We start from the raw sequence: 57,671 nt of genomic DNA, 5'->3' as shown, positions 1-57,671 counted from the left end.
GAAGCCGGCATGCTCGAGGCGGTTAACGCTGCAGGTTTCCAGCTGAAAACCGGTGCGGCGTTCGCCTGGGGCGAGCAGTACAGCGCCTTCGATTTCGGCGACACCTTCAGCAACGGCAAGCCGACCACGTTTCAAGTCCAGCGCGCCGATTTCGACAAACTGCTGGCCGATCAAGCCGCGCTGCAAGGCGCGGAAATCCGCTATGGCGAAGCGATCGTCAGCGTCGATATCGAGCGGGAAAAACCGCTGCTCGGTGTGCAGCGCGAGGACGGCAGCGAGTACCGCGTCGAGGCTGATTTCATGCTCGATGCCAGCGGCTACGGCCGCGTGCTGCCGCGCCTGCTCGACCTTGAGGCACCCTCGAATTTTCCGGTGCGCCAGGCGGTATTCACCCACGTCGAAGACCACATCGACCACCCGGGTTTCGACCGCACGAAAATCCTCGTCACCACACATCCAACCAAACGCGATGTCTGGTTCTGGACCATCCCGTTCAGCAATGGCCGTTGCTCGGTGGGCGTGGTCGCGGCGGCGGAGCATTTCGCCGGTCGCGCCGAGAACCTGGACGATTGCCTGCGCGGTTTCATTGCCGAGACGCCAAGCCTCTCCAGCGTGTTGAACAACGCGGTGTGGGATACACCGGCGCGTACCATCGGCGGCTACTCGGCCAACGTCAAAACCCTGCACGGCCCGGGTTTTGCGTTGCTGGGCAATGCGGCGGAGTTTCTCGACCCGGTGTTCTCCTCCGGCGTGACCATCGCCATGCGTTCGGCGAGCATGGCCGCCGGGGTTTTGCATCGCCAACTGCAAGGTGAACGTGTCGACTGGCAAACCGAGTTCGCCACACCGCTCAAGCGCGGCGTCGACACCTTCCGCTGCTACGTTGAAGGCTGGTATGCCGGGACGTTCCAGGACGTGATTTTCCATCCGGACAGCTCGCCGGACATCCGCCGCATGATCAGTTCGATCCTCGCCGGTTATGCCTGGGATGAACGCAATCCGTTCGTCGCCGAACCGAAACGCCGGCTGCGGATGCTGTCGGAACTCTGTGCAAGGGATGCCACATGAGCTACTTGAGCGACAACTACGTCGAGGAGACGCGCTTCGGGTTCTGGTTCCTGCGCAGCCACACCTGGCAGCACCATGTGCTGCGTGTGGCAATCAATGACCTGCGCAGCCTCTTCAGCGAACCGTTGCCCGCCCATCCGGTGTTGCTGGATGCCGGTTGCGGCCAGGGCAAGTCGTTCCAGTTCCTGCGCCAGACCTTTGCGCCACAGCGCCTGATCGGCGTGGACGCCGACCCGCACAGCCTCGACCTGAGCGGCGCAGAAGCCACCCGTCAGGGCATGGACGTGGAGTTGATCGGTAGCGACTGCGCCACGCTGGCCGTGCCGGATGCCAGCGTCGACCTGTTGTTCTGTCACCAGACCTTCCATCATCTGGTGGAACAGGACAAAGCGCTCGCCGAGTTCTACCGTGTGCTCAAGCCGGGCGGTTATCTGCTGTTCGCCGAATCCACCGAGGCTTACATTGATACCTGGGTGATCCGCTGGTTGTTCCGCCATCCGATGCATGTGCAGAAGAGCGCCGCCGGGTACCTTGAAATGATTCGTCGCCAGGGTTTCGAATTCGGCCCGCACAACGTGTCTTATCCTTACTTGTGGTGGAGTCGCGCCAAGGATTTCGGCCTGCTTGAACGCTGGGGTCTGCGCCAGCCAAAACCCTTCGGCCAACGGGAAGAAACCCTGGTCAATGTGGTGGCGCGCAAACCCTTTGAAGGTGCTGTGTGATGTCTAGTGCAACTCAAAACTGTGGGAGCGAGCCTGCTCGCGATAGCGGTGTGTCAGTCAGCATAAATGTCGACTGTATGGCCGCCATCGCGAGCAGGCTCACTCCCACAGGGTATGCGGCGGTGTTGAGATTTTTGCTCATTGGCGCGGTCCTGCTGATCAGCGCCTGCGCCAGCAAGGCACCGCTGCCCGAGCAAACCCCGAACCTGCCGTTGCCGCAGCAATTGCACATCCAGCGTCTGGCGGACGGCCAGCGTCAGGACTGGGTACTGGTGATTGCGCGTGAAGGCCCGGGCATTCGCTGGTCGATGATGGACCTGCTGGGCATTCCACAGGCGCGACAAAAATTGATCGACGGTCAATGGCAAGCGGACGGCCTGTTGCCGCCCAACCCGGAAGCCCGAGAGTTGTTTGCAGCATTGCTGTTTGCGCTGACACCCAAGGATGAGTTGCACGGCAACTACCCCGCTGCCTGGCAGCATGGCGCACAACGCTCCCTGCCCGAGCACTGGGAAGTCCGATATTCACAACCGATGAGCTTTGAATTGAACCTGCCCAAAGGTCCGACGTACCAAGTCACACCCCTGTCCGGTGAGACGCCATGACCGCCTACCTCAACGCCCTCGGGGTGATCTGCGCCCTGGGCCGCGACAAGCACGAAGTCGCGCGCAACCTGTTTGCCGGCGATTGCTCCGGCATGCGCAGCGAGTCTGGCTGGGTACCGGAACGTTCGTTGCCGGTGGCCGCAGTGCGCGGTGATCTGGCGCCGATCCCGGCGGAACTGGTAAAGCAAAGCACCCGCAACAATCAGTTGTTGCTGGAAGCGGCGCTGCAAATCCGCGACGACATTGATCAGGCGATCCAGACCTACGGCCGCGACCGCATCGGCGTGATCCTCGGCACCAGCACGTCCGGCATCGATGAAGCCAGTCGCGGCCTGGCCCATTACATCCGCGAACATCAGTTCCCGGACTATTACGACTATCAGCAACAGGAACTCGGCGCGCCGGCGAATTTCCTTGCCGACTGGCTGCAACTCAGCGGCCCGGCCTATGTGATTTCCACCGCCTGCACCTCCAGCGCCCGGGCGCTGATGAGTGCCCAGCGCCTATTGGATCTGGGCCTGTGCGACGCAGTGTTGTGCGGCGGCGTCGACAGTTTGTGCAAACTGACCCTCAACGGCTTCTCGGCGCTGGAGGCGGTGTCCGAACAACGTTGCAACCCGTTTTCGGTCAACCGTAACGGCATCAACATCGGCGAAGCGGCGGTGCTGTTCCTGATGACCAAAGTGGCTGGCGATAAACCATCGATTGCACTGCTCGGCAGTGGCGCCAGCTCAGATGCGCACCACATTTCCGCGCCGGAACCGACCGGCCGTGGCGCCCTGCAAGCGATGCGCAAAGCCCTGGGCCGCGCGAACCTGCAACCCGAACAGATCGGCTACCTGAACCTGCACGGCACCGCCACGCAACACAATGACGCCATGGAAAGCCTCGCGGTGTCGGCCTTGTTCCCGGCCGGCGTGCCGTGTTCTTCGACCAAACCGATGACCGGTCATACCCTCGGCGCGGCCGGCGCGCTGGAAGCGGCGTTCTGCTGGCTGAGCCTGAGCGCTGACAATCAAACACATACGTTGCCGCCACATGTCTGGGACGGCCAGCCTGACCCGCAACTGCCAGCCCTGAATTGGGTGACCCCGGCCGATCGCCTGGCGTCCATTGCACCTCGCTACCTGATGAGCAACTCCTTTGCCTTCGGTGGCAATAACGTCAGCCTGATTATCGGAGACGCCCCATGATTGACTGGCCGCTCGCCGAACTGCTGCCGCACGCTGGCGACATGATCCTCATCGATCAGATCCTCGCGTTCGATGACGAGCAGATCCACACCCGCCTCACCGTCAAGCCCGATGGCCTGTTCAACCGTCCCGACGGCAGCCTGCCGGCGTGGGTCGGCATCGAACTGATGGCCCAGAGCGTCGCCGCCTTCGCCGGCTGCCATGCGCGCCAGCGAGGCGATGCGGTGGAGCTGGGCTTCCTGCTCGGCACCCGCAAATTCGAATGCAATGTCGACCACTTTCCCGCCGGCACCGAGCTGACTATCCATGGGCTGCGTTCACTGGAAGACGACAACGGCATGGGCGTGTTCGAATGCCACATCAACGCCCCCGGCATTCACGCTACCGCCCGTCTGAACGTGTTTCGTCCACCGCAAGCCGCTCAATATCTTCATGAAACCCCACAAAGCTCTTCACAAGGCTTTTCACAAGGAACGCAGGCATGACTGAATCCGTACTGGTCACCGGTTCCAGCCGTGGCATCGGCCGCGCTATCGCGTTGCGTCTGGCTCAGGCCGGGCATGACATCGTGCTGCATTGCCGCAGCGGCCTGGTAGACGCCGAAGGGGTAAAGGCCGAAATCGAAGCCTTGGGCCGCAACGCACGCATCCTGCAATTCGACGTGTCCGACCGCGCCAGTTGCAAAGCCATTCTCGAAGCCGACGTGGAAAGCCATGGCGCCTATTACGGCGTGGTGCTCAACGCCGGCCTGACGCGTGACGGTGCTTTTCCGGCGCTGAGCGAGGATGATTGGGATGTGGTGATGCGCACCAACCTCGACGGTTTCTACAACGTGCTGCACCCGGTGATGATGCCGATGATCCGTCGTCGCGCCGCCGGGCGAATCGTTTGCATCACCTCGGTTTCCGGTTTGATCGGCAATCGCGGGCAGGTCAATTACAGTGCCTCCAAGGCCGGTTTGATCGGCGCGGCAAAAGCGTTGGCGATTGAACTGGGCAAGCGCAAAATCACCGTCAATTGCGTCGCACCCGGCCTGATCGACACCGCCATGCTCGACGAAAACGTGCCAGTGGAAGAACTGATGAAAATGATTCCCGCACAGCGCATGGGCACCCCGGAAGAGGTGGCCGGCGCGGTGAATTTCCTGATGTCGGCGGAAGCGTCGTACATCACCCGGCAGGTTCTGGCCGTCAACGGAGGCCTGTGCTGATGAAGCGCGTCGTCGTCACCGGCATGGCCGGCATCACCTCACTGGGCAGCGACTGGGAAACCATCGCCGGCAACTTCGCAGCCAACCGCAGCGGCATCCGCCGCATGGACGAGTGGGACCGTTTCACCGAGCTCAACACGCGCCTGGCCGGGCCCATTGATGATTTCAAAGTGCCGAGCCACTGGACCCGCAAACAACTGCGCAGCATGGGCCGCGTCTCGCGCCTGGCCGTCGGCGCGGCGGAACAGGCGTTGGCCGATGCCGGTTTGCTCGGTGACCCTTCGATCAAGGACGGGCGCATGGGCGTCGCCTGCGGCTCATCCACCGGCAGCACCGACGAAATCAAGGCATTTGGCAACATGCTGCTCAACTCGGTGGCCGAAGGCCTGAACGCCAACTCCTACGTGCGCATGATGCCGCACACCACGGCGGCCAACATCAGCATCTTTTTCGGCCTCACCGGCCGACTGATCCCGACTTCCAGTGCTTGCACCAGCGGCAGTCAGGGCATCGGTTACGCCTACGAATCGATCAAGTTCGGCCGCTTGCCCTTGATGCTCGCCGGCGGCGCCGAAGAGCTGTGCCCCACCGAAGCCATGGTCTTCGACGCGCTCTACGCCACCAGCCTGAAAAACGACGCGCCGCAGACGTCGCCACGCCCTTACGACAGCGCTCGCGATGGCCTGGTGATCGGTGAAGGCGGCGGCATGCTGGTGCTGGAAGAGCTCGAACACGCGCTGGCACGCGGCGCACACATTCACGCCGAACTCGTCGGCTTCGGCAGCAACGCCGACGGCCAACACACCACCCGTCCAGAGCAGGCCACCATGCGCCGCGCCATGGAGCTGGCCCTGGAAGACGCCGGTTTGCAGCCATCGGACATCGGCTACGTCAACGGTCACGGCACCGCGACCGAACAGGGCGACATCGCTGAAACACTGGCGACCAGCAGCCTGTTCGGCGAACACATGCCGATCAGTTCACAGAAGAGCTTCCTCGGCCACACCCTCGGCGCCTGCGGCGCACTGGAATCCTGGTTCAGCATCGAAATGATGAACCGCGATTTGTACGCGCACACCTTCAACCTCGATGAGGTCGATCCGCACTGCGGCAAGCTCGATTACCTGCGCGGCGAGTTTCGGCAGATGAGCAATCAGTATGTGATGAACAACAACTTCGCGTTTGGCGGCGTCAACACCTCGCTGATCTTCAAGCGCTGGGTTTAAGCGAAATCAAATGATCGCTGCTTGCGGCGATCATTGACTCCCCCCAACAAAAAAGATGGTTTTCGACGATGGACAAGACGCTTGAGGATATTTCCTACACGCCTCATCGTAATTTCCTCGCGCTTTGCGCATCTCATCTGCCAGTGACTTCTGATTTTTCGTCTGCCTGATCTGAGCGGGATTTATGGCTGTTAGGGTTCAAGAATTCCCTGATAGGCAGTCCTCCAGACATGACTCAGTGTTTCAAAGTACACCCCTGCGATGAACAACGCCTGAACCACAACAGCACGCCCGTTGCTGACTGTGAATGCAAAGAAGAACTGCTTTACGGCGTCAAGACCATGGTGACCGACGTCCCCATCCTCACGTGCGCATGCCTTTGGCGTATCTACCAACGCGAAGCCGAAGAAATCGTTGCCCCCGGGGGGGTTCTGATCGCTGATCCCGTGGAACGCAATCGTGTGATAAATGCCGCTTATGCTCGGCTGTGGCTGCATGACTCGAGATTCCAGTGGGCCGGGCTCGCGGCGTTTGCTTCCAAGCAGGTTGGCTGCGGACTGCTGCATGCGGCGGACAGTATTGAACTCATTCGCGAAGAGCGTGAGACGCGAGGGCGAATGCGCGACAGCCGCCGAGAGCATGGTTTGTTGACCCCGGACAAGATGTCCGGGCAGGCGGATGAACTGCGCGACTACAAGGAAGCCGATGCGCGTAATCCGGTGCCTCCGGTGGATTTTCGTTCAGCGGGGGAGGACTTTTCGCTGGTGCAACAACAGTTCCGACATGTTCACGACATGATGGCGCTTGGAAACACCACGCTGTTTCTGGATATTTTCCCGTTGCATGAGTTTTATGCAAAGCGTGGGTTGAAGGAATTGAAGAAGTGCCTGAAAGCGCGAGAGGGAATCTATGGGCATCCGAAGTTTCCGGTGCTTTGGCCGGTAGGTCAGGAAACGCTCGTTTTCGGTCAATTTCAGCAGGAAATTCTTTTTGCTTTCGAGTCGATTGAAGCAGGGGATATTGCCAGGAGCGTTGTGTATCTAGCGAGGCATGAGCAGCGCAACATTCTGCAGCCCGCCATTTACGAGGACCCGCAAATGGTGGCTCTACTACGTGCAAACCACGCTGCCTACGTGACCGGTTTTCCCTCTGGCGTGGCCCAGGCTATCGAGTTGACCCTCACGAGCCAATGCCAACCTGTTGAGGACGGACGCACCATTGGTTTCAGTAGCAATCCACTGGCTGACTTGTCGGACATCGATCAACGCATGCCGTTTGTACTCCGGGCTGCGGCAAGTTTTGATGGCATGCTCAACGACGGTAACCGAGGTGCATTAGAGCAGTCGATTCGAGAAATCGCCTCGGGTGGCGAGGCATGAACCTGCGCCACTGGCACCGAGGCGCAGGCTGGCTGCTTATGGCTGTGCTGATGCTGGCTGCCATCCATCAACTGAAGCAGCCTCTGTGGGGAGAACCGGAAATTGCCCTGGAGATAGGCGGAACGTATGAAGAAATGCGTAACCGTTCTTCAGCCTCTTTTAGCCCGTTGCTCCCTGGGCACCTATGGCTCGGCATCCCTTCGGTGGATGCACGATTGCGATTAATTGACCCGCAGTACGGGTTCGTCACGCCTCTGGCTCGCTTTTTCACTGTCGGATTTGACGACAATGTCATTGAAGACATCCGCATGTCCCCCCAAATAGAACCGTTGCTGCTCGATGACGCCCTCAAGGTCGTTCTCGACTTACAGGAGCAATGGCGAGGAAAAGGCTGGATGGCGATGGGCCTGCGAAACAACCCCACCATCGCCGATACACCCGAATGGCGGGCCAGGCTTGGGGACAGCGAACGATCCGGGCGATCCTTCTGGCAGGCAGGAGACAAGTATCAAGTAATGCTGGTTCTGGGACAGTTCAGTGACTCCAGAAATCCGACCGAAGAACGCTATCTCATCACCCTTTCCATTGCCAGACCGTGGGTACCCTTCGATGAAATTGAAGAAAGATGGGAGCAGGAGAATCCGCTGCACCCTGGCCATCCCAAGCAACCGTCGATCACCGAGTCGACCGCTGGCAGTGGAGAACCTTGAGTTGCGCGATGGTAACCGTCCCACTCTGGAGCAGTCGATTCGAGAAATCGCCTCGGGTGGCGAGGGATGAACCTGCGCAACTGGCACCGAGGCGCTGGCTGGCTGCTTTTGGCTGTGCTGATGCTGGCTGCCATCCATCAACTGAAGCAGCCTCTGTGGGGAGAACCGGAAATTGCCCTGGAGATAGGCGGAACATATGAAGAGATGCGTAACCGTTCTTCAGCCTCTTTTAGCCCGTTGCTCCCTGGGCACCTATGGCTCGGGATTCCAATGGTGGATGCACGATTACGATTGATTGATCCGCAATACGGGTTCATCACGCCTTCGGCTCGCTTTTTCACTGTCGGATTTGACGACAATGTCATTGAAGACATCCGCATGTCCCCCCAAATAGAACCGTTGCTGCTCGATGACGCCCTCAAGGTCGTTCTCGATTTACAGGACCAGTGGAGAGAAAAAGGCTGGGTGGCAATGGGCGTGCGAAACGACCCCACCATCGCCGATACACCCGAATGGCGGGCCTGGCTTCGGAAAGGGATCCGGCACGGACGATCCTTTTGGCAGGCGGGCGACAAGTATCAGGTAATGCTGCTGTTGGGCCGCTTCAAGGATTCCAGAAACCCGACCGAAGAACGCTATCTCATCACCCTTTCCGTTGCCAGACCGTGGGTACCCTTCGATGAAAATGAAGCAGGGTGGGAGGAGAATCCGCTGCACCCTGGCTATCCCAAGCAACCGTCGATCCCCGAGTAGACCGCTGGCAGTGCAGAGCCATGAGCTGATCGCTCCCACTTTATGCGTGGGAACGATCAGCGCGGTCGATCAAGGAGGATCGAGGTTTTCCAACACCCGGTTCACCGCCAGCTCTCCCAGCATGATTGACTGCTGAATGCCCAGCAGCGTGTTGCAATGCGATCCTTCCAGGTACCTCACGAAATCGCTCGCCATGACATTCGCTGATGCCAGGGATTCGCAGGCGTATGCCAGCAAGGCAACATTGTCGATGTCGGGGGAGACGAAGAAGAATGGGCTTGGTTGACGTCGAGTGTCTGGATCGGTGTCCAGCGGATTTTCTGTTGCATTGGTCATGTGTTGCCCTCCAAGAAAAACGGAGCCATCACCTAATCGCTACTAATCAAAAGGGTGGCAGCGGCGCGCAGGTTAGTAGACCGGGGAGGAGCGAAACCGGCGCGCCCGAAGACGCCCTGCGCACTGCTGCCATCAAGCGCAGGTATCGGATACCTGACTTAATGAAACGCAAGTGCGCATCGTGTGGACACGGGCTACTAAACCCGATCACTGGAAATCAGTGACGCGAACCAAGTTACCGATGGCCCCCAAAGCGCACAAGCCGGCGGATTCTGGCGTAGTTGTAGGCGCTGCCGCAAGGTGTTGTAGCCTCCCGGAAGACGTCTTAGGAAACGTCCCACAACTGCTACAGAAAGAATACAAAACCTGTAGGAGCCGGCTTGCTGGCGATAGCGGTGGATCAGTCAACATCAATGCCAACTGACAATCCGCGATCGCCAGCAAGCCGGCTCCTACAGGGTTGTGTCGTTCATGACTTGAGGGGTTCGACCTTGCGCGTCAGCAGGTCCACAAACGCCTTGGCCATCGGCGATTTCTGATCCTTGCGCTGTACCAGCCACACCGCCGAAACCGCCTCAGGATCGAGCAGCGGCCGATAGACCACGCCATCAATCCGCATCCGCTGATAAGACGCCGGCAGCACCGACACGCCGAGCCCCGCCGCCACCAACCCGATAATGGTCATCGCCTCGCCCGCCTCTTGCGCGAAGTGCGGGCTGAAACCGGCATCCCGCGCCAGGCTGAGCAATTGTGCATACAGACCACTGCCGTAACTGCGAGGGAAAAATACGAACGGTTCGAGGGCCAGAGCTGACAGGAATATTCCCTCTTCACTGTCCTGCACCAGCGGATGCTTTGAACTGAGCACGGCCACCAGCGGCTCGCGCATCAACTCCACCACGCTGAGCGAATCCGGCAAACCCAACGGCCGCATGATCCCGACCTCGATCGACTCGTCCACCAGCGCTTCGGCCACCTGAGTGCTGCTCATTTCCCGCAGGTTCAGGTGCACCGCCGGGAACCGCTGGCGGAATGAAAAAATCGCCTGGGGAATGGTCGAGTTGAATGGCGCCGATGAAGTGAATCCGATCTTCAATTCCCCCAGCTCACCGAGCTGCGCCCGCCGCGCCACATCCGCCGCTTTGTCGACCTGCGCCAGCACCAATCGAGCTTCTTCCAGAAACAATCGCCCGGCCTCACTGAGCTCGACCCGACGATTGGTACGCTCGAACAATCGCGCACCGACTTCCTGCTCCAGCGCCTGAATCTGCTGGCTCAGCGGCGGTTGCGAGATGCCCAGCACCTGGGCGGCGCGGCCGAAGTGCAGTTCTTCGGCGACGGCAATGAAGTAGCGCAGGTGACGCAATTCCATGAAAACTCCATTAGGTCGTAAAACCTCTCAAACAGGTCGAACAATATATTGGATTGAATCATTAGGCAGCTATATGCTTTTTTCATTGCCTGACCGGCTGCGCTCCCCCGAGGTCTGAAGTGAAAACTGCTGTCGCCCCACTCGCCCATGAAGTTCCGCCCGCCGCGCTGGACGATGCCGTCTCTGAACTGAAGGAGATCTACATCGAAAAGGGCACGCCGATGTTCATGCGCACGGTACTGGCGCTGTTCTCCGGCGGCTTTGCGACCTTCGCGCTGCTGTATTGCGTGCAACCGATGATGCCGCTGCTGTCCCACGAATATTCGATCAACGCGGCGCAGAGCAGCCTGATTCTGTCGGTGGCCACGGCCATGCTCGCCATCGGCCTGCTGATCACCGGGCCGATCTCCGACCGGGTCGGGCGCAAACCGGTGATGGTGGCGGCGCTGTTTGCCGCGGCGCTGTGCACCATCGCCAGTTCCATGATGCCGAGCTGGCACGGCGTGCTCGTGATGCGCGCGTTGATCGGGTTGTCGTTGAGCGGCCTGGCAGCGGTCGCGATGACCTACCTGAGCGAAGAGATCCACCCGCAACACATCGGCCTGGCGATGGGCTTGTACATCGGTGGCAACGCGATTGGCGGGATGTGCGGGCGCTTGATTACCGGGGTGTTGATCGACTTCGTCAGCTGGCACACGGCGATGCTGGTGATCGGCGGCCTGGCGCTGATCGCGGCGGCGGTGTTCTGGAAAATTCTTCCCGAATCGCGCAACTTCCGCGCCCGTTCGCTGCACCCGCGCAGCCTGCTCGACGGTTTCACCATGCATTTTCGCGACGCCGGTTTGCCGCTGTTGTTCCTAGAAGCGTTTGTGCTGATGGGCGCGTTCGTCACGCTCTTCAACTACATCGGCTATCGCCTGCTGGCCGAGCCGTACCACATGGACCAGGCCTTTGTCGGGCTGCTGTCGGTGGTGTACCTGTCGGGCATCTACAGCTCGGCGAAAATCGGTTCGCTGGCCGACAAACTCGGACGCCGCAAAATGCTCTGGTCGACCATCGTGCTGATGCTCGCCGGTCTCGCCCTGACCATGCTCACGCCGCTGCCCGTGGTGATCATCGGCATGCTGATTTTCACCTTCGGTTTCTTCGGCGCGCACTCGGTGGCCAGCAGCTGGATCGGCCGCCGCGCCACGAAGGCCAAGGGTCAGGCATCGTCGTTGTACTTGTTCAGTTACTACGCCGGGTCGAGCATCGCCGGTACGGCAGGCGGTGTGTTCTGGCACCTCGGCGGGTGGAACGGGATTGGCGTGTTCATCGGTGCGCTGCTGGTGGTGGCGTTGCTGGTTGCGTTGAAACTGGCCCGCCTGCCGCTGCTGCCGGGGAATGGTTCGACTACCTGAGCACCACCCGCGCCTCAAGCACCGCGTCACGCTTTTCCAGGGTCAGCGATTGCAGGGCGACGCCGTCACGTTCGGTGCGGTCCAGCCATTGCAACAACGCCTGCGCGTCGCCGCTGAGGGTCAGGCGCAACACATCGTTGTCGGTGTCCATCTGATGGATCTCAAGCCCCGCTGCTGTGGCGCTTTCGCTGACACGCAGCGACAACGACTGATGGCTGACGACGGGCGGGGTGCTTCGCGGTTGTGCCCGTTGCAGTTGCGCAGACACGGCCAGTTGCTGTTGGTGCTGGCGTTCCATGGTTTCCAGGCGTTGGCGTGTCGGTTGCCAGATCAGGCTGAACGCCACGACAGCCAATAAAAATGCGCCCATGGCCAGCAACAGTCGTTGCTCGCGAAGGGACAGCCGTTGCCAGGCCGCTTTCATGTTCGGTCCTCCACTGTCAGGGTCGCCTGTACGCGGTCGCGCTCTTTGCTCGCACTGTCGAGCCGCAGTGGCACGCCTTGTTGTCGCCCGCGTTCGCGCAGTTGTTCCAGCTCGGCAAAGCTGTTGGCACTCAGCTGGATTTTCCAGCCATCGCCGGCACGAAACTCAATACGCCGGACCTCGACATTGCTTGCGCCAATCACCTGCTCGACCAGCGTCACCAGCTCGGCGACGCGTGTGCGCTGCGGCTCGGCGGTCTGTTGTTGAAGCGCGTTGAGCTGCGTTGCCAGATCGACGATGCGGCTCTGCTCGGGGTAAAGCGTCTTGAACCGTTGCTCGTTCTGGCTGTAGAGCCTGCGTGTTTCACTCTCCAGAAAATGGATTCGCGAAGCGCTGGCGCCCCAGGTCAGCAACAGCAACGTCAGCATCGTCAAACCGCCGAGGCGCCAGGGCAGGCGTTTGTTGCGCAGGGCGAATTCGCCCTGCAGCAGATTGATGGCCTGCGCTGGACGCTGGGCCAGGTATTGATCGACATCGGTGGCGCCCTGACGCTCGTCGACCCATTGAATCCCTGCGGGCAAGGCCGGCCCCAGCAACGTCAACCCGTCGTCCGTCAACGTCAGGCGGGCCGGCAGCCCTCCGCCGACCAGCCATCGACCGAACCACCAAACACCGAGTGCCTGATCCAGGGGCAAGACATCGGCATCGACGAACACCGAACGCACCTCGACGCCCTCTTCGGCCAGTAACGCGAGCATCGCGGCAAACCGCTGGCGGTCGATCACCATGACCGGATAACGCCCTTCCTGATCGCGAGCGCCGATGCTCAGGTGCAGCTTTTCCAACGCCTCGCTCAATTGATCCTCCACGGCAAACGCGACGGCTTGCGTGCCGGGTTGGCGTTTGGAAGGCCACGGATCGCTGCGCACCCAACTGCACAATTCCATGGGCAGCAGCACATCGACCGCCTGCCCGCTCAGCACCTGTGCCGCTTGATTCAAGGGCATGGACTGGCGTTGCGCAGTCGAGGACCAGACGCAGCAAGGCCAGTCTGCCGACGGTTCGCCCAGGCCCTCGGCGGTCAGGTAAAGCCAGGTATTCATCGCGGCATCTCGTGGGCAGTCGAAGGAAGAAGGCGTCGTTGCAGGACGTTGAGTTGGTGGGTGTCGGCGTCGCGTTCGACCTCCGTGGCCAGCCGCAAACGGCGCTGCCCCTGAGTGACCTGCACCGTGATGCGGAACCAGCGGCTGCCGGTGCCAAGTCCATGACTGCTCAGGCCTGCACCGGAGAGCAGCGGGTCTTGCGTAAAGGCCTGTACGCTGGCCCATCCCGTCGTCGAAGCCTGACGAACCAGCGCCGCAGCCGTGGTCGCGTCCACGTCATCGAGCGTCCTCAGCACCAACGCCGGGGCCGTGTTGACGTTCAGCGTTGCGTGGCCGGGCAACATCGCCACCCAAGGCTCAAGTTGACGCAGCACATGAGCGTCAACCCCCGGCAGCAGGCGCAGTTGGCTCAGTTCTCGGAACGCTCCCACCTGAGCAAGTTGCAGCGGTGGAAGATCCAGCACGTCGAGCAAGCGCGCCCAGCGGTTGAGGGTGACTTGATCGATCTGCCCCTGAGTCAACAATGCGTTGAGATTGAAGCGCCCGGCGAGGTCTTCGATATCAACGCGGATCTGCGCGTCTTCGACGTCGAAGTCGGGAGTCATGCGCGCCCAGTCCTGGGTCAGGTCGACGGTTTTTTGCGAGCCCTGCGCCGCGTCCCGCAAGCGCAAAAGCGCCCAGCTTTCCCCCGCAACGGCGAGTTGGCGCATTTGAATGTGCTGCAGGGCCTGGCCGCTGCTGTGCAGCGACAGGCGATGGCTGCGCAGCAAGCCGCTGGTGATCAACAACGCCAGACTCATGACCAGCAACACGCTGATCAACGCGATGCCGCGTTGATGCCTCCTCATGGCAACGCGCCGGGCAACAGCAATACCCGACGAATCGCCTCGAAACGACCCGTAGAGAATTGCACTTCCACCGCCATCGGCCGCTTCACGCCCCGCCCGGATGGCCAATCGCGGCTCCAACCGGACTGTGCATCAAACACCCGCCAACTCAAGTCTCGAACATCGCCCAGCAGCTTTTGCCGCTGCACGCTCGGCACCCCCTCCCCCTGACTTTCACGCCACAGCGTGCCGTTATCGAGTCGATAGGTCAGCAACTGGCGCTCGCTGCGCGGCTGGTCCAAAGGGTTGCGCCAATGGCTACGCTGCAACTGCAACACCGATTGCTGGAGCACGACAGGTTGATCGGTGGCGTGCAGCACATCCCGCTCGATCACCGCCACCGCCCGTTGCAGGCTTCGAAACTCACGCTCATGCGCCGTCGTCCCTCGTTGCACGCGCACCACGCCATCGAACAGCCCCCAACTGGCCAGGCCCAGCAACGCGAAGATCGCCATGGCGATGACCAGTTCCAGCAAGGTGAAACCGCTCTGCTTATTCATCACGATGAGGTATCCAGCCACTGGCGCGGTGTACGGTTTGCTCACGCCCGGAAAGGCTGACGTCAACATCGACCTTGAGCAGGCGCGGGTCGGACGAAACGCTGATGCGCTGGCGCAGCAACCAGTCGCGGCGATCCATCGACACGATCCGTTGTTGCTGGTCGAGGGGCAATCCGGTTTGCAGGCGCAGTTCATTCAGATGGTTGTCTGCCAGCCACGCGGCGAAGAGCCGTTCCTCGACCGCGCCGGTTTGCCTGAGCACATATTGGCTCGCCGACAGCACGGCAGCCGCCAGCGTCGAAAAGATCGCCAGGGCCACCATGATTTCCAGCAAGGTGAAGCCACGCATGCGTGAAGCAAACGGCCGGCTAGCCATCGATCACCACCTGGCCAAGGCCATCGCTGGACAGGCTGAGCCACGTCTTTTTGTCGTTGCCAAACGTCAGCGTAAAGACGCTGGTTTCATCGTTGCTGAACATCAGCAACTGAGGAGGTCCATCGTCGGCGCCAAGGGTTACCGGATGACCGTCCTGCTCAAGCCGTAGCCGCACGTTTTCGGGCCATCGATAAAAAGCCGCCATCGGTTCCCAGCCCTGAACATCGAGCCTCATCACCCGATAACCCTCGACACTCAGCCGCAGGCCGAACTCCTGGCCATCGAGCACTGCGCGTTCACGCAACTGTTGAATCACGCCCACGATCCCGTGCGCTTCCTGCCGGGCCTGACGCGCCGGATTCGACCCGATGGCGAAGCTCACCATGCCCAACAGCACACCGATCAAAACAATCACGATCATCAGTTCGAGCAAGGTGAATCCCCGACAACGCTGGCGCATGATTCAGTCGCCCCAGTTGCCGATATCGGCCGCATGCCCTTCGCCACCCTTCACGCCATCGGAACCGAGGGAATACAAGTCATAGCCGCCGTCCACTGAATGCACACCGGGATTGAGGTACTGATAGGGCGTGTTCCACGGATCGACCGGCAGGCTTTTCAGATAACCCTGAGGGTTCCAGTTCCTCGCCGCCGGCAGGCCGGAAGGTGGTTTGCTCAGGGCTTCCAGCCCCTGCTGTGTCGAGGGGTAGTTGAAGTTGTCGAGGCGATACATTTCGAGGGCCGTGGCGATGGCCTGGAGATCAATTTTGCTGGCGGTGACTTTGGCCTGGTCGGGACGGCTCATGAACTGCGGCACCACGATGGCCCCCAGCACGCCGATGATGACCACCACCACCATGATTTCGATCAGGGTAAAACCGCGTTGAGCGCGAGGACTGTTTCTCTGTGCTGCATTCATGGGTCAATTCACCAATTGGTTGAGGCTGAGAATCGGTAGGAGGATGGCCATGACGATCAGCAGCACCACGCCGCCCATCAACACCAGCATGGCCGGTTCAAAAAGGCTCACGACCAGTGCGATACGCGCCGCCAGGCTGCTTTCCTGCTGCTCGGCGGCCCGCACCAGCATGCGATCGAGTTCACCGGCACGTTCGCCGCTGGCGATCATGTGCAGCATCATCGGCGGGATGTCGCCGCTCAGTTCCAGGCCGCGAGTCAGCGTTCCACCTTCACGGACCGAGCGCGCGACATCGGCCATGCGGCTGCGGATGGTCAGGTTGCCGATGACGGCCGCCGCGATCTCCAGCGCGTCCACCAATGGCACTGCACTTTTGCCGAGGATTGCCAGCGTGCTGGCGAACCGCGCGGCTTCCATCGCCCGCAGCACCTCGCCCATGACCGGCAGTTTCAACGCGAGACGATGCCAGCGCAGGCGCCAGGCCGGCTGGCGCAGGCTCCAGCGCCAGAGGCCGAGCAGCGTCGCCAGCACGCCCATCAACAGCAGAAAGTGATTGCGCAGCCCATTGCTGAGGGCGATCAGCGCCTGTGTCAGCCAGGGCAACGGCTGGCCACTATCGACGAAGATCTTCACCACGTCGGGCACCACGTAGCCGAGCAGAAAACCAACAATCGCGACACTGGCCAACATCAGGATCAGCGGGTACACCAGGGCCATCTGAATTTTCTGCCGCGACGCCTGCCGGGCCTGGGTGTAAGCGGCCAGTTGTTCCAGCACCTGCCCCAAGTGACCGGAACGTTCGCCAGCCGCAACGGTGGCGCGGAACAATTCGGGGAACGCCTTGGGAAATTGAGCCAGCGCCGTCGACAGGGCATGACCTTCCATCACCCGACTCCTGACCGCCGACAACAGACCGGCAACCTTGCGCTTCGCACTTTGCTTCGTCACCGCTTCAAGGGCTTCCTCCAGAGGCAGCCCTGCCTGAACGAGGGTGGACAGCTGCAAGGTCAACAGCGCCAGATCCGCCGCGCTCAGACGTCCGCTGCGAGGCTGCGCCCCCGTGTCGCCACCTGCCCTGACCTCGCTCAACTCACGCGGCCACAAGCCGCGTTCACGCATCAGTTGCCGGGCATGTCGCGGGCCGTCGGCCTCCAGTCGGCCTTTGCAGCGTCGGCCCTGGGCGTCGTCAGCGCGGTAATCGAACGTCGGCACTCGCTAGTCCTCCTGCGTCACGCGCAGTAATTCGTCGAGGCTGGTCACGCCCTCCAGCACCCGCTGGCGACCGTCCTGAAACAGGCTGCGGGAGACCTTGCGCGTCTCTTCTATCAACGCCTGTTCGCTCGCACCTTGGTGAATCAGAACCGAGACGGCGGGCGTCACGCTGATCAGCTCGTAGATCCCGATCCGCCCGCGATAACCGTGCTGGCACTGGTCGCATCCAACAGCCCTGAACAGTTGCGGTGGCGCTGCCGAATCGAGCCCTAAGCGTTCGCACGTGGCGCCATCGGCGCTGTATGCCGCTTTGCAATGGGGACACAACGTGCGCAGTAAACGCTGGGCCAGAATGCCCACCAGCGACGACGCGAGCAGGTAGGCATCGACGCCCATGTCCACCAGCCGCGTCACTGCACCGACGGCACTGTTGGTGTGCAACGTCGAGAGCACCAGGTGCCCGGTCAGTGATGCCTGGACGGCGATTTCCGCCGTCTCGCGATCACGGATTTCGCCGACCATCACCACGTCCGGATCCTGTCGCAAGATCGCCCGCAAGCCGCGGGCAAACGTCATGTCCACTTTCGGATTGACCGGCATCTGCCCCACCCCCGGCAGGTGATATTCGATGGGGTCTTCGACCGTGAGGATGTTGCGTGTCTGATCGTTCAGGCTGCTCAGCGCGGCATACAAACTGGTGGTCTTGCCGGAACCGGTGGGCCCGGTCACCAGGAGAATGCCGTGAGGTTTTGCGAGCAACTGGCGCAACGCGGCGAGGGTATCGGCAGGCATGCCGAGTCGCGGCAATTCCAGGCGCCCGGCCTGCTTGTCGAGCAGGCGCAGCACCACCCGTTCGCCGTGGGCCGAAGGCAGCGTGGAGACCCGCACATCAACTTCGTGCCCGGCCAGTCGCAGGGCCATTCGACCATCCTGCGGGACCCGTTTTTCAGCAATGTCCAGGCGTGCCATGACCTTGATCCGCGACACCAGCAAGGTGGCCAGTTCGCGTCGGGGCCTGAGCATTTCGCGCAATTGCCCGTCGACGCGCATGCGCACCGACAGGTACTGCTCAAAGGTTTCCAGGTGCACGTCCGACGCGTGTTCGCGCACCGCTTCGCTGAGCAGTGCGTTGATCAACCGAATGATCGGCGCGTCGCCCTGCTGCTCCAGCAGGTCAGCGGTTTGCGGGACTTGATCGACCAGGCTGAGCAGGTCCAGCTCTTCGTCCAGCCCTTGGGCAACTTGCTCGGCCGCGCTCTGACCTTCGCGATAAGCGACGGCCAGACGTGCGGCGAACACATCAGGCTCAAGCACCCGCATCGGCAGATCCCGAGCGCTTGCCCGACGGGCTTCCGACAAGGCCGTGAGCGGCGCATTGGCGCGCAGTACAAGGCTTGAGCCCGGCCCGTCGTGCTCCAGCAGTACGCCGAAACGCCGGGCGAAACCGAAGGGCAATGGCTGGAGGGATTCACGCAATTCGCTCATGGCGATTCCACCGCTGATTTACGCAAATCGAACACGGGGGCGTCGGGCGCGGGGTCGAACAATTGACGCGCCTCGGCCGGCAGCAGCAAGGAGTTGTTCCCTCGCGCGCCGGGCTTGCTCAATTCACGCAGCGCGTTGTAACGCTGCTGGCTGACGTCTGACAGGTCTTCCTTGCTGCGCACGATAGTCGGCCGCAAAAACACCATCAGGTTGCTTTTGGTCTGGGTGTCGCGGGTCCAGCGAAACAGCGCACCGAGGTAGGGAATGTCGCGCAGCAACGGCACCCCGCTCTGTTGGGTGCGGACGCTGTCCCTGATCAGCCCGCCGATGACGATGATTTCGCCATCGTCCGCCAGGATCGTGCTCTTGAGCGCACGTTTGTTGGTGATCAGGTCCGAAGAATCGATGCCCGATACCGAAGGCGCGATGTCCGACACTTCCTGCGCGACCTCCAGGCGCAACGTCGAACCTTCGTTGATGTACGGCTTGATCTTCAGGCTGATGCCCACGTCCTTGCGCTCGACGGTGGTAAACGGATTTTCCGCGCCGTTGCTGTTGGTGGCGTAGGAGCCGGTCTTGAACGGGACGTTTTGGCCGACGATGATTTCTGCCTCCTGATTGTCCAGGGTCAGCAGGCTCGGCGTGGACAGCAGGTTGCTGCGGGTGTTGCTGGCCAGCGCCGAAACCAACGCGCCGAAGCGGTCACTACCCAGTCGCAGGACGGCCCCTTCCGGCGCAGATTTTTTCTCGTCAAAGTTCAGCCCGCCGATGATCGGAATGTCGGTGCCGGGGAAGTTGATGAAGCCTTTTGCATCGCTGCCGCTGACGCTCCACTGAACACCCACGGCCTCGGCGATGTCCCCGGAAATCTCGACGATGGCGGCATGGATCAGCACCTGCGCCCGAGGCTGATCCAACTGACGCACGATGTCCTCGATGGTGCGGATTTGTGCCGGTTCGGCAATCAGCACCAGCGCATTCTGGCTTTCGTCGGCCTTGATCATGAACGTCGGGCCGGGTGAGTTATCCCGGGCGCCACCGACGGCCGTTGCCGGCTTTCGGCCCTGCCCCATCGTTTCGAGGACTTCGGCCAATTGCCTGGCATCGCTGTGACGCAGGCGAATCACCCGCGCGTTGTCGAGGGTGGCGGTCGCGGGGGTATCGAGACGGCGTGCGAGGTCGATCAGGCGCTGGCGAACCGACGGTGGGCCAATGAGGATCAACCGATTGGTTCTGGCGTCGGCCAGTACCTGGATCGCCGTATCAGCGCTGCGTTTGCCCAGCGAGGACTCCATGACAGTCGCCACATCAGCAGCCTGTGCGTGCTGCATTTGCACCACGGCATGCTGGTTGTTCTGCCCGGAATCCAGTTGCCGGACCACCTGCGCGATACGGTTCACATTGGCCGCAGTATCGGTGACCACCAGCGCATTGGCTGACACCGAAGGACCGACATAGCCGTTGGCCGACACCAGCGGCCGAACCAGGCCGGCGATGTCGGAAGCGCTGCTGGTGTTCAGTTCGACGACCTGGGTGATGAATTGCGAAGCCGTGGCGTTTTTTGCAATGCCTTGGCCGGCGCGGGTTTTCGCTTCGGTGACCGGCGTAATCAGGATCCGGTCACCCTCGTCGATGACCGTGAAGTTGTGGGCATCCAGCACCGAATAAAACAATCGGCGAACACCTTCGCGGTCGAGGGCCTGACGGGACATGACGGTGATGCGCCCGGAGACTCTGGGATCAAGCACCACCGTGGTCCCGAGAATGGTGGAGATTTCCTCGACGATGTCGCGCAGCTCGGCATTGTTCATCGCCAGTTGCCATTTTTCTTCCTCGGCCCGTACCGCGCCGTGAAAGAGTGACAGCGCCAACGCGGCGAAAAAAAGCAGGGTGCGCAACGCCTTCGCGCTGATGGAAAAGTTCATGGGTTGATCACTCTGACGGCCCGGAGAGCGGGCGTAGAAAATGCGCAGGAGTCGCGGGGGCCGGAGCCTCGGTTTGCGCGTCTAATCGACGCAAGAGCTGCGTGGCAGACGTCTGCAGCGTCAGCACTTCTTCTCGCCCCTTGTTCCACAACACCGCCCGGTTCGCCTCGACGCGACGCAGGACGCTGCCGCCCGGCAACGGATCGCCCACCTGATAAATCCGCGAGCCTTGAGCGTCTGCCAGCAGCGCTCTGGACAACCCTGTGGCCAGGACAAAACTGGCCTGCAGGGTCAGCGGCTCGGCGCTGGCCAACAACGTGGCTCCCGCCGTCAGGCCAAGCACCGTCGCCACTGCAGTGGTATCCAGAGGTGCACGGGACGGTGGCGTCGCTATCGTTGCAACGACAGGCATCGGTGCGACACGGCTTTGACGAAATCCCCACTCTTGCCACACCAGAAAGGCTCCGTACGCGACGGTCACCAGCAGCAGGCAGAGGGTGCAGAGTCGCCCGTTCACTCGGCGCGGTCACTGCGAACACTGCTGCACAAGGACATTCGCCGCAGTACGCGGTGACCGCACAGTTCATGGAAAATCACCGCACCGACATGCATCGCGATCAGCAGTGAAAGTACCAGGCACGACCAAACATGAATCGTGGCGAACAGCGCGATAAGCGCTGGATCACTCAGCAGCTGCGCAATATCGACCCACCCGAATACATCAATCGGGCGGTCCATCATCAACACACCGGTCACCAGCACAACAGTCACCGTCAGATAGATCAGCGTGTGGGCAAACAGCGCGAGTTTTTCCATGGGCGACAAGGTGTTCACGCTCGCCTGCCGGGCGTGAACGACAAAAATAAACAGCCGCCAGACAAAGAACGGGATGAACACCGTCGTCAGCGACACATTGATAAAGGCAACCCACTCACCGACGCGGGCTGGCACGTCCGCACAGGCCACATAGAACCCCGACGCCAGCGTCCAGATGATCACCGCCGCCGATATCCAGTGCAGCCATACACGTTGGGTGGAGTAACCCAAAACCGTCATTTTCAACTCGACTTTTCAACAGGAAGATAAGCCTTCAGGCAATCCTGTTCCGGATCGCCTGAAGTGTTACGAGAGACTTAGATTTTGTCCCACGCCATGTGCCAGTGCGCCCCTACACCGGGCTCAAAGCCGTTGGCCGTCGGGGCGTATTGCTTGCAGTAACCGGACGCGGGGAATGGCTTGCATTCGAAGATTTCATTGGTCTTCGGTTGCAGCACTTTGGTGCCGGCGGTGTACTCGCTGATGCCTTCGGGGAACACGAAGTCGTGCTCGATGCCCGCGCCTTCACCGGTCATGTGGGTGGGCTGGGTGTCCTGGCGAGTGGTGCGGCCATCCAGCGTGGTGCCGACCAGCGTCAGGGTGTGTTTGCCGGGATTGCTGCGAACATCCATGGTCAGCCAGGTCGGACCGCTGTCTACCTGCTTCGCGACGGAACCGACCGGCTTGTTGTTCTCGTCGAACAAGGTCGCTTCGACGTTCATCGCACGGTTCGAGATCATGCTGAACTGGACGTTGGCCAGGCCTTTTTCCAGAACGTATTCGGCTTGCTGGGAGGCCACCGACATGCGCGCGGCGGCGTCTTCCTTCATGTCCAGCTGAACTTCGAATCGGGTTACGCCGCTTTCTTTCTGGGCGTAGAGGGTGTTGTTACCCCGGACTGGTTCGATGCTGCCGTTCTCATTACGAACACCGGCACGGATAAGCGAGTGGGTGCTGTTGATTTTTTCTGCGAGTTTGAACGCCCAGTTATTCGGCGAGCCTTCCTCGGCAGTGTCGATGGAGATCTCGACGTCGTAATTCGGGCTGACACCGTTGGCAGAGAATGCACGGGCCTTGACCTTGTCGCCGATCAGCAATTGGGTCGATGGCGTGATGCCGCCAACGGAAGACCAGCCACCGGGCAACGACGGTTCGCCGAGGATGTTCACATCGACAGCGTTGTAAAACGCCGCGTCGGTATCACCGACGGTCCAGATCCCGAGGATGACGTGCTGGCCGGATTTGTCGTCAGGAATGTTGCAGTTGTGTTTGGCGCCGGACACCGGCAGCTGATGATTCCCCTCGACGACGCAGAACGGGGTGCTTTCGAACGAGGCGCGCTTGAGGGATTCGTTAACGTTCCAGCCGTTGCGAGTGATGAAGTACTCATGCTTGGTGGCCGGGTGAGCCTGGGTGTAGCTCCATTGGAAATCGATGTTGCGGTCTTTGATTTCCGTTAATTGCCAACGGGTAGCGGACTGAGCATCCATAGCGGAGAACGATGGATGACCGCCACTCGGAATCTTGCCATCGATCGGCCCTTGCAAAGGCGCACCGCCTGTACCAGCGGGAAAACCTTTGAACGTTTCGCCAACACTTTGAGGCTCGTATTGCGCGGCACCACAGTTGGTGTTCACCCCTTTCTGGCACAGCAGCGCGCGCGATGGCGGCACTTCCATATAGCCGTGGGCCGAAACAGTTTGAGACGCCAACATTGCCGATAACAGGATCATTGAAGAGGAGCATGCGCTTAGCGCTCCTCCCTTGTAGAAGGTCTTTTTCATGAGTGTGTTCCAGACTACTTATCGAAAATTAAGGCGCCATAAGGACGCCGCTGTTCGTAATCTCGTTCGGTGGGTTGCACCGGACGAAGGTCTGAAACCTTACTGAGATGGGCACGAATTCTATGTAGGACAAGTCGCCGTTTAGATGGGGATTACTCTCTCTCTTCACTTGTCTGACAAAGAGGGAAAACATTCTTACAGGATGAAACGGATTAGGCTGGCACACGGTATTTCAGACAAAAAAAAGCCTGCCCGGCGTTGGCCGGACAGGCTTGATGGAACCCGAGAGAACTACTCGTGATACTGCGCCGACAGCTCATGCACCGCGCGCAGGAACGCACCCGCATGTTCCGGATCGACTTCCGGCGTAATGCCATGACCCAGGTTGAACACGTGGCCGCTACCCTTGCCATAGCTGGCGAGGATCCGTCCGACTTCGGTACGAATGGCTTCCGGTTTGGCGTAGAGCACGGTCGGGTCCATGTTGCCTTGCAAGGCAACTTTGTCGCCAACGCGAGCCCGGGCATTGCCGATATCGCACGTCCAGTCCAGGCCCAGCGCATCAGCACCGGCATCAGCAATGCTTTCCAGCCACAGGCCGCCATTCTTGGTGAACAGGATGACCGGAACCTTGCGGCCTTCGTGTTCGCGGATCAGGCCGCTGACGATTTTGCGCATGTAGGCCAGGGAGAATTCCTGGTACGCCGCCGCCGACAGGTTGCCGCCCCACGTGTCGAAGATCTGCACCGCTTGCGCGCCAGCCATGATCTGGCCGTTGAGGTACGAGGTCACCGACTGCGCCAGCTTGTCCAGCAGCAGGTGCATGGCTTGCGGGTTGTCGTAGAGCATGGCTTTGGTCTTGCGGAAGTCTTTCGACGAGCCGCCTTCAACCATATAGGTGGCCAGGGTCCATGGGCTGCCGGAGAAACCGATCAGCGGTACACGACCGTTCAGTTCGCGGCGGATGGTGCTGACCGCGTCCATCACGTAACCGAGGTCTTTGTGCGGATCAGGAATCGGCAGGGCTTCGATGTCGGCCATCGTGCTGACGACTTTTTTGAAGCGCGGACCTTCACCGGTTTCGAAGTACAGGCCCTGGCCCATGGCGTCCGGGATGGTGAGGATGTCGGAGAACAGGATTGCCGCATCCAGTTGCGGATATCGGTCGAGCGGTTGCATGGTGACTTCGCAAGCGAACGCCGGGTTCATGCACAGGCTCATGAAGTCGCCGGCCTTGGCACGGCTGGCGCGGTATTCAGGCAAGTAGCGACCGGCCTGACGCATCATCCACACAGGGGTGACGTCTACAGGTTGCTTGAGCAGGGCGCGAAGGAAACGGTCGTTCTTCAGGGCAGTCATGTCGGCATCCGGAAAAAAAGTGCGGGCATTTTCTCAGAGCTCGACGCAAAAGGCACGGATGCAGGTCAGCCTTTTGTCTATCGGGTCAATTTGTCGCGGGTTACATCAACTAAATCTGCGTTGAATTTACCGGCCTCTTCGCGGGCAAGCCTCGCTCCTACAGGGTCATATTGCACCTGTAGGAGCGAGCGGTGCGGCGATCCGACTTGCCCGCGAAGGGAGCGACGCCGATCAAGCAGATTTAGACGCCCAGGTAGTCCAGGATCCCTTCAGCCGCATTGCGACCTTCGAAGATCGCCGTCACCACCAGGTCGGAACCGCGAACCATATCGCCACCGGCGAAGATTTTCGGGTTGCTGGTCTGGTGCTTGAACTGACCTTGTTCAGGCGCAACTACGCGGCCCTGGCTGTCGGTCTGGATGCTGAACTGCTCGAACCACGGCGCCGGGCTTGGACGGAAACCGAAAGCGATCACCACGGCGTCGGCCGGGATGATCTCTTCGGAGCCCGGGATCGGCTCGGGGCTGCGACGGCCACGGGCGTCCGGCTCGCCGAGACGAGTCTCGACCACCTTCACGCCTTCAACCTTGTCTTCACCCACGATGGCGATCGGCTGGCGGTTGTAGAGGAATTTCACGCCTTCTTCCTTGGCGTTCTTCACCTCTTTGCGCGAGCCAGGCATGTTCGCTTCGTCACGACGATACGCACAGGTCACCGACTTGGCGCCCTGGCGGATCGACGTACGGTTGCAGTCCATCGCCGTGTCGCCGCCGCCCAGTACCACAACCTTCTTGCCTTTCATGTCGACGAAATCTTCCGGCGACTTTTCAAAACCCAGGTTGCGGTTGACGTTGGCGATCAGGAAGTCGAGCGCGTCATGCACGCCCGGCAGGTCTTCACCGGCAAAGCCGCCCTTCATGTAGGTGTAGGTGCCCATGCCCATGAACACGGCATCGTATTCTTCGAGCAGTTGCTCGACGGACACGTCCTTGCCCACTTCGGTGTTCAGGCGGAACTCGATGCCCATGCCGGTGAAGACTTCGCGGCGATTGCTCAGCACGGTCTTTTCCAGCTTGAACTCCGGGATGCCGAAGGTCAGCAGACCGCCGATTTCCGGGTTCTTGTCGAACACCACCGGGGTCACGCCGCCGCGTACCAGCACGTCGGCACAACCGAGACCGGCCGGGCCTGCGCCGATGATCGCGACACGTTTGCCGGTCGGCTTGACCTTGGACATGTCCGGGCGCCAGCCCATGGCGAACGCGGTGTCGGTGATGTACTTCTCGACCGAACCGATGGTCACCGCGCCGAAGCCGTCGTTGAGGGTGCAGGCACCCTCGCACAGACGATCCTGCGGGCACACCCGGCCGCAGACTTCCGGCAGGGTGTTGGTCTGGTGTGACAGCTCGGCGGCCTGGAGGATGTTGCCCTCGGCCACCAGTTTCAGCCAGTTCGGAATGAAGTTGTGCACCGGGCACTTCCATTCGCAATACGGGTTACCGCAACCCAGGCAGCGGTGGGCCTGATCGGCCGAATGCTGGGGTTTGAAGGGTTCGTAGATCTCCACGAACTCTTTCTTGCGTTGACGCAACAGTTTCTTCTTCGGATCTTTGCGCCCGACGTCGATGAACTGGAAGTCGTTATTCAGACGTTCAGCCATTGTTAAAACCTCATCAAACTCTTCAGGCGCATATCACTGCGGGTTGGCACGGGTGCTGGAAAGCAACGTTTTCAAGCTGGCAGCCTTGGGCTTGACCAACCAGAAACGGCGCAGGTAGTCATCGAGGTTTTCTGCGAGTTCACGACCCCACTCGCTGTCGGTTTCCTCGACGTACTCGTTCAGCACGCGTTGCAGGTGGCTACGGTAGGCTTCCATCGCTTCGCCGCTGATCCGCTGGATTTCCACCAGTTCGTGGTTGACCCGGTCAACGAAGGTGTTGTCCTGGTCGAGCACGTAGGCGAAACCGCCGGTCATGCCCGAGCCGAAGTTGTAACCGGTTTTGCCCAGGACGCAGACGAAACCACCGGTCATGTACTCGCAGCAGTGATCGCCAGTGCCTTCCACCACGGTGTGAGCACCGGAGTTACGCACTGCGAAACGCTCGCCCGCAGTGCCGGCAGCGAACAACTTGCCGCCGGTGGCGCCGTACAGGCAGGTGTTGCCGATGATGGCACTGTCCTGCGTCTTGTAGGCGCTGCCCTTCGGCGGAACGATGACCAGTTTGCCACCGGTCATGCCTTTGCCGACGTAGTCGTTGGCATCGCCTTCCAGGTACATGTTCAAACCGCCGGCGTTCCACACACCGAAGCTCTGACCGGCCGTCCCTTTGAAGCGGAAGGTGATCGGCGCGTTCGCCATGCCTTGGTTGCCGTGCTTGCGCGCGATTTCACCGGAGATCCGCGCGCCGATCGAACGGTCGCAGTTGCAGATATCCAGCGCGAACTCGGCGCCGCTCATGTCGTTGATGGCCGAGGTGGCCATATCGATCATTTTCTCGGCCAGCAGGCCTTTGTCGAACGGCGGGTTGCGGTCGACCTGGCAGAACTGAGGCTTGTCTGCCGGGATGTGATCGCTGCCCAGCAACGGGGTCAGGTCCAGGTGGTTCTGCTTGGCGGTCTGGCCTTCGAGGACTTCCAGCAGATCGGTGCGACCGATCAGCTCTTCGAGGGAGCGCACGCCCAGCTTGGCCAGCCACTCACGGGTTTCTTCGGCGACGTAGGTGAAGAAATTCACCACCATGTCGACGGTGCCGATGTAGTGATCCTTGCGCAGCTTCTCGTTCTGAGTCGCGACGCCGGTGGCGCAGTTGTTCAGGTGGCAGATACGCAGGTATTTGCAACCCAGCGCGATCATTGGCGCGGTGCCGAAACCGAAGCTTTCAGCGCCGAGGATGGCCGCCTTGATCACGTCGAGGCCGGTTTTCAGGCCGCCGTCGGTCTGTACCCGGACTTTGCCGCGCAGGTCGTTGCCACGCAGGGTCTGGTGGGTTTCGGCCAGGCCGAGTTCCCACGGAGCGCCCGCGTATTTGATCGAGGTCAGCGGCGATGCGCCGGTGCCGCCGTCGTAGCCGGAGATGGTGATCAAGTCCGCGTAGGCCTTGGCCACACCGGCGGCGATGGTACCGACGCCCGCTTCTGCTACCAGTTTCACCGAGACCAGGGCCTTCGGGTTGACTTGTTTCAGGTCGAAAATCAGCTGCGACAAGTCTTCGATCGAATAGATGTCGTGGTGCGGTGGCGGAGAAATCAGGGTCACGCCCGGCACTGCGTAACGCAGCTTGGCGATCAGACCGTTGACCTTGCCGCCTGGCAGTTGACCGCCTTCGCCGGGCTTGGCGCCCTGGGCAACCTTGATCTGCAGCACCTCAGCGTTGACCAGGTATTCCGGGGTGACACCGAAACGGCCAGTCGCGACTTGCTTGATTTTCGAGCTCTTGATGGTGCCGTAGCGCGCCGGGTCTTCGCCGCCTTCGCCGGAGTTGGAACGCGCACCGAGGCGGTTCATGGCTTCGGCCAGGGCTTCGTGAGCTTCCGGCGACAGTGCGCCAAGCGAAATGCCGGCGGAGTCAAAGCGCTTGAGCACCGATTCCAGCGGTTCGATCTCGCTGATGTCCAGCGGCGTGGCCAGCGTCTTGACGTTGAACAGGTCGCGGATCATCGACACCGGACGGTTGTCCACCAGCGACGTGTATTCCTTGAACTTGCTGTAGTCGCCCTGCTGCACAGCGGCTTGCAGGGTGTTGACCACGTCCGGGTTGTAGGCGTGATATTCGCCACCGTGGACGAACTTCAGCAGACCGCCTTGCTGGATCGGCTTGCGCGGGCTCCAGGCTTCGGCGGCGAGGGCTTTCTGCTCGGCTTCGATGTCGACGAAACGTGCGCCCTTGATGCGGCTCGGCACGCCACGGAAGCTCAGGTCGCAGACTTCCTCGGACAGGCCGATCGCTTCGAACAGCTGTGCACCACGGTACGAGGCGATGGTCGAGATACCCATCTTCGACAGGATCTTCAGCAACCCTTTGGTGATGCCTTTGCGGTAGTTCTTGAACACCTCATAGAGGTCGCCCAGCACTTCACCGGTACGGATCAGGTCGCCCAGCACTTCATAAGCCAGGAACGGATAGACCGCCGAGGCGCCGAAGCCGATCAACACCGCAAAGTGGTGCGGGTCGCGTGCGGTGGCGGTTTCCACCAGGATGTTGGAGTCGCAACGCAGGCCTTTTTCGGTCAGGCGGTGGTGTACCGCGCCGGTGGCCAGGGAAGCGTGGATCGGCAACTTGCCCGGTGCAATGTGACGGTCGCTCAGGACGATCTGGGTGCGACCGGCGCGAACGGCTTCTTCAGCCTGATCGGCGACGTTGCGCACGGCAGCTTCGAGGCCGACGCTTTCGTCGTAGTTGAGGTCGATGATCGCGCGCTCGAAGCCCGGACGATCGAGGTTCATCAGCGAGCGCCACTTGGCCGGGGAAATGACCGGCGAGCTGAGGATTACGCGCGAGGCGTGTTCCGGCGACTCCTGGAAGATGTTGCGCTCGGCACCAAGGCAGATCTCCAGCGACATGACGATGGCTTCACGCAGCGGGTCGATCGGCGGGTTGGTCACCTGCGCGAACTGCTGGCGGAAATAGTCGTACGGCGTGCGCACGCGCTGGGACAGCACGGCCATCGGCGTATCGTCGCCCATGGAGCCAACGGCTTCGTAGCCTTGCTCGCCGAGCGGACGCAGCACCTGGTCGCGCTCTTCGAACGTGACCTGATACATCTTCATGTATTGCTTGAGCTGATCGACATCGTAGAACGCCGAACCGTGGTCGTTGTCTTCCATGGTCGCCTGGATGCGCAGGGCATTCTTGCGCAGCCATTGCTTGTATGGATGACGGGATTTCAGACGGTTGTCGATCGCGTCGGTGTCGAGGATCTGACCGGTCTCGGTGTCCACGGCAAAGATCTGGCCCGGGCCAACGCGGCCCTTGGCGATCACGTCTTCAGGCTGGTAGTTCCAGACACCGATTTCGGACGCCAGGGTGATGAAACCATTCTTGGTGGTGACCCAACGCGCCGGACGCAGACCGTTACGGTCGAGCAGGCACACCGCGTAACGACCGTCGGTCATTACCACGCCGGCCGGGCCGTCCCACGGCTCCATGTGCATCGAGTTGTATTCGTAGAACGCACGCAGGTCCGGGTCCATGGTTTCGACGTTCTGCCACGCAGGCGGAATGATCATCCGCACGCCACGGAACAGGTCGATGCCACCGGTGACCATCAGCTCGAGCATGTTGTCCATGCTGGAGGAGTCGGAACCGACGCGGTTCACCAGCGGGCCGAGTTCTTCCAGATCCATCAGATCGTTGGTGAACTTGGTGCGACGGGCCTGGGCCCAGTTGCGGTTGCCGGTGATGGTGTTGATCTCGCCGTTGTGGGCGAGGAAGCGGAATGGCTGGGCCAGCGGCCATTTCGGCAGGGTGTTGGTGGAAAAGCGCTGGTGGAACACGCAAATCGAGGTTTGCAGGCGCTGATCGCTGAGGTCTGGATAGAAGGCGGTCAAATCCGCCGGCATCATCAGGCCTTTGTAGATGATGGTCTTGTGCGAAAAGCTGCAGATGTAGTGATCGACGTCGGCGGCGTTGGCCACGGACGAGCGACGACGGGCGCTGAACAGCTTGATCGCCATGTCCTGATCGCTCAGGCCTTCACCGCCGATGTAGACCTGCTCGATCTGCGGCAGGCGCTCAAGGGCCAGGCGGCCGAGGACGCTGGTGTCGATCGGCACTTTGCGCCAGCCGACCAGGGTCAGGCCTTCGGCCAGGATCTCGCGGTTCATGTTCTCGCGAGCGGCTTCGGCTTTGACCGGGTCCTGGTTGAAGAAGACCATGCCCACCGCATATTGCTTGGGCAGTTCGACGCCGAAGGTTTCCTGGGCGATGGCTCGCAGGAACACGTCCGGCTTTTGAATCAGCAGACCGCAACCGTCACCGGTCTTGCCGTCGGCGTTGATCCCACCGCGGTGGGTCATGCAGGTCAGGGCCTCGATGGCCGTTTGCAAAAGGGTATGACTGGGCTCGCCCTGCATATGGGCTATCAGGCCGAAACCGCAGTTATCCTTGAATTCATCTGGTTGGTACAGACCTGCTTTCATAGACACTTTCTCACCAGGCTGCCTCTTATCGAGGCAAATTTCTTTTCAATTCAACCACTTACCATCCGCGCCGAACGTACGCCAGCTTTGCGGGGGCAAAAGGGAGGTCATTGTACACACCGACACAGAGGCTCACAAATTTGACGACGAAATGTCGCAAATCTATGTCGCATTTGTGAAAGGTTTAAAGCGATCTGCTGTGCTAGTCAAAACTTTTTTAATTTTGACTGCAACGACTCAAAGACTACTGTGACGCAGACACCACAAGGCACGCGGCCTGTAGAGGCGGCATGCGCTTGTAGAAATTTTGAGGTGCCGGGAGAGGCGGCCTGGGTAAGGCCGCCGAATCTTCAGCGAGTTGTTGCCAGTTCCTGTTGGACGCTGGCGACAGTGCGAGGCCAAGGTTTACCAGCCTGAACCTTCGCTGGCAAGGCCTTGATGGCGGTAACGGCTGCATCGCGGTTGGCGAAGTTACCGTAAGTGATGACGTAAAGCGGCTTGCCGTTGAGGACTTTCTTGAAATAACGGTACTCGCCGCCCTGCTCTTTCACGAAGTTTTGCGCGGTCGCCTCGGAGCTGGTGCCGAGGATCTGCACCACGTAGTTACCCGGAGCCTGACCGGCGTACCAGGTGCCGCCGGCAGCCTTGGCCGCAGCCGCTGGTTTCTCGGCAGGCTTGGCGGTTGCGACGGCCGCTGGCTTGGCTGGCGCAGGCGCTGGTGCCGGCTTCACTGCAGGCGCCGTCGGAACCGGCTTGGCCGTCGCGACCTGAGTCGGCGCTGGTGCAGGCGCAGGCGTAGGCTTGGCGGCTGGCGTCGGCGCAGGACCGGCCTGGATGCCCGCAGGAGGCGCGATGGTGGTTACGGTCGGCGGTGTAGCGCTGGAACCCTCTACCGGCACGCCATCGTCGCCCTCGGTGATGCCACCGGCGGCTTCAGCCAGCGGGCCACGCATGACCGGCTGCGAGTTGCCGACCAACGGCAATGGCATCGGTTGCGAATTACCGGCGAATTCCACGGCAGGTGCGCCGCCGCTGTTAGGTTGTGGCGTGCCCTGGCCGAGCGGCAGTTGCGCCTGTTCGTTGGCAGGTGCGCCGGTGGTCGGTGCTTTGCTGCGACCCGGCATCAACCAGGCGGCGGCTACCGCGACCACGACGACGGCGGAAATCGCCAATACGTGTTTCTTCGGCATGTTGAACCCCATACTTGGACGCTTGACCGCTGAGCGGCTGGCAATCATGGCTTCGATCATTGCATCGCGGGCAACCTGGTTGATGTTGCCAGGCCAGCCGTCGGAGCTTTCGTGAATATCAGAGATCTGTTCTGCGGTGAAAAGTTCGATACCCCGCCCAGCACCTTCGAGCCGCTGGTCCAGATATTCGCGGGTTTCTTCTTCGGTGTAAGGCTGCAGCTCGATGACGTGGAAGCGCTCTTCTTCAAGGCTCAGCGCCTCAAGTTGAGCGATCAGCGAGGATTCGCCGAACAGGAACACGTGCGGGCGGCCTTCCGGCGCACCGGCGGCCAGCTCCATCAAGGCTTCGAGCGCGGACTCGTCGAGCTGCTCGGCGTCGTCCACCAGCAAATAGACTTCCTGACCGGTCAGCGCGAGCTGCACGACCTGAGCCAGAATCGCGCCGGTCTCGGCCTCGGCAACGTTCAGCGCCTGAGCCACCTGACGCAGCACGCCCGCCGCATCACCGGCGCCACGGGCGGAAACCACCACGCTTTGAACGGACTGTTTATTGGTGCTGGCCACCAGAGCCTGACGCAACAGGGTCTTGCCACTGCCTTGCGGGCCGGTGACCACCAGCAGCAACTGGCTGTAACGGGCCAGGTGGTGCAGCTGACCCAGCACAGGTTTGCGCTGGGCCGGGAAGAATTTGAAGCCAGGCACCCGTGGAGCAAAAGGGTCATGACTCAACTGGTAATGGCCGAGGAAAGCCTCGTCGGCGTGCAAACTAGTCATCGGGATCTTATTAACCTTTAAGCTGAGCCAGGGCGCGGTAATCCGCTCCCAGCGTGGCCTGTAGAACCTCTTTCGGATAATCGTCGGTCACCACTGCTTCGCCCATGTGGCGCAGCAGCACCAGGCGCAAACGACCGTCGATCACTTTCTTGTCAATTGCCATATGTTCGAGAAAATCGGCTTCAGTCATCTCTTCAGGCGGGATGACCGGCAGGCCGGCACGCTGGAACAGGCGAATGCCGCGATCACGCTCTTGCTCACTGATCCAGCCCAGACGCGTGGACATTTCCAACGCCATTACCGTACCGGCAGCGACCGCTTCACCATGCAGCCAGACACCATAGCCCATGTGGGTTTCGATGGCGTGGCCGAACGTGTGGCCCAGGTTCAACGTGGCGCGAACGCCGGTTTCCTTTTCATCGGCGCCGACCACCGCTGCCTTCGCCGCGCAGGAGCGCTCGATGGCATAGGTCAGGGCGACCTGGTCCAGGGCGCGCAGGCGATCGACGTTTTCTTCGAGCCAGGTCAGGAAGGGCTCGTCGCAGATCAAGCCGTATTTGATGACTTCAGCAAGCCCGGCGGACAACTCGCGGGCCGGCAGGGTATTGAGGGAGGCGGTATCGATCAGCACCACGTTCGGCTGATAGAACGCGCCGACCATGTTTTTGCCCAGCGGATGATTGATCCCGGTCTTGCCGCCCACCGAGGAATCGACTTGCGACAACAGAGTGGTTGGAACCTGGATGAAATCGACGCCACGCTGGTAACAGGCGGCGGCAAAACCGGCCATGTCGCCAATCACGCCGCCACCGAGGGCGATCACGGTCGTGCGACGGTCGTGTCGTGCGGTCAGCAAGCCGTCGAAAATCAGTTGCAGGGTTTCCCAGGTCTTGAAGGCTTCGCCGTCGGGCAGCACCACGGAAATCACCGAATACTGTGCAAGGCTGCGGGTCAGACGTTCAAGATAGAGCGGCGCAACGGTTTCGTTGGAGATGATCGCCACTTGCCGTCCGCGAATATGCGGGGCCAGCAGCTCAGGCTGATCCAACAAACCTTCGCCAATATGAATCGGGTAGCTGCGCTCGCCTAGATCGACCTTGAGTGTCTGCATGTGTCCCCACAGTGAAGATGAAATCAGGCATCCCGCCTTGAGTTATCGAGTATCCAGGGCATCTGATGGTGTGACGCCGTTCGGTAGCCATCCGCCACAACCTTGAGCGGTCGTGGCAGGACGCCGAGGATAGCGCATTTCGCGCTGCGCTTTAACGGGGAGGCAGCTGCTGCAAGCGCTCGAGAATATCGAGCACCACCATACGCGGCGGCCGCTCATCCGTTTCAACCACCAGGTCGGCGATTTCCCGATAAAGCGGGTCGCGCAACTCCAGCAGATCCCGAAGGGTCTTGGCCGGGTCGGCAGTACGCAACAGTGGCCGATTGCGGTCGCGGGCAGTGCGGCCGACCTGCTGCTCCACGGAAGCGTGCAGATAAACCACCCGACCACCGGCACGCAGCGCCCGACGATTGGCTTCGCGCATGACTGCACCGCCGCCGGTCGCCAGCACCACGCCGTCGCAATCGCACAGCTCGGCAATCATCGCCTGCTCGCGGTCACGAAAGCCCGGTTCGCCTTCCTTATCGAAGATCCATGGGATATTGGCGCCCGTGCGCAATTCAATTTCCTTATCGGAATCTTTGAATGGCAGGCGCAGCTCTTTGGCCAGCAACCGGCCGATGGTGCTTTTTCCAGCCCCCATCGGTCCAACAAGAATCAAATTTCGCACAGAATCAATGACTCACAGCAATCGCCTGGTTGTTCATGATACGCGGAGTGAGAAATACCAGCAGCTCGGATTTTTTCTCCGAAACCACGTCACGCCGGAAAAGGCGGCCAAGATACGGCACATCGCCGAGAAATGGCACCTTATCTACAACCTTGCTCTGAGTATTTGAGAAAACGCCACCGATTACGATGGTCTCGCCGTCATTGACCAGGACCTTGGCGTTGACCTCGTTTTTCTTGATCGGCGGTACATCCTGGACCTTGTTCAGGTAGTCCGGTTCGTCCTTGGTGACCTTGACCTCCATGATGATCCGGTTGTCCGGGGTGATCTGCGGCGTCACTTCCAGCGACAGCGAGGCCTCTTTGAAGGACACCGATGTGGCGCCGCTGGAGCTGGCTTCCTGGTACGGGATCTCGGTACCTTTGAGGATTTTTGCGGTTTCCTTGTCGGACGTGACCACTTTGGGCTGTGAGACGATTTCGCCGTTGCCGGTCTTCTCCATGGCGGTCAGTTCAAGATCCAGCAGCACATTGTCGGTGATGAAGGCGATACCGAGCCCCGAGGTATTGGCGGCGGCGCCCATATCGACGAACGGCGAGTTGGTACTGGTGCTGCCAGGCGTGCCGATGGTCGACGAAGCATCGGCGCCGTTGCTGACCCCGGACGTGTTCCAGTTGCCCTTGTTCTGCAACGAACCACCCCAGCGCACGCCGAGGCTTTTGTCGTAGTCGACGTTGGCTTCGACGATTCGCGCCTCGATCATCACCTGACGCACCGGGATGTCCAGTTGCGCGACGATCCGGCGAAGTTCGTCGAGGCGATCCTGGGTCTGATAGGCAATGATGTTGTTGGTCCGGTCATCGACAGTGATCGAACCCCGCTCATCCACTTTCGCCTCGGCACTGGTCACCGACGTGAACAGCTTGGCGATATCCGCCGCCTTGGCGTAATTGACCTGCAGCAGCTCACGACGCAATGGCGCCAGATCGGCAATCTGCTTCTGCGATTCCAGCTCCTGACGTTCGCGCGCGGCAATCTCGTCGGCCGGCGCCACCAGCAACACGTTGCCGATCTTGCGCTTGTCCAGCCCCTTGGTTTTCAGCACCAGGTCCAGCGCCTGATCCCATGGCACGTTTTGCAGACGCAAGGTGATGCCGCCCTGCACCGTGTCGCTGGCCACCAGATTGAGGTTGGTGAAATCGGCGATCAGTTGCAGCACCGAGCGCACGTCAATGTCCTGGAAGTTCAGCGAGAGCTTTTCACCGGTGTAGGCAAAACGTTCGGCGTTGCGCTTTTGCAGGTCATCGACGGTCATCGGGCGAATGCTGACGGTGAGCTTGTTGTCGGTCTGGTAGGTCGAGTAATCGAAGGCGCCGCTGGGCTCGATGCTGATGGTCGCCCGATCACCGGTGGCACTGGCGTTGACGAACTGCACCGGCGTGGCGAAATCCTTGACGTCCAGGCGCACTCGCAGAGGTTCTGGTAATTGGGTTCTGGAAAAATTAAGGACGATTTTGCCATCGCGCTCCTGAATGTCCGGGGCGATGAAAGGGTCCGACAGGTCGATGACCACGTTGCCTTCGCCCTGGGTTCCACGCTGGAAATCCACGCCGCGAATGGCCTTGCTCGCCGGCGCATAAGCCTTGGCCGGCGCCGCAGTTGCCGTGGCGACCCGCGAAGGCCTGGCGGCAGGCGCGGCAGCGTTACTGCCTCCCCGCCCGACCACAACGAACAGGTTGTTGCCTTCGACCCGTGCGGTGTACGGGGTCAATTGAGTCAGGTTGATGATCAGCCGCGTGCGGTCCTTGGCTTCCACCACCGTGGCGCTGCGGGCGTTGCCGCCGCCAAGATCACGGGTCTTGCTCGCCAACTGGCTGACCACGCCAGGCAGATCCAGCGCAATCCGCGCAGGCTGCTCCGTCGTGTAACCGTGGGGCGCCGGCGGCGCGCCATCGAATGACAACTTCAACTCGACGCGGTCTCCCGGCAGCGCGGCAACATCCAGCGCCTTGAGGTTGGCCGCTTGTACCATCGGCGACAGCAACGCTATCCATAGCGAAATACCGAAGGTTGCGAAAATCCTGTTCATTATTCGAGTTCCACTATGAGTGCTCTTTCAAAGGGATAGTCCGTGGCCGCTCCAGCCAGGCGCCTTCGCCGTCAGGAACGATTTCGACCACATCGACTTGCGAGCCGCTGATGGCGACGATTCGGCCATCGTTGCGCCCCAGGTAATCGCCGACTTTCAGCCGATGCACACCGCCCGCCCCGCGCAACAGCGCAAAGGAGCCCGCCGCATTGGAGATCGTGCCGACCATTTCAAACTGCTCGATGTTGAAACCTTCGAGGTACTGCTTGACCCGGCTGGGGTCTGGTTTGACATTGCGTGCGCCATGTTTTTGGCCCGCCAGATCAACTCTGAGCTGCCGGGAAAACGGGCTTCGCAAGTTAGCCGCGCTGTAGGTGAACGTTGGGTAAGACCGGAATGTCGGCGTTGGTTCAATTCTGCCGGGCGCACGCAGACGCATTTCGTTCATGTAAGCGTCGAGATCACTGAAGTCATTGCTGCCATCACAACCGGCCAGGGCGGCCAACATCCCGATCATCGGAAAAATACGAACCGGGCTCATTTTTGCAGCCCCTTGTCGTTGTAGCGGTAAGTCTTGGCGAGGATGCTCATGCGCAATTTAGCGCCGCCTTCGGGGTTGGCCGGGGCAAGGTCGAAATCATGCAGGGTGACGATCCGTGGCAGCCCCGCCACGCCACTGACGAACGTGGCGAGGTCATGATAGGCACCGGTGACGGTGATCTGGATCGGCAGTTCGATGTAGAAAGGCTGGGTCACCTCTGGCAGCAGTTTGATCTCTTCAAACTCCAGCCCGCTTCCGAGGCCGGTACGGGTGATGTCCTCCAGCAGACCGGGCACTTCAGTGTCGCTAGGCAGTTGCCGCAGGAGTACGCCGAAGGAGTTCTCCATTTCCTTCATCTGCTGGGTGTACAGCTCAAGATTCGCCGCCATGTGGGCCTTGGTGGCGAATTGCTCCTTGAGGGTCGACTCTTCCTCGCGCTTGAGTTCAAGCTGGCTCTCAAGGTCACTGATGGAAAAGCTGTAGCCCAACGCCAACACCAGAATCATCAATAGAAGACCCGCCAGCGCCTTGATGGCGGGCGGCCAGGACCCCATGTTGTTGGTGTCCAGATCGTTGATGTCGATCTTGCGCAGCCCTTCGATCCATTCGGCCGGCTTCATTGAACGGCCTCCACGGCAGCAGGCTGGGTCTGGCGCACGGTCAACTGAAAGACGTTGGCCTGATCCAGTTGGCCTGCGGTGGTCGCCTTGACCTCTGTCAAGGTGGGCGCATCGAACCAGTCCGATGCATCCAGATTGCGCATCAAGTCGGAAACTCGGTTATTGGATTCTGCCGCGCCGGTGATGGACAGGGTTTTACCTTCCATTTTCACCTCGGTGAAATAGACCCCGTCCGGCAGGGTTCGCGCCAACTGATCGAAGATCCGCCCGCTGATCGGACGATTGCCTTGCAGGTCCTGAATGATGCGCATGCGTTCGACCAGTTGCTGACGCCGGGCCTTGAGGTCGCTGATCTGTTTGATCCGTTCGTCGACCACCGCAATCTGTTTACCGATGTAATCGTTTCGGGCGACCTGTCGGTCGATGGCGCCGTTGATGGCCCGATCCGCGACCAGCACCACTGCCACAGCGCCCACCAGCACGCCGACCAGCGCCAGCAAAAAGCGTTTGCGGCGTGCGTCCCGCAGCTCTTCGCGCCAAGGTAAAAGGTTGATCCGCGCCATCAGTCGAAGCTCCTGAGGGCTAACCCGCAGGCGATCATCAGCGCCGGCGCGTCGCTGGCCAGGGCACCGGCGTTGACCTTGCTGCCCAGGGTCATGTCGGAGAATGGATTGGCCACTTGCGTCGAAGTGCCCAGTCGCTCCTCGATCAATCGGTCCAACCCCGGAACCGAAGCGGTGCCGCCAGCCAACAGGATATGGTCGACCGAGGTGTACTGGCCGGAAGCGAAGAAAAACTGCAACGAACGAGACACTTGCTGCACCAGCGCATCTCGGAAGGGCTGCAACACTTCGCTGACGTAATCGTCCGGCAAACCGCCCTGCTTCTTTGCCAGCCCCGCTTGCTCAACGGTCAGGCCATAACGCCGCTGGATTTCTTCCGTCAGTTGACGACCGCCGAACAACTGTTCGCGTGTGTAGATAATTTTCCCGTTGCGCAGCACGCTCAGGGTGGTCATGGTCGCGCCGATGTCGACCACGGCGACCGTCAGATCCTCGCGAGACGCCGCCAGATGCCCGGTCAGCAGGCCGAAGGAGCGTTCCAGCGCGTAAGCCTCGACATCGACCACGCGCGCCGTCAGGCCGGCCAGTGCGAGCGCCGCTTCACGGACTTCGACGTTTTCCTTGCGACACGCTGCCAGCAGCACACTGACCCGTTCCGGGTTGCGTGCCGATACGCCCTGTACTTCAAAGTCGATGGCGACTTCGTCCAGTGGATAAGGGATGTACTGATCGGCCTCGATCTTCAGCTGGTTTTCCAGCTCGTCGTCGGAAAGACCCGCATCCATTTCGATGGTTTTGGTGATGACGGCAGAACCGGCCACGGCTACGGCCACATTCTTGAGGCTGGTTCTGGCCTTGAGCAGCACGCGTGAAAGGGCCTGACCCACGCCTTCGAGCTCGGCGATATTTTTCTCGACCACCGCGTTGGCGGGTAGCGGTTCTACCGCATAAGCCTCGACCCGATAGCGGTCGCCCTGGCGGCTTAACTCCAGAAGTTTCACCGACGTGGAGCTGATGTCGATCCCCAAAAGCGTATTGGCTTTTTTATTGAAGAGTCCTAGCACTACCAATTCCCTATGACTATCCGTGTCTTACGGACTCTGTAATGTCCGTTGCGTTCAAACCACCCGTCTTGACAGCAGCGCAAATGACGCCCTCGACGTAAAAATGCTTATAATGCCCAGCGTTTTTTTCCGGTTTTTACTGCAAGCGCGGGTCGTTCCCTGTTTATCTGAACCCTGCTGCCTAATTCATTCTTTGCCCTGGATATCCCAAAGCCTTGATTCGTCTGCTGAAATTCTTCGGTTGGTCCATCGTCGCCGTTTTCTGCGGACTGCTCCTTGGTCTGAGCGGCGCGTTTCTTTACCTTAGTCCGGGATTACCCTCTGTGGAGGCTCTGCGAAGCATCCAGTTGCAGATTCCATTGCGCGTCTACAGCAGCGACAACAAGTTGATCGCAGAGTTTGGCGAAATGCGCCGTACACCGATCCGTTTCGCCGACATTCCCCCCAATTTCATTAATGCGTTACTAAGTGCTGAAGACGACAATTTCGCCAACCACTACGGCGTCGATCCCAGCAGCCTGATGCGTGCCGCCACCCAATTGGTCAAAAGCGGACACATCCAGTCCGGCGGCAGCACCATCACCATGCAGGTGGCGAAGAACTTCTTCCTGACCAGCGAACGCAGCTTCTCGCGCAAGACCACTGAAATCCTCCTGGCCCTGCAGATCGAACGGCAGCTGACCAAGGACGAGATCCTCGAGCTGTACGTCAACAAGATCTACCTGGGCAACCGCGCCTACGGCATCGAGGCCGCGGCGCAGGTTTACTACGGCAAGTCGATTCGTGACGTCAGCCTGGCGCAGATGGCGATGATCGCCGGCCTGCCGAAAGCTCCGTCGCGCTTCAACCCGCTGGCCAATCCGGCTCGCAGCAAGGAACGTCGCGACTGGATCCTTGGCCGCATGTACAAGCTCGGCAAGATCACCGAGAGCGATTACACCGCCGCGATCAACGAGCCGCTGAACGCCAGCTATCACGTGCCAACCCCGGAAGTGAACGCGCCGTACATTGCTGAAATGGCCCGCGCCGAAATGGTCGGCCGCTACGGCAGCGATGCCTACACCGAAGGTTTCCGCGTCACGACCACCGTGCCGAGCAACCTGCAGGAAATGGCCAACACGGCCGTCCACGAAGGCCTGATGACCTACGATCAGCGTCACGGCTATCGCGGTCCCGAGTCGCGCCTGCCGGGCAAGACCCGCGAGGCCTGGATCTCCGAGTTGACCAAGCAGCGCACCATCAGCGGCCTTGAGCCGGCCATCGTCACGCAGGTCGAGAAGAACGGCCTGCAAGTGCTGACCCGTACCGGCGATGAACACATCGGCTGGGACAGCATGAAATGGGCGCGGCCGTTCCTGAACACCAACAGCATGGGCGCCAATCCGAAGCAGCCCGCGGATGTGGCTCAGGTCGGTGATCTGATTCGCGTGCAGCGTCAGCCGGACAATTCGCTGAAATTCAGCCAGATCCCGCAAGCTCAGGGCGCACTGGTCTCCCTTGATCCGCAGAACGGCGCGATTCGCTCGCTGGTCGGCGGTTTCGCCTTCGAGCAGAGCAACTACAACCGTGCCCTGCAGGCCAAGCGCCAGCCGGGCTCAAGCTTCAAACCGTTCGTTTACAGCGCCGCGCTGGATAACGGCTACACCGCCGCCAGCCTGGTGAACGACGCACCGATCGTGTTCGTCGACGAGTACCTGGACAAGGTCTGGCGTCCGAAGAACGACACCAACACCTTCCTCGGCCCGATCCGCCTGCGTGAAGGGCTGTACAAGTCGCGCAACCTGGTGTCGATCCGCCTGGTGCAGGCGCTGGGCGTCGATCGCACCATCGACTACATCAGCAAGTTCGGCTTCAACAAGCAGGACCTGCCGCGCAACCTGTCGCTCGCCCTGGGCACCGCGACCCTGACGCCAATGGAAATCGCCACCGGCTGGAGCACGTTCGCCAACGGCGGCTTCAAGATCACCCCGTACATCATCGACAAGATCGAAAGCCGCAACGGCGACACGTTGTTCGTCGCCAATCCGCCAAGCGTGCCGAAAGGCGATGTGGCCACCGACGGCATCGCCGCGCCGACCGCCGAGGCCTTTACGGTCAATGCGACACCGGGCGAAGCTCCGGGTCTGCCAACACCTCAGGCGCCGGCCGTGGCCGAACGCATTGTCGATGGTCGCACCACTTACATCCTCAACAGCATGCTCGAGGACGTGATCAAACTCGGCACCGGCCGTCGCGCACTGGCCTTGGGGCGCCCCGACATTGCAGGCAAAACCGGTACGACCAACGAATCGAAGGATGCCTGGTTCTCGGGCTACAACGCCGATTACGTGACCACCGTCTGGACCGGTTTCGACCAACCGGAAAGCCTGGGCAAACGCGAGTTCGGCGGCACCGTTGCCCTGCCGATCTGGATGAACTACATGGGCGCCGCGCTCAAAGACAAGCCGCCACACACGCAACCGGAACCGGAAGGCATCCTCAGCCTGCGGGTTGACCCGATCAGCGGCCGGGCAGCCACCCCAGGCACGCCTGGAGCGTACTTCGAACTGTTCAAGGCCGAAGATACGCCACCGTCGGTGAATGAGCTGGGCAACGGCAATGCGCCGGGCAGCCCGCTGCCAGCGGATGAAGCGGCGCCGATCGATTTGTTCTGATCGCAGCACCACCCGAAAAGCCCCGCCTTCGAGAGAAGTGCGGGGCTTTTTGTTGTCTGCGATTTATGGGTTGTATTACCCGGCCTCTTCGCGGGCAAGCCTCGCTCCTACGGGTTTTGTGCCGGTCGCGAAAACTGCGTACAACACAAAACCCGTAGGAGCGAGCGGTGCGGCGATCCGACTTGCCCGCGAAGAGGCCCGCACAGGCAACACACAAACCACAGACAATAAAAAACCCCGGCTCACAAGAACCGGGGCTTCGGTTGAAGCGTTACAACGGCTTAGCCGTTGAACACATCATCCACGCTTTTCAGCGGGTAGTTCTTCGGATACGGCAGGGTTGCCACGCCGGTCTCGATTGCAGCCTTGGCCACGGCATCGGAGATCAGGGTGATCAGACGCTTGTCCATTGGCTTCGGAATGATGTACTCACGACCGAATTCCAGCTTGATGCCGCCGTAGGCGTCGCACACTTCCTGAGGAACCGGCAGTTTGGCCAGTTCACGCAGGGCGTTGGCTGCTGCCACTTTCATTTCTTCGTTGATGCGCTTGGCGCGAACGTCCAGGGCACCACGGAAGATGAACGGGAAGCCCAGTACGTTGTTGACCTGGTTCGGGTAGTCCGAACGGCCGGTCGCCATGATCACGTCGTTACGGGTGGCGTGTGCCAGTTCCGGGGAGATTTCCGGATCCGGGTTCGAGCACGCGAACACGATCGGGTTGGCCGCCATGGACAGCAGGCCTTCAGCGCTCAGCAGGTTCGGACCGGACAGGCCGACGAACACGTCTGCGCCTTGCAGGGCGTCAGCCAGGGTGCGCTTGTCGGTCGCGTGAGCGAAGACAGCCTTGTACTGGTTCAGGTCGTCACGGCCGGAGTGGATCACGCCGGTACGGTCAACCATGTAAATGTTTTCGATGTTGGCGCCCATGCTCACCAGCAATTTCATGCAGGAGATGGCGGCCGCACCGGCACCCAGGCAGACGATCTTGGCGTCGGCGAGGGTTTTGCCAGCGATTTCCAGGGCGTTGATCATGCCGGCGGCAGTCACGATTGCGGTGCCGTGCTGGTCATCGTGGAATACCGGGATGTCGCACTGCTCGATCAGAGCGCGTTCGATCTCAAAGCACTCAGGTGCCTTGATGTCTTCCAGGTTGATGCCACCGAAGGTGATGGAGATGCGCTTGACGGTGTCGATGAAGGCTTGCGGGCTTTCGGAGTCGACTTCGATGTCAAAAACGTCGATGCCGGCGAAGCGCTTGAACAGCACGCCCTTACCTTCCATCACTGGCTTGGAAGCCAATGGGCCGAGGTTACCCAGGCCCAGAATCGCGGTGCCATCGGAAATGACTGCAACCAGGTTGCCTTTACCGGTGTATTTGTAGGCCAGTTCAGGATCGCGGGCGATTTCGCGTACTGGTTCGGCTACGCCGGGGCTGTAGGCCAGCGACAGGTCGCGGGCGGTAGCGGTGGCCTTGGTGAGCTCGACACTCAGCTTACCTGGACGAGGATGGGCGTGATATTCGAGAGCGGCAGTTTTCAGATCAGACATGGGGGCATTCCGCTTTTACTGTTGGACAGACTGGTCAGCGAGGATACGCGCCTCGCAAAGTCCCCACAAGACTGACCAGTCACCCCTGTCAAGCGCCCCGCCCTACGACTTTGGGCCAAGAGCCACGGAACACAAGGGATAGACTGTTCACAATCGACAATAAAAATGTCTACAATTTTTTTATCAAGGTGCCGCTTGCAACATCGCCGGATCGGTCAATGGAAGGAGCCAGCGCGCTTGCCCCGCTTGCAATCCGCCACGGCGCGAACGGTCCACGACCCAGCCACGGGCCTCGACCTGCTTGCCTTTCAGGCGCTCCAGCGCCGCACCATCAAATTGCCCCAGCAAATTGGGCGCAACACGCAGTACAAGAGAATCCTGCAACTCGATCCAAACACCGCCGCGATTGCGTTGAACCTTGCTCACACGCCCACTGACCACCGCGAAGCCGGACGTGTTGATCTGCTCCGCTTTCAGTACAGGCGACTGGCGCCACACACCGAGCCCGGCTTGCCGCGCACTGCGTTCCGCTGCTTGCTGACAGGCCACCAGATCGACATTCGGGGCGACCGCCACCTGGAAACCGAGCCCTTCTGCGAGCATCTGCGCTTCGAGGTTGGCACCCTCGGCGCCATAAAGATGCGCAAGGGTACGACCGTAGTGATCCTTGTTCTCTTTACCCGGCAGCACACCGACCCGCCCGCCGCTGGCAGCCACCAATGCTTCCAGGCGCTTGCGCGCCGCCACGGCGAACGGCTCGTCGGAGCGGCCCTGTTTGCCCAACTCAGGCGTATTCAAGCCGATCATGCGCACGCTGCGGCCATCGCTCAGGCGCAGCGTGTCGCCATCCACCACCCGTTGCACCGCGACCGACGTCAGCCCGCTCGGCACCGGGCAGAAGGCCTGGGCGCCCGAAAGCCAAATCGCGGACACAAAAAAGGCGCCCGCAAGGGACGCCTTTTTTATCAGTCTGGAGAAGCCGGAACGACCTTCCAAAATGATTGGCCTTAGGCCTTTTTCGCGCCGAAAGCACCGAAACGGTCTGCGAAGCGCTGAACGCGGCCGCCAGTGTCCAGAGTCTTTTGCTTACCGGTGTAGAACGGGTGGCATTCGTTGCAAACGTCGATCGCCAGGGCTTTGCCGAAGGTCGAACGGGTTTCGAACTTGTTGCCACAGCTGCAGGTAACAGCGATGGCTGGGTATTCTGGATGGATATCAGCTTTCATGGTGTCTTCCTCAGGCTGCGTGCCGCCACCCAACACTATTGTTGAATACCGCACGTAATTAGGCCGCGGATTCTACCAGACAATCTCAATCACGCAAGCTGTCGCTGAGACCGACCGTCTGCTAGGCTCCCGACCCAATACGCGATCCCCTGTAGGAGTGAGCCTGCTCGCGATAGCGGTCTGCCAGTCGCCGCAATGTTGACTGCAAGATTGCTATCGCGAGCAGGCTCACTCCTACAGGTTATATGTCACGCCCCCTATTGTTTGCTGATCGAGACCCCCCGCGTGCCCGACGCCATTTTGCGCCTCGCCCTGCCTTCGCCCCTGCGCCGCCTGTTCGATTACCGTGCCCCGGCCGGTGTCCTGCGCGCCCAGTTGCAACCGGGCATGCGCCTGCGCGTGCCTTTCGGCCGGCGGGAGATGATCGGGATTCTGGTAGAGGTCACCGACACCAGCGAAGTGCCGGCAGAAAAGCTCAAACCGGCCCTGGCCCTGCTCGACGCCACGCCGCCCTTGCCGCCAGCGCTGTTCAAGCTGTGCCTGTGGACCTCTCAGTATTATCAGCACAGCCTCGGCGACACCTTGAGCTGGGCGCTGCCGGTGTTGTTGCGTCAGGGCGAGCTGGCCGAAGCGCGCCAGGAACGTTTCTGGTCCGCCGCGCCTGGCGCCAGCCTCGATGACCCGCGCATCGCCCGGGCCCCGCGTCAGCGCGAGGCGCTGGCAACCCTGGCGCAGCATCCTCATGGCGTTGCCCATCAATTGCTGAGCAAGCTGATGCTGAGCAAGGACAGCCTGGATCTGCTGCTGGCCAAGGACCTGGTGCAAGTGGAGATCCGCAAGCACGCCCCCGGCGCACGCCACGAGCATTGGCTGGCGCAACCGGAATTGCCGCTCAACCCTGAACAACGCGCCGCCTATGAGGCGATTCGCGCCGGGTTCGACAGTTATCACGCGTTCCTGCTGGCTGGGGTCACCGGCAGCGGCAAGACCGAAGTCTATTTGCAGTTGATCCGCGAAACCCTTGAAGCCGGCAAGCAAGCACTGGTACTGATTCCGGAGATCAACCTCGGCCCGCAGACCCTGGCGCGCTTCGAACAACGGTTCAATGCACGCATCGCGCTGATCCACTCGGCGGTCAACGATCGCGAGCGCCTCGAAGCCTGGCTCGCCGCGCGTGACGGCGACGCCGACATTATTATCGGCACCCGTTCGGCGCTGTTCACGCCGATGAAAAACCCCGGCCTGATCATCATCGACGAAGAGCACGACGGCTCTTATAAACAGCAGGAAGGCCTGCGCTATCACGCCCGCGACCTGGCATTGGTGCGCGCACGGCAGGAAAACATCCCGATCGTGCTCGGTTCCGCCACGCCTTCGCTGGAAAGCCTGCACAACGCCTACACCGGGCGTTACGGCCTCCTACGCTTGAATGAACGCGCTGGCGGCGCCAAGCAGCCGCGCTTCCTGCGCCTGGATGTGAAAAGTCGCCCGCTCGACAGCGGCATTTCCGGGCCGATGCACCAAGCCATCGGCCAGACACTCGCGGCCGGCCAGCAAGTATTGGTGTTCCTCAACCGTCGAGGTTTCGCCCCGACGCTGCTGTGCCACGACTGCGGCTGGATGTCCGAATGTCAGCGCTGCGATGCGCGAATGACCGTGCACCAGCGCTCCGGCGAACTGCGCTGCCACCATTGCGGCTACGTCGAACGCGTGCCCCGGCACTGCCCGAAGTGCGGCAAAGTGGATTTGCGGCCGGTGGGCGCCGGCACCGAGCGTGCCGAGGAACGCCTGGCCATTCTGTTCCCGGATGTGCCGGTGCTGCGGGTCGACCGCGACAGCACGTCGCGCAAGGACGCGATGAATCAGTTGTTCGCGACCATTCAGAAGGGTCACCCGTGCATTCTGGTGGGCACGCAAATGCTTGCCAAAGGGCATCACTTTCCACGGGTGACGCTGGTGTCGATTCTCGATGCCGACGGTGGATTGTTCTCCGGTGACTTCCGCGCCAGCGAACGCATGGCGCAACTGATCGTGCAGGTCGCCGGTCGCGCAGGCCGGGCTGAAGAGCCGGGCAAAGTGATCATCCAGACCCATCTGGCGGACCATCCACTGCTAGTGCAACTGACCGAACAAGGCTATTTCGCTTTTGCCGAGCAGGCGCTGAGCGAACGACGCGCTGCCGGGTTGCCGCCGTTTGCGCATTTGGCGCTGCTGCGGGCCGAAGCGCACAAACCGGGGCAGGCGGAAGGGTTTCTCGACGAGGCGTGCAGCGAGGCCGAGCGTTTGCTGGCTGAACAGAATCTGACCGGGATCGAATTGCTCGGGCCGGTGCCTGCACCGATGGAACGTCGGGCCGGGCGTTATCGCGCGCAGTTATTGTTGCAGGCAACGGCCCGGGCGCCGCTGCACCGGTTGCTGGCCAGTTGGTTGCTGGTGCTGGAGCAGATGCCGAGTGGGCGGGCGGTGCGCTGGTCTTTGGATGTCGACCCGGTCGATTTGTATTGATTTCAATATTGCCTTCGCGGGCAAGCCTCGCTCCTACTGGTTTGTGTCGTTCACAATATTGGCAAACGACTCGCCCCTGTAGGAGCGAGGCTTGCCCGCGAAGAGGCCCTAATAGTCACCACATATCCACAACCTGCCCGCTATAGTTGGCAAGCCCGCCTTCGCAACGGATAATGCCCAGTTTTTCCACCAGCGCATCGAAGCGCCGCCGCGCTTGCGGTCGAAAGAGAAGACCATGAAAGACACCATTCGCCAGTTGATCCAACAAGCCATCACCCAACTCGTCAACGAAGGTGTGTTGCCTGAAGGCCTGACGCCGGCGATCCAGGTGGAAAACTCCCGCGACAAGAAGAACGGCGACTTCGCCAGCAACATCGCCATGATGCTGGCCAAGCCGGCCGGCATGAAGCCGCGCGATCTGGCCGAGAAAATCATCGCCGCGCTGCCGGCTGACGAAAACGTCACCAAGACCGAAATCGCAGGTCCTGGCTTCCTGAATTTCTTCCAGAACACCGACGCCCTGGCCACCCGCCTCGACGCCGCACTGGCCGACGAGCACATCGGCGTGCGCAAGGCCGGCCCGGCGCAACGCACCGTGGTCGACCTGTCGGCACCCAACCTCGCCAAAGAGATGCACGTCGGCCACTTGCGTTCGACCATCATCGGCGACGGCGTGGCTCGCGTTCTGGAGTTCCTCGGCGACGAAGTGATCCGCCAGAACCACGTGGGCGACTGGGGCACCCAGTTCGGCATGCTGATGGCGTACCTGCAAGAAAACCCGATCACCAGCGACGAGCTGTCGGACCTGGAAAACTTCTACCGCGCCGCCAAGGGCCGTTTTGACGAATCCGAAGAGTTCGCCGACCGCGCCCGTGGCCTGGTGGTCAAGCTGCAAGCCGGCGACCCGGATTGCCTGGCGCTGTGGACCAAGTTCAAGGACATCTCGCTGTCGCACTGCCAGAAAATCTACGAGCTGCTGAACGTCAAACTGACCATGGCCGACGTGATGGGCGAAAGCGCCTACAACGACGACCTGATCAATGTGGTCAACGACCTCAAGGCCGCTGGCATGCTGGTTGAGAGCAACGGCGCGCAGTGCGTGTTCCTCGACGAGTTCAAGAACGCTGACGGCGACCCGCTGCCAGTGATCATCGTCAAGGCGGATGGCGGCTACCTTTACGCCACCACCGACCTGGCGGCGGTACGTTATCGCAGTGGCAAGCTGAAGGCTGATCGCGCGCTGTACTTTGTCGACCAGCGCCAGGCCCTGCACTTCCAGCAAGTGTTCGCCGTCGCCCGCAAGGCCGGCTTCGTGACGCACCCGATGGAAATGGAACACATGGGTTTCGGCACCATGAACGGCGCCGACGGCCGTCCGTTCAAGACCCGCGATGGCGGCACCGTGAAGCTGATCGACCTGCTGACCGAAGCCCAGGAGCGCGCCTACAACCTGGTCAAAGAGAAAAACCCGGAGCTGGCCGAAGACGAGCTGCGCAACATCGCCAAGGTCGTGGGCATCGGCGCAGTGAAATACGCCGACCTGTCCAAGCACCGCACCAGCGACTACAGCTTCAACTTCGACCTGATGCTGAACTTCGAAGGCAACACCGCGCCGTACCTGCTGTACGCCTACACCCGCGTGGCGGGCGTGTTCCGCAAGCTCGGCAAGGACTTCAGCGAAGTCGAAGGCCAGATCGTCCTGGAAGCCGCGCATGAACATGAGCTGGCAGCCAAACTCGCGCAATTCGGCGAAATCCTGAACAACGTGTCCGAGAAAGGCACGCCGCACATCCTCTGCACCTACCTGTACGACGTTGCCGGCCTGTTCTCCAGCTTCTACGAGAACTGCCCGATCCTCAGTGCTGAAACCCCGGCGCAAATGCAAAGCCGCCTGCGTCTTGCCGCGCTGACCGGTCGCACTCTCAAGCAAGGCCTGGAACTCTTGGGTCTGGAAACTCTGGAGCGTATGTAAGTTGGCTGCCAAGAAAAAACCTGCACCCAAGCGTGGCGCCAGCCGTTACCAAGCTCCTGCAAAGCAACCGATCCCGGGTTGGTTGTGGATGGCCATCGGCCTGACGGTCGGCGCGTTCATTGTGTTCCTGATGAAGCTGGAACCGGGCAAGGGCAGCGACAGCGTCAAGCGCGAGAAGATCGAGCAGCAGAAAGCCACCAAGGTCGCCGAGGCCAACAAGACCCCGCCGAGCCCGACGCAACCGGTGAAGCCGAAGTACGACTTCTACACCTTGCTGCCGGAATCGGAAGTCATCGTGCCGCCGGATGCCGTGCCGGAGAAAACACCGCCGACGCCGGCTGTACCGACCACGCCGGTAACCCCGGCGGAAGCGGCGAAGATCGACACGGCGCGGGCTCAGGCGGCATTGGCTGGCATCACCCCGCCGCCACCGCCACCCGTGGCCAAGGCGGCACCGGTGACCAAGTTCTTCCTGCAGGCCGGTTCGTTCCGCAAGGAGGCTGATGCAGACAAGGTGCGCGCGCAGATCATCCTGCTCGGCCAAGCGGTATCGGTTGAGTCCGGCACGGTGAAGGACGAGACCTGGTATCGGGTGTTGGTCGGGCCGTTCAGCAACCGCGAACAGCTGACCACCGCGCAGAAACAACTGTCCGGCGCCGGGTTCAGCAACCTGTTGTTACAACAACGCCAGAACCGCTGATTCCGTCAGCAGCACCGCGCTATCGTTCTTCGCGGGCAAGCCTCGCTCCTACAGGTAACGGGGCGTTTGCGATATTGCGAACGCCGTCAAATGCACCGTTCGCCGTATTTGTGAACGGTGCATTACCTGTAGGAGCGAGGCTTGCCCGCGAAGGCGTCAAACCAGACAACACACCTCCCCCGCGCAACACCGCTCGTCCCCTCTCCCGCCCCGCAGTTGAAAAACGCTCCACCACCCCCATATGAGTTGGCATAAGGCATTTTCGCCCCGCTGCGTGGAGACTCTCCCTTGACCACCATCGTTTCAGTTCGCCGCCACGGCAAAGTCGTCATGGGCGGCGACGGCCAGGTTTCTCTCGGCAATACCGTGATGAAAGGCAACGCGAAGAAAGTTCGTCGCCTCTACCACGGCGAAGTCCTCGCCGGTTTTGCTGGCGCCACGGCTGACGCCTTTACCCTTTTCGAACGCTTCGAAGGTCAACTGGAGAAACACCAGGGCCATCTGGTTCGCGCCGCCGTCGAACTCGCCAAAGAATGGCGCACCGACCGCACCCTCAGCCGCCTCGAAGCCATGCTCGCGGTCGCCAACAAAGACGCGTCCCTGATCATCACCGGCAACGGCGACGTTGTTGAGCCTGAACAAGGCCTGATCGCCATGGGTTCCGGCGGCGCCTACGCCCAGGCCGCCGCCAGTGCGCTGCTGAAGAAAACCGACCTGTCAGCCCGGGAAATCGTCGAAACCGCCCTCGGCATTGCCGGCGACATTTGTGTATTCACCAACCACACCCAGACCATTGAGGAGCAGGACTGCGCCAAAGGCGACGAGTAAGTCTGTTTCGGCCCCACGCCACGACTCATCTTGTTTAAGGTCCGTCAAAATATTATGTCCATGACTCCCCGTGAAATCGTCCACGAACTCAACCGCCATATCATCGGCCAGGACGATGCCAAACGCGCCGTCGCCATCGCGCTGCGTAACCGCTGGCGCCGGATGCAACTGCCGGAAGAGCTGCGCGTTGAAGTAACGCCGAAGAACATCCTGATGATCGGTCCGACCGGTGTCGGCAAAACCGAGATCGCCCGTCGCCTGGCCAAACTGGCCAACGCTCCGTTCATCAAAGTCGAAGCGACCAAGTTCACCGAAGTCGGCTACGTCGGCCGCGATGTCGAGTCGATCATTCGCGACCTGGCCGATGCTGCCATCAAGCTGCTGCGCGAACAGGAAATGACCAAGGTTCGCCACCGCGCCGAAGACGCCGCCGAAGAGCGCATCCTCGACGCCCTGCTGCCACCGGCGCGCATGGGCTTCAACAACGATGACGCCCCGTCGGCCGACTCCAACACCCGCCAGCTGTTCCGCAAGCGCCTGCGCGAAGGCCAGCTGGATGACAAGGAGATCGAAATCGAAGTCGCCGAAGTGTCCGGCGTCGATATCTCCGCGCCACCGGGCATGGAAGAAATGACCAATCAGTTGCAGAGCCTGTTCGCCAACATGGGCAAGGGCAAACGCAAGAGCCGCAAGCTCAAGGTCAAGGAAGCGCTGAAACTGGTCCGCGACGAAGAAGCCAGCCGCTTGGTCAACGATGAAGAGTTGAAGGCCAAGGCGCTGGAAGCGGTCGAGCAGCACGGCATCGTGTTCATCGACGAAATCGACAAGGTTGCCAAGCGCGGTAACTCCGGTGGCGTCGATGTGTCCCGTGAAGGCGTGCAACGCGACTTGCTGCCGCTGATCGAAGGCTGCACCGTCAACACCAAACTGGGCATGGTCAAGACCGACCACATCCTGTTCATCGCTTCCGGTGCGTTCCACTTGAGCAAGCCGAGCGATCTGGTGCCTGAGCTGCAAGGGCGTCTGCCGATTCGTGTCGAGCTAAAGGCGCTGACGCCGGAAGACTTCGAACGCATCCTCAGCGAACCGCACGCCTCGCTCACCGAGCAATATTGCGCACTGCTGAAAACCGAAGGCCTGGCCATCGAGTTCCAGCCGGATGGCATCAAGCGCATCGCCGAGATCGCCTGGCAGGTCAACGAGAAAACCGAGAACATCGGTGCCCGTCGCCTGCACACGCTGCTTGAGCGCCTGCTCGAAGAGGTGTCGTTCAGCGCCGGCGACCTGGCCAGCGCTCACGACGACAAGGTGATCATGATCGACGCCGACTACGTCAACAACCACCTCGGCGAATTGGCGCAGAACGAAGACCTGTCCCGTTATATCCTGTAAGCCATACTTGTAGGAGCGAAGCTTGCTCGCGAAGGTGTGTCAGCTGAATTGATGTCGACTGACACACCTTCGCGAGCAAGCTTCGCTCCTACAGGGTTCCATCCATAACGGAACTCCGGCCATGACCCAACTCCCCACCGACATCAAACTGCACAAAGCCTCGAAAACCCTGTCGCTGAAATACGCGTCCGGCGAGGAACATCACCTGCCCGCCGAGTTCCTGCGCGTGCACTCTCCTTCCGCCGAGGTCCAGGGCCACGGCAAACCTATCCTGCAATTTGGCAAGATCGGCGTAGGCCTGACCAAGGTAGAACCGGCCGGTCAGTACGCACTGAAATTGACCTTCGACGACGGCCACGACAGCGGCCTGTTCACCTGGGAATATCTGTACCAGCTGGGCGTGCGCCAAGAGGATCTCTGGAACGATTATCTTGCCGAACTGAAAGCGGCCGGAAAGACCCGCGACCCTAACGAATCTGTCGTCAAGCTGATGCTCTAACCCGCGCCTCTTGCGCATTAGAAGGCATTTTCTAATTTCATCTGTTTGAATGCTTGGCCGCGAGGTCAGTCATTAGCCTGCTTGCGAAAAAAATTAAACTCGGGTAACCAATGGAGCTGGCAAGTTACCTGCAGTGCTCTCTGAACTAAAAAGCAGCGATGCAGAATTATCGGTCACCCGAGCAGTAGTACCTGGCATTGGCTGTGTGACTACACGGCTGGACTCAGGTACTCGTCTCAGGACAATGGAGCGTCGTAGATGAGTAACAAGAATAACGATGACTTGAAGAATCAAGCCTCGGAAAACACCTTGGGGCTTAATCCTGTCGTTGGGCTGCGTGGAAAGGATCTACTGGCTTCTGCTCGAATGGTGCTCAGGCAGGCCATTAAACAACCGATTCACAGTGCGAAGCATGTCGCTCATTTCGGTCTTGAACTGAAGAACGTGCTGTTCGGCAAATCCGAACTGCTACCGACCAGCGATGACCGTCGTTTCGCCGATCCGGCCTGGAGCCAGAACCCGCTCTACAAACGTTATTTGCAAACCTACCTGGCGTGGCGCAAGGAACTCCACGACTGGATCGACGACAGTAACCTCGGGCCCAAGGATGTGGCACGCGGGCATTTCGTGATCAACCTCATGACCGAAGCCATGGCCCCGACCAACACGGCGGCCAACCCGGCAGCGGTCAAACGCTTCTTCGAAACCGGTGGCAAGAGCCTGCTCGACGGTCTCTCGCACCTGGCCAAGGATCTGGTGCACAACGGCGGCATGCCGAGCCAGGTCAACATGGGCGCATTCGAAGTCGGCAAGAGCCTGGGCGTGACCGAAGGTGCGGTGGTTTTCCGTAACGACGTGCTGGAGCTGATCCAGTACCGGCCGACCACCGAGCAGGTGCATGAGCGTCCATTGCTGGTGGTGCCGCCACAGATCAACAAGTTCTACGTTTTCGACCTGAGCCCGGACAAAAGCCTGGCGCGTTTCTGCCTGCGCAATCACGTGCAGACCTTCATCGTCAGCTGGCGCAACCCGACCAAGGAGCAACGCGAATGGGGCCTGTCGACCTACATCGAAGCGCTCAAGGAAGCGGTTGATGTGGTCACCGCGATCACCGGCAGCAAAGACGTGAACATGCTCGGCGCCTGCTCCGGCGGCATCACCTGCACCGCGTTGCTGGGCCACTACGCCGCAATCGGCGAGAAAAAAGTCAACGCCCTGACGCTGCTGGTCAGCGTGCTGGACACCACCCTGGACAGCGACGTCGCACTGTTCGTCGACGAACAGACCCTCGAAGCCGCCAAGCGCCATTCCTATCAGGCAGGTGTACTCGAAGGCCGCGACATGGCGAAAGTGTTCGCCTGGATGCGCCCCAACGATCTGATCTGGAACTACTGGGTCAACAACTACCTGCTCGGCAACGAGCCGCCGGTGTTCGACATTCTGTTCTGGAACAATGACACCACCCGGTTGCCCGCCGCGTTCCACGGCGACCTGATCGAGATGTTCAAAAACAATCCGCTGATCCGCCCGGATGCACTGGAAGTGTGCGGCACGCCAATCGACCTGAAGCAGGTCACGGCCGACATCTTTTCCCTGGCCGGCACCAACGACCACATCACGCCGTGGAAGTCCTGCTACAAGTCGGCGCAACTGTTCGGCGGCAAGGTCGAATTCGTGCTGTCCAGCAGCGGGCATATCCAGAGCATTCTGAACCCGCCGGGCAACCCGAAATCGCGCTACATGACGAGCGCCGAGATGCCGTTGAAGGCTGAGGAGTGGCAGGAAAACTCCACCAAGCACACCGATTCCTGGTGGCTGCACTGGCAAGCCTGGCAGGCCGAGCGTTCGGGCGAATTGAAAAAAGCCCCGACAAAACTGGGCAACAAGGCTTATCCGGAAGGTGAAGCAGCACCGGGCACTTACGTACATGAGCGGTAACTGACACACCCGCCCCCCGTAGGAGCGAAGCTTGCTCGCGAAAGCGGTCATTCATTCAACGTAGATTTCGACTGATCTGACGCCTTCGCGAGCAAGCTTCGCTCCTACAGGGGACCGGGATAATTAACCCACAGGGCTTGAAGCATGCCGCAACCGTTCATTTTTCGTACCGTCGATCTGGATGGCCAGACCCTCCGCACGGCAGTACGCCCCGGCAAGCCTCACTTGACGCCCTTGCTGATTTTCAACGGCATCGGCGCCAACCTGGAGCTGGTGTTTCCGTTTGTCGCCGCATTGGACCCGGACCTCGAAGTCATCGCTTTCGACGTGCCCGGTGTCGGCGGTTCGTCGACGCCGAACCGGCCGTATCGTTTTCCGGGCCTGGCCAAACTCACGGCGCGGATGCTCGACTATCTCGATTACGGGCAAGTGAACGTGATCGGTGTGTCGTGGGGTGGCGCCCTCGCCCAGCAGTTTGCTTACGACTACCCCGAGCGCTGCAAGAAACTGGTGCTGGCGGCGACGGCGGCGGGTGCGGTGATGGTGCCGGGCAAACCGAAAGTGCTGTGGATGATGGCCAGCCCACGGCGCTACATCCAGCCATCGCACGTGATCCGCATTGCGCCGATGATCTACGGCGGCTCGTTCCGTCGCGATCCGACACTGGCGGCCAGCCATGCGGCGAAGGTGCGCTCGGCGGGCAAGCTCGGTTACTACTGGCAGCTGTTCGCCGGGCTCGGCTGGACCAGCATTCACTGGCTGCACAAGATCCACCAGCCGACGCTGGTGCTGGCCGGCGACGATGACCCGCTGATCCCGTTGATCAACATGCGCTTGCTGGCCTGGCGGATTCCCAATGCCCAGTTGCACATCATCGATGACGGGCACCTGTTCCTGATCACTCGCGCCGAGGCCGTGGCGCCGATCATCATGAAGTTTCTCGAGGAAGAACGGCAGCGCGCCGTGATGCATCCGCATCCGGCTCCATCGGGCGGCTAACCGACTTATCGTCGGTCGGCAGGACGCCGCGCCGCGCAACAACCCGTTACAGCGTCTATGGTGTTCTGGTTCGGTGTGTTTGTATTTGGCCTGAAGACGAAGGAGTGTTGAGTCATGCGCGACAAGCCAGCGAGGGAATCTTTACCGACTCCCGCAGCGTTCATCAACGCACAGAGTGCGATTACCGGCCTGCGTGGTCGGGATCTGTTTTCGACCCTGCGCAGCGTTGCCGCCCATGGTTTGCGCAACCCCGTGCACAGCGCCCGCCATGCGTTGAAGCTGGGCGGTCAACTGGGGCGCGTGTTGCTGGGCGAAACCCTGCACCCGACCAACCCCAACGACAATCGCTTTGCCGACCCCGCATGGAGCCTCAACCCGTTTTATCGCCGCAGTTTGCAGGCCTACCTGAGCTGGCAGAAACAGGTCAAAAGCTGGATCGACGAGAGCAACATGGACCCGGACGATCGCGCCCGCGCCCACTTCGCGTTCGCTTTGCTCAATGATGCGGTGTCACCGTCCAACACCCTGCTCAATCCGCTGGCGGTCAAGGAAATCTTCAACTCCGGCGGCAACAGCCTGGTGCGTGGCATCAGTCACCTGGTCGATGATTTCCTGCACAACGACGGCCTGCCCAGGCAAGTGACCAAGCAGGCCTTCGAGGTCGGCAAGACGGTCGCCACCACCACCGGCGCCGTGGTGTTTCGCAATGAGCTGCTGGAACTGATCCAGTACAAGCCGATGAGCGAAAAGCAGTATTCCAAACCGCTGCTGGTGGTGCCGCCACAGATCAACAAGTACTACATTTTCGACCTGAGCCCGAACAACAGCTTCGTCCAGTTCGCCCTGAAAAACGGCCTGCAAACCTTCATGATCAGCTGGCGCAACCCCGATGTGCGCCATCGCGAATGGGGTCTTTCGACCTACGTCGAAGCCGTCGAAGAAGCGATGAATGTATGCCGGGCGATCACCGGCGCCCGGGAAGTCAACCTGATGGGCGCCTGCGCCGGCGGGCTGACCATTGCCGCGCTGCAAGGTCATTTGCAGGCGAAGCGGCAACTGCGCCGTGTATCCAGCGCAACCTATCTGGTGAGCCTGCTCGACAGCCAGATGGAGAGCCCCGCGACCCTGTTCGCCGACGAACAGACCCTGGAAGCGGCCAAGCGTCGGTCCTATCAGAAGGGCGTGCTGGACGGTCGCGACATGGCCAAGGTCTTCGCCTGGATGCGCCCCAACGATTTGATCTGGAGCTACTTCGTCAACAACTACCTGTTGGGCAAGGAGCCGCCGGCGTTCGACATCCTCTACTGGAACAACGACAACACACGTCTGCCGGCCGCCTTTCACGGCGACCTGCTGGACTTCTTCAAGCACAACCCGCTGAGTCATCCGGGGGGCCTGGAAGTGTGCGGCACGCCGATCGACTTGCAGAAAGTCACCGTCGACAGCTTCAGCGTGGCCGGCATCAACGACCACATCACGCCGTGGGATGCGGTGTATCGCTCGACGCTGCTGCTGGGTGGCGAGCGACGCTTCGTGCTGTCCAACAGCGGTCATGTACAGAGCATCCTGAACCCGCCGTCCAACCCGAAAGCCAACTTCATTGAAAGCACAAAACTGAGCAGCGATCCGCGGGCCTGGTATTACGACGCCAAGCAAGTCGACGGCAGCTGGTGGACGCAGTGGCTGAGCTGGATTCAGGAACGTTCGGGCGCGCAAAAGGAAACCCACATGGCCCTCGGCAACCAGAACTATCCACCCATGGAGGCGGCACCCGGTACTTACGTGCGCGTGCGCTGACACCCAACACACCACTGCTGCCTCCGTAGGAGCCGGCTTGCTGGCGATCGCATCACCGCGGTTCACGACCCACCGCGGTGATGCGA

50 protein-coding genes (1 of these 50 running past the window's edge) are annotated in these 57,671 nt (G+C 60.8%); 21 read left to right on the top strand and 29 right to left on the bottom strand.

Going from position 1 to position 57,671, the window contains the following annotated elements:
* The 10 genes from KGA82_RS11650 to KGA82_RS11605 all read left to right on the top strand — a co-directional run.
* Positions 1–1,068, top strand: partial view of an NAD(P)/FAD-dependent oxidoreductase gene (locus KGA82_RS11650; RefSeq protein WP_223450410.1) — the 3' portion only. Its footprint begins 180 nt before the window's first position; the window shows 1,068 of its 1,248 coding nt (coding positions 181–1,248); the start codon falls outside the window, past its left edge; its stop codon occupies positions 1,066–1,068.
* Positions 1,065–1,790: a class I SAM-dependent methyltransferase gene (locus tag KGA82_RS11645; RefSeq protein ID WP_223450409.1), complete on the top strand. Its 726-nt coding sequence runs from the start codon at positions 1,065–1,067 to the stop codon at positions 1,788–1,790. Before KGA82_RS11650 ends, KGA82_RS11645 begins: the two co-directional genes overlap by 4 nt.
* Complete coding sequence (locus KGA82_RS11640; RefSeq protein ID WP_223450408.1) at positions 1,790–2,395, top strand: hypothetical protein; 606 nt, start codon at positions 1,790–1,792, stop codon at positions 2,393–2,395. The genes KGA82_RS11645 and KGA82_RS11640 overlap by 1 nt, the downstream gene beginning before the upstream one ends.
* Complete coding sequence (locus KGA82_RS11635; protein ID WP_223450407.1) at positions 2,392–3,588, top strand: beta-ketoacyl-[acyl-carrier-protein] synthase family protein; 1,197 nt, start codon at positions 2,392–2,394, stop codon at positions 3,586–3,588. The genes KGA82_RS11640 and KGA82_RS11635 overlap by 4 nt, the downstream gene beginning before the upstream one ends.
* Positions 3,585–4,073 (top strand): hotdog family protein, encoded by a 489-nt coding sequence (locus KGA82_RS11630; protein ID WP_008039908.1) that lies wholly within the window; start codon positions 3,585–3,587, stop codon positions 4,071–4,073. The genes KGA82_RS11635 and KGA82_RS11630 overlap by 4 nt, the downstream gene beginning before the upstream one ends.
* Positions 4,070–4,798 (top strand): 3-oxoacyl-ACP reductase FabG, encoded by a 729-nt coding sequence (gene fabG, locus KGA82_RS11625; RefSeq protein WP_008039909.1) that lies wholly within the window; start codon positions 4,070–4,072, stop codon positions 4,796–4,798. Before KGA82_RS11630 ends, fabG begins: the two co-directional genes overlap by 4 nt.
* On the top strand, positions 4,798–6,024 hold the full coding sequence (locus tag KGA82_RS11620) for a beta-ketoacyl-ACP synthase (RefSeq protein WP_223414650.1): 1,227 nt from the start codon (positions 4,798–4,800) through the stop codon (positions 6,022–6,024). Before fabG ends, KGA82_RS11620 begins: the two co-directional genes overlap by 1 nt.
* Positions 6,025–6,254: 230 nt before the next feature.
* The gene (locus KGA82_RS11615; protein ID WP_223450406.1) at positions 6,255–7,403 is read left to right on the top strand and encodes a DUF2515 family protein; all 1,149 of its coding nucleotides are present in this window, start codon (positions 6,255–6,257) and stop codon (positions 7,401–7,403) included.
* The gene (locus tag KGA82_RS11610; protein ID WP_223450405.1) at positions 7,400–8,113 is read left to right on the top strand and encodes a hypothetical protein; all 714 of its coding nucleotides are present in this window, start codon (positions 7,400–7,402) and stop codon (positions 8,111–8,113) included. The genes KGA82_RS11615 and KGA82_RS11610 overlap by 4 nt, the downstream gene beginning before the upstream one ends.
* Before the next feature lie 66 nt (positions 8,114–8,179).
* Positions 8,180–8,866: a hypothetical protein gene (locus KGA82_RS11605; protein WP_223450404.1), complete on the top strand. Its 687-nt coding sequence runs from the start codon at positions 8,180–8,182 to the stop codon at positions 8,864–8,866.
* A 69-nt stretch (positions 8,867–8,935) separates the two neighbouring features.
* On the opposite strand, the gene KGA82_RS11600 is transcribed toward KGA82_RS11605, so the two are convergent.
* On the bottom strand, positions 8,936–9,202 hold the full coding sequence (locus KGA82_RS11600) for a DUF6124 family protein (RefSeq protein ID WP_223450403.1): 267 nt from the start codon (positions 9,200–9,202) through the stop codon (positions 8,936–8,938).
* 469 nt (positions 9,203–9,671) lie between these two features.
* The gene (locus tag KGA82_RS11595; RefSeq protein ID WP_223450402.1) at positions 9,672–10,574 is read right to left on the bottom strand and encodes a LysR family transcriptional regulator; all 903 of its coding nucleotides are present in this window, start codon (positions 10,572–10,574) and stop codon (positions 9,672–9,674) included.
* Positions 10,575–10,741: 167 nt separating this feature from the next.
* On the opposite strand from KGA82_RS11595, the gene KGA82_RS11590 reads away from it, so the two are divergent.
* The gene (locus KGA82_RS11590; protein ID WP_225609813.1) at positions 10,742–11,974 is read left to right on the top strand and encodes an MFS transporter; all 1,233 of its coding nucleotides are present in this window, start codon (positions 10,742–10,744) and stop codon (positions 11,972–11,974) included.
* Here KGA82_RS11590 and gspM read toward each other — a convergent pair.
* The 24 genes from gspM to KGA82_RS11470 form a co-directional block, all read right to left on the bottom strand.
* Complete coding sequence (gene gspM, locus KGA82_RS11585) at positions 11,967–12,398, bottom strand: type II secretion system protein GspM (RefSeq protein WP_192226872.1); 432 nt, start codon at positions 12,396–12,398, stop codon at positions 11,967–11,969. The genes KGA82_RS11590 and gspM overlap by 8 nt on opposite strands.
* Positions 12,395–13,501, bottom strand: coding sequence for a type II secretion system protein GspL (gene gspL / locus KGA82_RS11580; protein ID WP_223450401.1), 1,107 nt, complete (start codon positions 13,499–13,501; stop codon positions 12,395–12,397). The genes gspM and gspL overlap by 4 nt, the downstream gene beginning before the upstream one ends.
* Positions 13,498–14,349, bottom strand: a complete 852-nt coding sequence (locus KGA82_RS11575; RefSeq protein WP_223450400.1) for a type II secretion system protein GspK — start codon at positions 14,347–14,349, stop codon at positions 13,498–13,500. The genes gspL and KGA82_RS11575 overlap by 4 nt, the downstream gene beginning before the upstream one ends.
* Positions 14,346–14,888 (bottom strand): type II secretion system minor pseudopilin GspJ, encoded by a 543-nt coding sequence (gspJ, locus tag KGA82_RS11570; RefSeq protein ID WP_223436000.1) that lies wholly within the window; start codon positions 14,886–14,888, stop codon positions 14,346–14,348. The genes KGA82_RS11575 and gspJ overlap by 4 nt, the downstream gene beginning before the upstream one ends.
* A complete protein-coding gene (gene gspI / locus KGA82_RS11565; protein ID WP_223450399.1) occupies positions 14,881–15,264 on the bottom strand; it encodes a type II secretion system minor pseudopilin GspI in 384 nt (127 codons plus the stop codon). The genes gspJ and gspI overlap by 8 nt, the downstream gene beginning before the upstream one ends.
* Positions 15,257–15,724, bottom strand: coding sequence for a type II secretion system minor pseudopilin GspH (gspH, locus tag KGA82_RS11560; RefSeq protein ID WP_223450398.1), 468 nt, complete (start codon positions 15,722–15,724; stop codon positions 15,257–15,259). Before gspH ends, gspI begins: the two co-directional genes overlap by 8 nt.
* A gap of 3 nt (positions 15,725–15,727) precedes the next feature.
* Positions 15,728–16,183: a type II secretion system major pseudopilin GspG gene (gene gspG, locus KGA82_RS11555; protein WP_223450397.1), complete on the bottom strand. Its 456-nt coding sequence runs from the start codon at positions 16,181–16,183 to the stop codon at positions 15,728–15,730.
* 3 nt (positions 16,184–16,186) lie between these two features.
* Positions 16,187–17,395 (bottom strand): type II secretion system inner membrane protein GspF, encoded by a 1,209-nt coding sequence (gene gspF, locus KGA82_RS11550; protein ID WP_223450396.1) that lies wholly within the window; start codon positions 17,393–17,395, stop codon positions 16,187–16,189.
* 3 nt (positions 17,396–17,398) lie between these two features.
* On the bottom strand, positions 17,399–18,880 hold the full coding sequence (gene gspE / locus KGA82_RS11545) for a type II secretion system ATPase GspE (RefSeq protein ID WP_223450390.1): 1,482 nt from the start codon (positions 18,878–18,880) through the stop codon (positions 17,399–17,401).
* Positions 18,877–20,805 carry a type II secretion system secretin GspD gene (gene gspD, locus KGA82_RS11540; protein WP_223450389.1) on the bottom strand — a complete coding sequence of 643 codons (1,929 nt, stop codon included), beginning with the start codon at positions 20,803–20,805 and terminating at the stop codon, positions 18,877–18,879. The genes gspE and gspD overlap by 4 nt, the downstream gene beginning before the upstream one ends.
* 7 nt (positions 20,806–20,812) lie before the next feature.
* Positions 20,813–21,322, bottom strand: coding sequence for a type II secretion system protein N (locus KGA82_RS11535; protein WP_223450387.1), 510 nt, complete (start codon positions 21,320–21,322; stop codon positions 20,813–20,815).
* Positions 21,319–21,861 (bottom strand): cytochrome b, encoded by a 543-nt coding sequence (locus KGA82_RS11530; RefSeq protein WP_223450386.1) that lies wholly within the window; start codon positions 21,859–21,861, stop codon positions 21,319–21,321. Before KGA82_RS11530 ends, KGA82_RS11535 begins: the two co-directional genes overlap by 4 nt.
* A gap of 77 nt (positions 21,862–21,938) precedes the next feature.
* Complete coding sequence (gbpA, locus tag KGA82_RS11525) at positions 21,939–23,405, bottom strand: N-acetylglucosamine-binding protein GbpA (protein ID WP_223450385.1); 1,467 nt, start codon at positions 23,403–23,405, stop codon at positions 21,939–21,941.
* Positions 23,406–23,696: 291 nt separating this feature from the next.
* Entirely contained in the window at positions 23,697–24,764 is a 1,068-nt protein-coding gene (gene hemE / locus KGA82_RS11520) for a uroporphyrinogen decarboxylase (RefSeq protein ID WP_008025187.1), read from the bottom strand.
* A 241-nt stretch (positions 24,765–25,005) separates the two neighbouring features.
* Positions 25,006–26,424, bottom strand: a complete 1,419-nt coding sequence (locus KGA82_RS11515) for an FAD-dependent oxidoreductase (RefSeq protein WP_192226859.1) — start codon at positions 26,422–26,424, stop codon at positions 25,006–25,008.
* A 33-nt stretch (positions 26,425–26,457) separates the two neighbouring features.
* Complete coding sequence (gene gltB, locus KGA82_RS11510; RefSeq protein WP_008025189.1) at positions 26,458–30,903, bottom strand: glutamate synthase large subunit; 4,446 nt, start codon at positions 30,901–30,903, stop codon at positions 26,458–26,460.
* Between the two features lie 350 nt (positions 30,904–31,253).
* Positions 31,254–32,867: an AAA family ATPase gene (locus KGA82_RS11505; RefSeq protein ID WP_223414669.1), complete on the bottom strand. Its 1,614-nt coding sequence runs from the start codon at positions 32,865–32,867 to the stop codon at positions 31,254–31,256.
* A gap of 10 nt (positions 32,868–32,877) precedes the next feature.
* Complete coding sequence (aroB, locus tag KGA82_RS11500; protein ID WP_008041853.1) at positions 32,878–33,978, bottom strand: 3-dehydroquinate synthase; 1,101 nt, start codon at positions 33,976–33,978, stop codon at positions 32,878–32,880.
* 151 nt (positions 33,979–34,129) lie between these two features.
* Positions 34,130–34,648: a shikimate kinase AroK gene (aroK, locus tag KGA82_RS11495; protein ID WP_032828585.1), complete on the bottom strand. Its 519-nt coding sequence runs from the start codon at positions 34,646–34,648 to the stop codon at positions 34,130–34,132.
* Between the two features lie 4 nt (positions 34,649–34,652).
* A complete protein-coding gene (pilQ, locus tag KGA82_RS11490; RefSeq protein ID WP_223450384.1) occupies positions 34,653–36,737 on the bottom strand; it encodes a type IV pilus secretin PilQ in 2,085 nt (694 codons plus the stop codon).
* 13 nt (positions 36,738–36,750) lie between these two features.
* A complete protein-coding gene (locus KGA82_RS11485; protein ID WP_008025197.1) occupies positions 36,751–37,278 on the bottom strand; it encodes a pilus assembly protein PilP in 528 nt (175 codons plus the stop codon).
* Positions 37,275–37,898, bottom strand: a complete 624-nt coding sequence (gene pilO, locus KGA82_RS11480) for a type 4a pilus biogenesis protein PilO (protein ID WP_223450383.1) — start codon at positions 37,896–37,898, stop codon at positions 37,275–37,277. Before pilO ends, KGA82_RS11485 begins: the two co-directional genes overlap by 4 nt.
* Positions 37,895–38,461, bottom strand: coding sequence for a PilN domain-containing protein (locus tag KGA82_RS11475; RefSeq protein ID WP_008041859.1), 567 nt, complete (start codon positions 38,459–38,461; stop codon positions 37,895–37,897). Before KGA82_RS11475 ends, pilO begins: the two co-directional genes overlap by 4 nt.
* Entirely contained in the window at positions 38,461–39,525 is a 1,065-nt protein-coding gene (locus KGA82_RS11470) for a pilus assembly protein PilM (protein WP_008041861.1), read from the bottom strand. The genes KGA82_RS11475 and KGA82_RS11470 overlap by 1 nt, the downstream gene beginning before the upstream one ends.
* Before the next feature lie 218 nt (positions 39,526–39,743).
* Here KGA82_RS11470 and KGA82_RS11465 point away from each other — a divergent pair, with 218 nt between their 5' ends.
* Positions 39,744–42,179, top strand: a complete 2,436-nt coding sequence (locus KGA82_RS11465; RefSeq protein ID WP_411737635.1) for a penicillin-binding protein 1A — start codon at positions 39,744–39,746, stop codon at positions 42,177–42,179.
* Positions 42,180–42,460: 281 nt separating this feature from the next.
* Here KGA82_RS11465 and KGA82_RS11460 read toward each other — a convergent pair whose 3' ends face one another.
* The 3 genes from KGA82_RS11460 to rpmE form a co-directional block, all read right to left on the bottom strand.
* A complete protein-coding gene (locus KGA82_RS11460; protein WP_008025204.1) occupies positions 42,461–43,729 on the bottom strand; it encodes a malic enzyme-like NAD(P)-binding protein in 1,269 nt (422 codons plus the stop codon).
* A 183-nt stretch (positions 43,730–43,912) separates the two neighbouring features.
* On the bottom strand, positions 43,913–44,725 hold the full coding sequence (locus KGA82_RS11455) for a thermonuclease family protein (protein WP_223450380.1): 813 nt from the start codon (positions 44,723–44,725) through the stop codon (positions 43,913–43,915).
* 11 nt (positions 44,726–44,736) lie between these two features.
* Positions 44,737–44,955 (bottom strand): 50S ribosomal protein L31, encoded by a 219-nt coding sequence (gene rpmE / locus KGA82_RS11450; RefSeq protein ID WP_008025207.1) that lies wholly within the window; start codon positions 44,953–44,955, stop codon positions 44,737–44,739.
* A 285-nt stretch (positions 44,956–45,240) separates the two neighbouring features.
* Here rpmE and KGA82_RS11445 point away from each other — a divergent pair, with 285 nt between their 5' ends.
* The 9 genes from KGA82_RS11445 (at position 45,241) to phaC (KGA82_RS11405) (ending at position 57,585) form a co-directional block, all read left to right on the top strand.
* Positions 45,241–47,460, top strand: a complete 2,220-nt coding sequence (locus KGA82_RS11445; protein ID WP_008041865.1) for a primosomal protein N' — start codon at positions 45,241–45,243, stop codon at positions 47,458–47,460.
* 235 nt (positions 47,461–47,695) lie between these two features.
* Positions 47,696–49,432 (top strand): arginine--tRNA ligase, encoded by a 1,737-nt coding sequence (gene argS / locus KGA82_RS11440; RefSeq protein ID WP_032832667.1) that lies wholly within the window; start codon positions 47,696–47,698, stop codon positions 49,430–49,432.
* 1 nt (position 49,433) lies between these two features.
* Complete coding sequence (locus KGA82_RS11435; protein ID WP_008025212.1) at positions 49,434–50,132, top strand: SPOR domain-containing protein; 699 nt, start codon at positions 49,434–49,436, stop codon at positions 50,130–50,132.
* 288 nt (positions 50,133–50,420) lie between these two features.
* Positions 50,421–50,960: an ATP-dependent protease subunit HslV gene (gene hslV / locus KGA82_RS11430; RefSeq protein ID WP_008025213.1), complete on the top strand. Its 540-nt coding sequence runs from the start codon at positions 50,421–50,423 to the stop codon at positions 50,958–50,960.
* A 54-nt stretch (positions 50,961–51,014) separates the two neighbouring features.
* Positions 51,015–52,352, top strand: a complete 1,338-nt coding sequence (gene hslU / locus KGA82_RS11425; protein WP_223450379.1) for an ATP-dependent protease ATPase subunit HslU — start codon at positions 51,015–51,017, stop codon at positions 52,350–52,352.
* A gap of 121 nt (positions 52,353–52,473) precedes the next feature.
* The gene (locus tag KGA82_RS11420; RefSeq protein WP_008025216.1) at positions 52,474–52,851 is read left to right on the top strand and encodes a gamma-butyrobetaine hydroxylase-like domain-containing protein; all 378 of its coding nucleotides are present in this window, start codon (positions 52,474–52,476) and stop codon (positions 52,849–52,851) included.
* 258 nt (positions 52,852–53,109) lie between these two features.
* Positions 53,110–54,789: a class II poly(R)-hydroxyalkanoic acid synthase gene (phaC, locus tag KGA82_RS11415; protein ID WP_192226849.1), complete on the top strand. Its 1,680-nt coding sequence runs from the start codon at positions 53,110–53,112 to the stop codon at positions 54,787–54,789.
* A gap of 144 nt (positions 54,790–54,933) precedes the next feature.
* Complete coding sequence (gene phaZ / locus KGA82_RS11410; RefSeq protein WP_008025220.1) at positions 54,934–55,788, top strand: poly(3-hydroxyalkanoate) depolymerase; 855 nt, start codon at positions 54,934–54,936, stop codon at positions 55,786–55,788.
* Between the two features lie 114 nt (positions 55,789–55,902).
* On the top strand, positions 55,903–57,585 hold the full coding sequence (gene phaC, locus KGA82_RS11405) for a class II poly(R)-hydroxyalkanoic acid synthase (RefSeq protein WP_008041884.1): 1,683 nt from the start codon (positions 55,903–55,905) through the stop codon (positions 57,583–57,585).
* The last annotated feature ends 86 nt before the right edge of the window (positions 57,586–57,671 follow it).

This window comes from Pseudomonas sp. BF-RE-22 (assembly GCF_019956155.1).
Taxonomy (GTDB): Bacteria; Pseudomonadota; Gammaproteobacteria; order Pseudomonadales; family Pseudomonadaceae; genus Aquipseudomonas; species Aquipseudomonas migulae.
This window is presented reverse-complemented; position numbering and strand designations above follow the sequence as displayed.

Bases quoted from the DNA above. Each gene is read 5' to 3' on its own strand.
- gspM (WP_192226872.1), bottom strand. From the start codon at position 12,398: ATGAAAGCGGCCTGGCAACGGCTGTCCCTTCGCGAGCAACGACTGTTG.
- KGA82_RS11485 (WP_008025197.1), bottom strand. From the start codon at position 37,278: ATGAGCCCGGTTCGTATTTTTCCGATGATCGGGATGTTGGCCGCCCTG.
- phaZ (WP_008025220.1), top strand. From the start codon at position 54,934: ATGCCGCAACCGTTCATTTTTCGTACCGTCGATCTGGATGGCCAGACC.
- rpmE (WP_008025207.1), bottom strand. From the start codon at position 44,955: ATGAAAGCTGATATCCATCCAGAATACCCAGCCATCGCTGTTACCTGC.
- KGA82_RS11420 (WP_008025216.1), top strand. From the start codon at position 52,474: ATGACCCAACTCCCCACCGACATCAAACTGCACAAAGCCTCGAAAACC.
- gspG (WP_223450397.1), bottom strand. From the start codon at position 16,183: ATGAATGCAGCACAGAGAAACAGTCCTCGCGCTCAACGCGGTTTTACC.
- gbpA (WP_223450385.1), bottom strand. From the start codon at position 23,405: ATGAAAAAGACCTTCTACAAGGGAGGAGCGCTAAGCGCATGCTCCTCT.
- KGA82_RS11610 (WP_223450405.1), top strand. From the start codon at position 7,400: ATGAACCTGCGCCACTGGCACCGAGGCGCAGGCTGGCTGCTTATGGCT.
- KGA82_RS11575 (WP_223450400.1), bottom strand. From the start codon at position 14,349: ATGAGGAGGCATCAACGCGGCATCGCGTTGATCAGCGTGTTGCTGGTC.
- aroB (WP_008041853.1), bottom strand. From the start codon at position 33,978: ATGCAGACACTCAAGGTCGATCTAGGCGAGCGCAGCTACCCGATTCAT.
- hemE (WP_008025187.1), bottom strand. From the start codon at position 24,764: ATGACTGCCCTGAAGAACGACCGTTTCCTTCGCGCCCTGCTCAAGCAA.
- gspD (WP_223450389.1), bottom strand. From the start codon at position 20,805: ATGAACTTTTCCATCAGCGCGAAGGCGTTGCGCACCCTGCTTTTTTTC.
- KGA82_RS11620 (WP_223414650.1), top strand. From the start codon at position 4,798: ATGAAGCGCGTCGTCGTCACCGGCATGGCCGGCATCACCTCACTGGGC.
- KGA82_RS11615 (WP_223450406.1), top strand. From the start codon at position 6,255: ATGACTCAGTGTTTCAAAGTACACCCCTGCGATGAACAACGCCTGAAC.
- hslU (WP_223450379.1), top strand. From the start codon at position 51,015: ATGTCCATGACTCCCCGTGAAATCGTCCACGAACTCAACCGCCATATC.
- KGA82_RS11605 (WP_223450404.1), top strand. From the start codon at position 8,180: ATGAACCTGCGCAACTGGCACCGAGGCGCTGGCTGGCTGCTTTTGGCT.
- KGA82_RS11600 (WP_223450403.1), bottom strand. From the start codon at position 9,202: ATGACCAATGCAACAGAAAATCCGCTGGACACCGATCCAGACACTCGA.
- pilO (WP_223450383.1), bottom strand. From the start codon at position 37,898: ATGAAGCCGGCCGAATGGATCGAAGGGCTGCGCAAGATCGACATCAAC.
- fabG (WP_008039909.1), top strand. From the start codon at position 4,070: ATGACTGAATCCGTACTGGTCACCGGTTCCAGCCGTGGCATCGGCCGC.
- KGA82_RS11515 (WP_192226859.1), bottom strand. From the start codon at position 26,424: ATGGCTGAACGTCTGAATAACGACTTCCAGTTCATCGACGTCGGGCGC.
- argS (WP_032832667.1), top strand. From the start codon at position 47,696: ATGAAAGACACCATTCGCCAGTTGATCCAACAAGCCATCACCCAACTC.
- gspI (WP_223450399.1), bottom strand. From the start codon at position 15,264: ATGGCTAGCCGGCCGTTTGCTTCACGCATGCGTGGCTTCACCTTGCTG.
- gspL (WP_223450401.1), bottom strand. From the start codon at position 13,501: ATGAATACCTGGCTTTACCTGACCGCCGAGGGCCTGGGCGAACCGTCG.
- gspH (WP_223450398.1), bottom strand. From the start codon at position 15,724: ATGCGCCAGCGTTGTCGGGGATTCACCTTGCTCGAACTGATGATCGTG.
- KGA82_RS11635 (WP_223450407.1), top strand. From the start codon at position 2,392: ATGACCGCCTACCTCAACGCCCTCGGGGTGATCTGCGCCCTGGGCCGC.
- gspE (WP_223450390.1), bottom strand. From the start codon at position 18,880: ATGAGCGAATTGCGTGAATCCCTCCAGCCATTGCCCTTCGGTTTCGCC.
- KGA82_RS11645 (WP_223450409.1), top strand. From the start codon at position 1,065: ATGAGCTACTTGAGCGACAACTACGTCGAGGAGACGCGCTTCGGGTTC.
- KGA82_RS11475 (WP_008041859.1), bottom strand. From the start codon at position 38,461: ATGGCGCGGATCAACCTTTTACCTTGGCGCGAAGAGCTGCGGGACGCA.
- KGA82_RS11460 (WP_008025204.1), bottom strand. From the start codon at position 43,729: ATGTCTGATCTGAAAACTGCCGCTCTCGAATATCACGCCCATCCTCGT.
- phaC (WP_008041884.1), top strand. From the start codon at position 55,903: ATGCGCGACAAGCCAGCGAGGGAATCTTTACCGACTCCCGCAGCGTTC.
- pilQ (WP_223450384.1), bottom strand. From the start codon at position 36,737: ATGAACAGGATTTTCGCAACCTTCGGTATTTCGCTATGGATAGCGTTG.
- KGA82_RS11505 (WP_223414669.1), bottom strand. From the start codon at position 32,867: ATGACTAGTTTGCACGCCGACGAGGCTTTCCTCGGCCATTACCAGTTG.
- gltB (WP_008025189.1), bottom strand. From the start codon at position 30,903: ATGAAAGCAGGTCTGTACCAACCAGATGAATTCAAGGATAACTGCGGT.
- KGA82_RS11630 (WP_008039908.1), top strand. From the start codon at position 3,585: ATGATTGACTGGCCGCTCGCCGAACTGCTGCCGCACGCTGGCGACATG.
- phaC (WP_192226849.1), top strand. From the start codon at position 53,110: ATGAGTAACAAGAATAACGATGACTTGAAGAATCAAGCCTCGGAAAAC.
- KGA82_RS11595 (WP_223450402.1), bottom strand. From the start codon at position 10,574: ATGGAATTGCGTCACCTGCGCTACTTCATTGCCGTCGCCGAAGAACTG.
- KGA82_RS11640 (WP_223450408.1), top strand. From the start codon at position 1,790: ATGTCTAGTGCAACTCAAAACTGTGGGAGCGAGCCTGCTCGCGATAGC.
- KGA82_RS11530 (WP_223450386.1), bottom strand. From the start codon at position 21,861: ATGACGGTTTTGGGTTACTCCACCCAACGTGTATGGCTGCACTGGATA.
- gspJ (WP_223436000.1), bottom strand. From the start codon at position 14,888: ATGAATAAGCAGAGCGGTTTCACCTTGCTGGAACTGGTCATCGCCATG.